Origin of the sequence: Roseateles sp. NT4 (assembly GCF_051857475.1) — a bacterium.
Lineage (GTDB): Bacteria > Pseudomonadota > Gammaproteobacteria > Burkholderiales > Burkholderiaceae_C > Pelomonas.
Genome location: NZ_JBPZGZ010000006.1, coordinates 230686 through 287773, shown reverse-complemented (window position 1 = coordinate 287773; position 57088 = coordinate 230686). Strand labels below are relative to the sequence as shown.

Genomic DNA, 57088 nt, shown 5'->3' with positions numbered 1-57088 from the left:
TTCCTCGTTGTGGCCAATGAATTGGGGCGGCGGTGACTGCTTCGGGTGCGTTGCATACCACCTTCGGTCCGGTTGGCGCCTTGTTTGCCCTCAAAAGCGCATCCAACCAGTGCCATGCCACTGTAACGATTGATAACGCCACTTTGCTACCAATCTTTTGTGGGTGGTTTCCCGAGTGGCGGCGCCAAAGCCCTCTATCCATGGGGTGCGCCCCTCTCTGGCGGCATCGTTTGCGCGCACGAATTGGTACTTGATTGGTATTTCTGTATGTGGAGAACTGTTGCGCTTCGGCGACGCGAGGCTTGCTGACGCGGCGTGCGAGGGCGTGCCGGCATCGGCTGCTGGTAGCCGAGTGGCCTGAATCTGGTTCTGAATTGGTCGCCTGCGCCGTCCCGGCGCGGTCTTGCGCGGCCGAGAGTGCCGGCACGCGTCTGCGGAGCGTGGGTTGCCCATGGGTGCGCCAGAGGCGCGTTGCCCCGCGCTGGGGTGGTGCGGTGATGGGCTCTTTTGTTCTTCTTCGTGAGCCTCTGTTGCGCACCCTTTGCCCTGTGCTATAGTTGCGGGCTTGCCTCAGGAGGGGTGGCCGAGTGGTTAAAGGCAGCAGACTGTAAATCTGCCCGCATAGCGTACGCTGGTTCGAATCCAGCCTCCTCCACCAAAGCATGCGTTCCGCAAGGGGTGTGTGCAGAGGTCAAGAGCTCCCAGGGCGGGAGTAGTTCAATGGTAGAACCTTAGCCTTCCAAGCTAATGACACGGGTTCGATTCCCGTTTCCCGCTCCACCTGCGAGCGGCTTGGTCGGCAAAGCGTCGACACCGGTTTGCCGGTCAGTTCATCTGGCGTCAAACCCGTGCCGATGCCCATGTGGCTCAGTGGTAGAGCACTCCCTTGGTAAGGGAGAGGTCACGCGTTCGATCCGCGTCATGGGCACCACCAATTTCTCTTTTTCTTCTACTCGTCTCAACGGGTTCGCCTCAGGAGCGCAAGATGGCAAAAGGCAAGTTTGAACGGACCAAGCCGCACGTGAACGTGGGCACGATTGGCCACGTTGACCACGGCAAGACGACGCTGACCGCGGCAATCGCGACCGTGCTGTCCAAGAAGTTCGGTGGCGAGGCCAAGGCCTACGACCAGATCGACGCGGCTCCGGAAGAAAAGGCCCGCGGCATCACGATCAACACCGCTCACGTCGAGTACGAGACGGCCAACCGCCACTACGCCCACGTTGACTGCCCCGGCCACGCCGACTACGTCAAGAACATGATCACCGGTGCCGCCCAGATGGACGGCGCCATCCTGGTGTGCTCGGCCGCTGACGGCCCGATGCCCCAGACGCGTGAGCACATCCTGCTGGCCCGTCAGGTCGGCGTGAAGTACATCATCGTCTTCCTGAACAAGTGCGACATGGTCGACGACGCCGAGCTGCTCGAGCTGGTCGAAATGGAAGTGCGCGAGCTCCTGTCCAAGTACGACTTCCCCGGCGACGACACCCCCATCATCAAGGGTTCGGCCAAGCTGGCGCTGGAAGGCGACACGGGTGACCTGGGCGAGCAAGCCATCATGCGCCTGGCTGACGCCCTGGACACCTACATCCCCCAGCCGGACCGTGCCGTTGACGGTGCCTTCCTGCTGCCGGTGGAAGACGTGTTCTCGATCTCTGGCCGCGGCACCGTCGTGACCGGTCGCGTCGAGCGCGGCATCATCAAGGTCGGCGAAGAAATCGAAATCGTGGGCATCCGCGAAGTCCAGAAGACCACGGTCACGGGCGTCGAAATGTTCCGCAAGCTGCTGGACCAAGGTCAAGCAGGCGACAACGTCGGCATCCTGCTGCGCGGCACCAAGCGTGAAGACGTCGAGCGCGGCCAAGTTCTGGCCAAGCCCGGCACCATCAAGCCCCACACCCACTTCACCGCTGAGATCTACGTTCTGAGCAAGGAAGAGGGCGGCCGCCACACCCCGTTCTTCAACAACTACCGTCCCCAGTTCTACTTCCGCACGACGGACGTGACCGGTGCCGTGGAGCTGCCGAAGGACAAGGAAATGGTCATGCCTGGCGACAACGTCGGCATCACCGTGAAGCTGATCGCTCCGATCGCCATGGAAACCGGCCTGCGCTTCGCCATCCGTGAAGGTGGCCGTACCGTCGGCTCCGGCGTGGTTGCCACGATCCTCGCTTAAATAGTTTTAGGCCACAGGGGCATAGCTCAATTGGCAGAGCGTCGGTCTCCAAAACCGAAGGTTGGGGGTTCGAGACCCTCTGCCCCTGCCACCCGCCACTGATCACGGCGGTTGGTTTCCTGGCTAACCAAGCATCGGCCCGCGAGAGAGATCTCGGCGGGCCTTGCTGCTGATGGCTACGAGCCAAAGCAGTGTCTGAAAAGTCGCTCTCGAAAGCGGCGCGTGAAAGTGAAGTGATGGCGAATCCTCCCCAAGTCGAGACGGTGACCACCGGCGCTGACAAGGCCAAGCTGGCTGTTGCGGTGCTGCTGCTGATCGGCGCGCTGGCGGCCTACTATGGGCTGTCCAAGCAAGGCGCGCTGGTGCAGTGGGCCTCGCTGATCGTGTTGCTGGCTGCCGGTGTGGCGGCCTTCTTCACGTCCGAGCATGGCAAGGCGCTGATCGCCTATGGCCGCGACTCGACGCGTGAAGTGAAGAAGGTGGTCTGGCCGACCCGCAAGGAAGCGACCCAGATGACGGGCTATGTGTTTGCCTTTGTTGTCGTCATGGCGCTGTTCCTGTGGCTGACGGACAAGACGCTGGAGTGGGTGCTGTACGACCTGATCCTGGGCTGGAAGCGCTGATCGCAAGGAATTCTGATGTCTGAAGAACAAGTCGTCACGACCGAAGCCCCGGCGGGCCTGCCCAAGCGCTGGTACGTCGTCCACGCCTACTCGGGCATGGAAAAGGCCGTCGAGCGCAATCTGCGCGAGCGCATCGACCGTGCCGCCATGCAGGACAAGTTTGGCCGCATCCTGGTGCCGACCGAAGAAGTGGTCGAGCTGAAGAACGGCAAGAAGGCCGTCACCGAGCGTCGCTTCTTCCCGGGCTATGTGCTGGTCGAGATGTTCATGGACGATGAGTCCTGGCATCTGGTGAAGCACACGTCCAAGGTGACGGGCTTCGTCGGCGGCGCCAAGAACCGCCCGGCGCCGATCTCGGAAGCCGAGGTCATGAAGATCGTCAACCAGATGCAGGAAGGCGTCGAGAAGCCCCGGCCGAAGGTCGAGTGGACGGTCGGCGAGGTCGTGCGCGTCAAGGAAGGTCCCTTCACCGACTTCAATGGCTCGGTCGAGGAAGTCAACTACGACAAGTCCAAGGTGCGTGTGTCGGTCACGATCTTCGGTCGTGCCACGCCGGTCGAATTGGACTTCGCGCAGGTCGAAAAAGTCTAACGCGCTAGAATCCTGGGTTCGGCCGGCGTCCCTAACGTCGGCCCGTGATCAGTCTGCAACGAGAGGCGGACAAGAGGAGCAAAGGTAAGGACTTCGGTCCGAGTCCGATGCGCTAGTACTCAGGTGTCCAGGCTTTGCCGCCCGGGCACTGATTGGAGAAAACATGGCAAAGAAGATTGTCGGCTTCATCAAGCTGCAAATTCCGGCCGGCAAGGCTAACCCTTCGCCCCCGGTGGGTCCCGCGCTGGGTCAGCGTGGCCTGAACATCATGGAGTTCTGCAAGGCGTTCAACGCCCAGACGTCGGGCGCCGGCTTCGAGCCGGGCATGAAGCTGCCGGTGGTCATCACCGCCTTCGCCGACAAGAGCTTCACCTTCGTGATCAAGTCGCCCCCGGCGACCGTGCTGATCAAGAAGGCCGCCAAGATCGAAAAGGGCTCGCAGCGCCCCCATCTGGACAAGGTCGGCAAGCTGACCCGCGCCCAGCTGGAAGAGATCGCCAAGATCAAGACCAAGGACCTGACGGCTGCCAGCATCGACGCCGCGGTCAAGACCATCGCCGGCTCCGCCCGTTCGATGGGCATCATCGTTGAAGGGGTCTGAACATGGCCAAGCTCACCAAGAAGCAAAAGGCGCTGGCTGGCAAGGTCGAATCGACCAAGCTGTACGCGCTGACCGAAGCCCTGGACCTGGTCAAGAGCCTGGCCTCGGCCAAGTTCGATGAGTCCATCGACGTCGCCGTGCAACTCGGCATCGACGCCAAGAAGTCGGACCAGGTCGTTCGCGGCGCCGTCGTGCTGCCCAACGGCACCGGCAAGACCAAGCGCGTCGCCGTGTTCGCCCAGGGCGCCAAGGCTGAAGAAGCCAAGGCCGCCGGCGCCGACGTCGTCGGCATGGAAGACCTGGCCGAACGCGTCAAGGCGGGCGACATGCCCTTCGACGTGGTCATCGCCTCGCCCGACACCATGCGTGTCGTCGGTACCCTGGGTCAGATCCTGGGCCCGCGCGGCCTGATGCCCAACCCCAAGGTTGGCACCGTGACCCCGGACGTCGCCACCGCCGTCAAGAACGCCAAGGCTGGCCAGGTCCAGTTCCGCGTCGACAAGGCCGGCATCATCCACGGCACCCTCGGCCGTCGTTCGTTCGACACCGACAAGCTGGAAGGCAACCTGCGCGCGCTGATCGAGGCCCTGAACAAGGCCAAGCCGGCTTCGAGCAAGGGCATCTACCTGCGCAAGGTCGCCGTGTCTTCGACGATGGGCGTCGGCGCCCGCGTCGAAATCGCTTCGATCAACGCTCAAGCCAACGCCGCTTGATCGCACACCGGGCCTTCGTGGCCCGGGCACTGAATCTGCGCGGAGCGAGTCTGGCTCCGGGCAACAAAGATTGGTGGGGCGCTGTCCGGGCAACCGGGCGGCGCGTCATCCAAGACCGCTGGTGGAGACCCCTTAAATCGACGTCGCAAGACCGAGAACCAGCGCAGATGGCGGTCCCGCTGACAGGATTTTTCCTGACAGATGGTCGCTGAATCCCTGGCGCTCTCGAAGCCGCAAGGCCGAGGGAGCAAATGTGAGGAGTAGACCTTGAGTCTCAATCGCAACGAGAAGGCAGCCGTTGTCTCCGACGTCGCAGCGCAAGCAGCGAAGTCGCAGACGTTGGCGCTGGCCGAGTACCGTGGCCTCACCGTGGAAGCCTTGAACAAGCTGCGCGTCGACGCACGTTCCAAGGGTGTCTATCTTCACGTGCTGAAGAACACCCTGGCCCGTCGCGCCGTCGCTGGCACCCCGTTCGAAGCTGCTGCGGAGAGCATGGTCGGCCCGCTGATCTACGGCTTTTCGGAAGACGCTGTCGCGGCTGCCAAAGTCATCGCTGACTTTGCCAAGACCAACGACAAGCTCGTCATCAAGGGTGGTGCCTACGGTGGCAAGGCTCTGGACGTCAATGGCGTGAAGGCTCTGGCCTCCGTCCCGTCCAAGGAAGTCCTGCTGTCGCAAATCGCCGGCCTGCTGCTGTCGCCGGTGCAACGCACCGCGGCCGTGCTGGCTGCCCTGGCTGCAAAGCGTGGTGAAGGTGCTGTGGCTGCTGAAGCCCCCGCCGAAGCCCCGGCCGCGGCCTGATCGACGAACAACGCGTTCACACGCAACCCATCTGTTTTTTAGGAATTAATCATGGCATTCGATAAAGACGCTTTCCTGACCGCCCTGGACAGCATGTCCGTTCTGGAACTGAACGACCTGGTCAAGGCAATTGAAGAGAAGTTCGGCGTGTCCGCCGCTTCGATGGCTGCCCCGGCCGCCGGTGGCGCTGGCGGTGGTGCCGCTGCTGCTGCTGAAGAGAAGACCGAGTTCAACGTCGTCCTGACCGACGCCGGCGCTCAGAAGGTCGGCGTCATCAAGGCCGTCCGCGAAATCACGGGCCTGGGCCTGAAGGAAGCCAAGGACCTGGTCGACGGCGCTCCGAAGAACGTCAAGGAAGGCATCTCCAAGGCCGACGCCGAAGCCGCTGTCAAGAAGCTGGTCGAAGCTGGCGCCAAGGCCGAGATGAAGTAATGGCATGGGGATGGACCCGCGTAGCGGCTCCGTCCCCTCCAGTCAGCTTTGGGGTTGGACCTGCGCAGCAGCTCCGACCTCACTGACTAGAAAAGGGGTTGCCTTCGGGCTTCCCCTTTTTCGTCTTTACGGGTTTGTCCCCGTAGAGAACAGCTGAAAGGGCTGCGCAGCGTATGATGCGCAGTTCTTTCACGTGTTCTCTGATCCGACTGCAGAGAACCAGTTTGGTCGGACTTTGGTGCAACGCCAGAGTTGTCCGCCAGCGGTTGGTAGTGGCCAACCACCAAGCTAGGCAGCTGCCCGTTCTGGGTAGATGAGCCAGCCAGTCGCCGACGCGGTGCGTCCCACGGCCGGGGATGCACTCGACACGGAGTGTTTATGGCGCAAGCAACCCCCTACAGCTATACCGAGCGCAAGCGGATCCGCAAGAGCTTCGGCAAGCGCGAGAGCGTTCTCAACGTTCCCTATCTGCTCACCATGCAGAAGGACAGCTACGTGGCCTTCCTGCAGAAGGACGTGGCCCCCGCCAAACGCAAGCCCGAAGGGCTGCAGGCGGCCTTCCTGTCGGCGTTCCCGATTGTTTCGCACAACGGTTTCGTCGAGATGAAGTTCCTCGAGTTCAACATCGCCAAGCCGCCGTTCGACACCCGTGAGTGCCAACAGCGTGGGTTGACCTATGCAGCCGCCGTGCGCGCGCGCCTGCAGATGATCATCTATGACCGTGAATCGCCCCAGGCGAAGACGGTCAAGGAAATCAAGGAACAAGAGGTCTACATGGGCGAAGTGCCCCTGATGACCGACTACGGTTCCTTCATCGTCAACGGTACCGAGCGCGTCATCGTGTCGCAGCTGCACCGTTCGCCGGGCGTGTTCTTCGAGCACGACAAGGGCAAGACGCATTCGTCGGGCAAGCTGCTGTTCAGCGCCCGCATCATTCCCTACCGTGGTTCCTGGCTGGACTTCGAGTTCGACCCGAAGGACATCCTGTACTTCCGCGTCGACCGTCGCCGCAAGATGCCGGTCACCATCCTGCTCAAGGCCATCGGCCTGAACCCCGAGCAGATCCTGGCCCACTTCTTCGTGTTCGACAACTTCCGCCTGATGGACGTCGGCGCGCAGCTCGAATTCGTCGCCGATCGCCTGAAGGGTGAAGTCGCCCGCTTCGACATCGTCGACAAGAGCGGCGCCGTCATCGTCGAGAAGGACAAGCGCATCACCGCCCGTCACGTGCGCCAGCTGGAGCAATCCGGCACGCAGCACATCTCGGTGCCGGAAGACTTCCTGGTTGGCCGCGTGCTGGCCAAGAACATGATCGACGCCGACACCGGCGAGATCATTGCCAAGGCCAACGACGAACTGACCGACGCGCTGCTGAAGAAGCTGCGCCAGGCCGGCGTCAAGGAAATCCAGTGCCTGTTCACTAACGAGCTGGACGAAGGCGCTTACATCAGTCAGACCCTGGCCTCGGATGAAACCGAGACCCAACTGGCTGCGCGCGTGGCCATCTACCGCATGATGCGCCCCGGCGAGCCGCCGACGGAAGATGCCGTCGAGGCCCTGTTCAACCGCCTCTTCTACAGCACCGACACCTACGACCTGAGCCGTGTCGGCCGCATGAAGTTCAACGCGCGTGTCGGCCGTGACACGCCCGAAGGCAACATGAACCTGTCCAACGAGGACATCCTTGACGTCGTCAAGATCCTCGTCGAGCTGCGCAATGGCCGCGGCGAAGTGGACGACATCGACCACCTGGGCAACCGCCGCGTGCGTTGCGTGGGCGAACTGGCCGAAAACCAGTACCGCTCGGGTCTGGCTCGTATCGAGAAGGCCGTCAAGGAGCGTCTGGGTCAGGCCGAGACCGAAGCCCTGATGCCGCACGACCTGATCAACTCCAAGCCGATCTCCGCGGCGCTGAAGGAGTTCTTCGGTGCGTCGCAGCTGTCGCAGTTCATGGACCAGACCAACCCCCTGTCGGAAATCACGCACAAGCGTCGTGTTTCCGCCCTGGGCCCGGGCGGTCTGACCCGCGAGCGCGCCGGCTTCGAAGTTCGCGACGTGCACCCGACCCACTACGGCCGCGTCTGCCCGATCGAAACGCCGGAAGGCCCGAACATCGGCCTGATCAACTCGCTGGCGCTGTACGCACAGCTCAACGAGTACGGCTTCCTGGAGACGCCTTACCGCCGCGTCGTCGACGGCCATGTCACCGACCAGATCGACTACCTGTCCGCCATCGAGGAAGGCAAGTACGTCATCGCCCAGGCCAACGCGACGCTGAACGCCGGCGGCCAGCTGACCGACGAACTGGTGTCTGCCCGTGAAAACGGCGAATCGGTGCTGACGTCGCCTGAGCGCATCCAGTACATGGACGTGGCGCCGACGCAGATCGTGTCCGTCGCTGCTTCGCTCGTGCCCTTCCTGGAGCACGACGACGCGAACCGCGCACTGATGGGCGCCAACATGCAGCGCCAGGCCGTGCCGGTGCTGCGCCCCGAGAAGGCTTTCGTGGGTACGGGCGTCGAGCGCGTGGCTGCGAAGGACTCGGGCACGGTGGTCGCGGCTCGCCGCGGCGGCGTGGTCGACTATGTCGACACCAACCGCATCGTGATCCGCGTGAACGATGACGAGACCGTGGCCGGTGAGGTCGGTGTCGACATCTACAACCTGATCAAGTACCAGCGAAGCAACCAGAACACCAACATCCACCAGCGCCCGATCGTGCGCCGTGGCGACAAGGTGGCGGCCGAGGACATCATTGCCGACGGCGCTTCCACCGACATCGGTGAACTGGCTCTGGGCCAGAACATGCTGGTCGCGTTCATGCCCTGGAACGGCTACAACTTCGAAGACTCGATCCTGATCAGCGAACGCGTCATCGCCGAAGACCGCTACACCTCGATCCACATCGAGGAGCTGGTGGTCAATGCGCGTGACACCAAGCTGGGCGCCGAGGAAATCACCCGCGACATCCCGAACCTGTCGGAGCAACAACTCGGCCGTCTGGACGAGTCGGGCATCGTCTACATCGGTGCCGAGGTGAATCCGGGCGACGTGCTGGTCGGCAAGGTCACGCCCAAGGGCGAGACGACGCTGACGCCGGAAGAGAAGCTGCTGCGGGCCATCTTCGGCGAGAAGGCTTCGGACGTGAAGGACACGTCGCTGCGTGTCGACCAGGGCACCAGCGGCACCGTCATCGACGTGCAGGTCTTCACCCGTGAAGGCATCCAGCGCGACAAGCGCGCCCAGCAGATCATCGACGACGAGCTGAAGCGCTACCGCCTGGACCTGAACGACCAGCTGCGTATCGTCGAGAGCGACGCCTTCGACCGTATCGAGAAGCTGCTCAACGGCAAGGTCGCCAACGGCGGCCCGCAAAAGATCGCCAAGGGCACCAAGATCGACAAGGACTACCTGGCCTCGGTCGAGAAGTTCCACTGGTTCGACATCCGTCCGGCCGAGGAAGAAGTCGCCAACCAGCTCGAGTCGATCAAGAACGCGCTCGACCAGACCCGCCACAGCTTCGACCTGGCTTTTGAAGAAAAGCGCAAGAAGCTGACGCAGGGCGACGAGCTGCCCGCCGGCGTGCTGAAGATGGTCAAGGTCTACCTGGCCGTCAAGCGTCGCCTGCAGCCTGGCGACAAGATGGCCGGCCGTCACGGCAACAAGGGCGTCGTGTCCAAGGTCACTCCGATCGAAGACATGCCCTACATGGCCGACGGCACGCCTGCCGACATCGTGCTGAACCCGCTGGGCGTCCCGTCGCGGATGAACGTGGGCCAGGTGCTGGAAGTGCATCTGGGCTGGGCCGGCAAGGGCATCGGCCAGCGCATCGGCGACATGCTGCAGCAGCACACCAAGGTGGCTGAACTGCGCAAGCTGTTCGACCAGCTCTACAACCAGAGCGGCGGCAAGACCGAGAACATCGACGACCTGTCCGACACCGAAGTGCTGGAGATGGCCGAGAACCTCGCCAAGGGCGTGCCCTTCGCGACCCCGGTCTTCGACGGTGCCAAGGAAGAGGAAATCCGCGGCATGCTGAAGCTGGCCTACCCGGACGACATCGCCGCCAAGAAGGGTCTGACCGAGACGCGCACCCAGGCCTGGCTGTGCGACGGCCGCACCGGCGAGCAGTTCGAGCGCCCGGTCACCGTCGGCTACATGCACGTGCTGAAGCTGCACCACTTGGTGGACGACAAGATGCACGCCCGTTCGACCGGCCCGTACTCCCTCGTTACCCAGCAACCGCTGGGCGGCAAGGCGCAGTTCGGCGGCCAGCGTTTCGGCGAAATGGAAGTCTGGGCGCTGGAAGCCTATGGCGCCTCGTACATCCTGCAGGAAATGCTGACGGTCAAGTCCGACGACGTGAACGGCCGGACCAAGGTCTACGAAAGCATCGTCAAGGGCGAACACGCCATCGAAGCGGGCATGCCCGAATCGTTCAATGTGCTGGTCAAGGAAATCCGCTCCTTGGGCATCGACATTGAACTGGAACGCAATTAAGGAGCAGATGCATGAAGGGACTACTCGACCTTTTCAAGCAATTCACCCCCGATGAGCATTTCGATGCCATCAAGATCGGCCTGGCTTCCCCGGAGAAGATCCGCAGCTGGTCGTTCGGCGAGGTGAAGAAGCCCGAGACCATCAACTACCGCACCTTCAAGCCCGAGCGTGACGGCCTGTTCTGCGCCAAGATCTTTGGCCCGATCAAGGACTACGAGTGCCTGTGCGGCAAGTACAAGCGCCTGAAGCACCGCGGCGTCATCTGCGAGAAGTGCGGCGTTGAAGTCACGCAGACCAAGGTCCGCCGTGACCGCATGGGCCACATCGATCTGGCCGCTCCTTGCGCCCACATCTGGTTCCTGAAGTCGCTGCCGTCGCGTCTGGGCCTGGTGCTCGACATGACGCTGCGTGACATCGAACGCGTGCTGTACTTCGAAGCCTATGTCGTCGTCGACAGCGGCATGACGCCGCTGAAGAAGTTCTCGATCATGAGCGAGGACGACTACGACGCCAAGCGCATCGAGTACGGCGACGAGTTCATCGCGCTGATGGGCGCCGAGGGCATCAAGAAGCTGCTGGAGGAGATGGATCTCGACATCGAGATCGATCGCCTGCGCAACGACATGACCGGCTCCGAGCTCAAGGTCAAGAAGAACTCCAAGCGCCTGAAGGTCATGGAGGCCTTCAAGAAGTCCGGCATCAAGCCGAACTGGATGGTGCTGGACGTGCTGCCCGTGTTGCCGCCGGACCTGCGTCCGCTGGTGCCGCTGGACGGCGGCCGCTTCGCGACCTCCGACCTGAACGACCTCTACCGTCGCGTCATCAACCGCAACAACCGCTTGGCCCGCCTGCTTGAGCTGAAGGCCCCTGAAATCATCGTGCGCAACGAAAAGCGCATGCTGCAGGAAGCCGTCGACTCGCTGCTGGACAACGGCCGCCGAGGCAAGGCGATGACCGGCGCGAACAAGCGTGCCCTCAAGTCGCTGGCCGACATGATCAAGGGCAAGAGCGGTCGCTTCCGTCAGAACCTGCTGGGCAAGCGCGTCGACTACTCGGGCCGTTCGGTCATCGTGGTGGGCCCGACGCTCAAGCTGCACCAGTGCGGTCTGCCCAAGCTGATGGCCCTGGAGCTCTTCAAGCCCTTCATCTTCAGCCGTCTCGAAGCCATGGGCATCGCGACGACGATCAAGGCTGCCAAGAAGGAAGTCGAATCCGGCACGCCGGTGGTCTGGGACATCCTGGAAGAAGTCATCAAGGAGCACCCGGTCCTGCTGAACCGCGCCCCGACGCTGCACCGCCTCGGCATCCAGGCTTTCGAGCCCGTGCTGATCGAAGGCAAGGCCATCCAGCTGCACCCCCTCGTCTGCTCGGCCTTCAACGCCGACTTCGACGGTGACCAGATGGCCGTCCACGTGCCGCTGTCCATTGAAGCGCAGATGGAAGCCCGCACGCTGATGCTGGCCTCCAACAACGTGCTGTTCCCCGCGTCCGGCGAACCGTCCATCGTCCCGTCGCAAGACGTGGTGCTGGGCCTGTACTACGCCACCCGCGAGCGCACCAACGGCAAGGGCGAAGGCCTGATCTTCTCGGACATCCCCGAGATCATCCGCGCGCTGGAAAACGGCGCTGTGGAAATCACCGCCAAGATCAGCGTGCGCCTGACCGAGTGGACCAAGAACAAGGAAACGGGTGAATTCGAGCCCGAGACCAAGCTCGTGGACACGACCGTCGGCCGTGCGCTGCTGTCCGAGATCCTGCCCAAGGGCCTGCCGTTCTCGAACATCAACAAGGCGCTGAAGAAGAAGGAAATCTCGCGTCTCATCAACACGAGCTTCCGCAAGTGCGGCCTGAAGGAAACCGTCGTGCTGGCCGACAAGCTGCTGCAAAGCGGCTTCAAGCTCGCCACGCGCGCTGGCATCTCCATCGCCATTGACGACATGCTGGTGCCCGCGCAGAAGCACACGCTGATCGAGCGCGCCGAGAAGGAAGTCAAGGAGATCGAGCAGCAGTACGTCTCGGGTCTCGTGACGGCTGGCGAGCGCTACAACAAGGTCGTGGACATCTGGGGCAAGGCCGGTGACGAAATCGGCAAGAAGATGATGGACCACCTGAAGGTCGAGAAGACGGTTGATCGCCACGGCAAGACCGTCGATCAAGAGTCCTTCAACTCGATCTACATGATGGCCGACTCGGGTGCCCGCGGCAGCGCGGCCCAGATTCGTCAGCTGGCCGGCATGCGCGGCCTGATGGCCAAGCCTGACGGCTCCATCATCGAGACGCCTATCACGGCGAACTTCCGTGAAGGCCTGAACGTTCTGCAGTACTTCATCTCTACCCACGGTGCTCGTAAGGGCCTGGCGGACACGGCGCTGAAGACCGCGAACTCCGGCTACCTGACGCGTCGCCTGGTCGACGTGACCCAGGATCTGGTGGTCATCGAGGAAGACTGCGGTACCGACAACGGCATGGCGATGCGCGCCCTGGTCGAAGGCGGTGAAGTCATCGAATCGCTGCGCGACCGCGTGCTGGGTCGTGTCACGGCCATCGAAGTCGTGCACCCCGAGACGCAAGCCCCGCTGCTGGACGCCGGCAAGATGCTGGACGAGGACACGCTTGACGTGCTGGAGCAAGCCGGCGTCGACGAGATCAAGGTCCGCACGCCGCTGACCTGCGGCACGCGCTTCGGCCTGTGCGCCAAGTGCTACGGCCGTGACCTCGGTCGCGGTGGCCTGGTCAACACCGGTGAAGCTGTGGGCGTCATCGCCGCGCAGTCCATCGGTGAACCCGGCACGCAGCTGACGATGCGTACCTTCCACATCGGCGGTGCCGCTTCGCGCGCTGCTGTTGCCTCGAGCGTGGAAGCCAAGTCGGACGGCATCATCGGCTTCAATGCCACGATGCGTTACGTGACCAACGGCAAGGGCGAACTGGTCGTGATTTCCCGCTCCGGCGAGATCATCATTGCCGATCCGCACGGCCGCGAGCGCGAGCGTCACAAGGTGCCTTACGGCGCGATCCTGAACATCAAGCCGAGCCAGACGATCAAGGCCGGCCTGGTGCTCGCGAACTGGGATCCGCTGACCCGCCCGATCATCACGGAATTCGCCGGCAAGGCGAAGTTCGAGAACGTCGAGGAAGGCGTGACCGTCGCCAAGCAGGTGGACGAAGTGACCGGTCTGTCGACGCTGGTCGTCATCGACCCGAAGCGTCGTGGTGCTGCCAAGGTCATCCGCCCGCAGGTCAAGCTGCTGGACGCCGGCGGCCACGAGGTCAAGATCCCCGGTACCGACCACTCGGTGGCCATCGGCTTCCAGGTCGGCTCGCTGATCCAGATCCGCGACGGCCAGGAACTGCTGCCCGGTGAAGTGCTCGCCCGTATCCCGGTCGAAGGCCAGAAGACCCGCGACATTACCGGCGGTCTGCCGCGTGTGGCCGAGCTCTTCGAAGCCCGTTCGCCCAAGGACGTCGGTGTGCTGGCCGAGCAGACCGGCACGGTGTCGTTCGGCAAGGAGACCAAGGGCAAGATCCGCCTGCAGATCACCGATCCGGATGGCAAGGCCCACGAAGAGCTGGTGCCCAAGGAAAAGAACATCCTGGTGCACGAAGGCCAGGTGGTCAACCGCGGCGAGCTGATCGTCGACGGCGCAGCGGACCCGCAGGACATCCTGCGCCTGCTGGGCATCGAGGAACTGGCGCGCTACATCGTCGACGAAGTCCAGGACGTGTACCGACTCCAGGGCGTGAAGATCAACGACAAGCACATCGAGGTGATCGTTCGCCAGATGCTGCGTCGCGTGGTCATCACCAACCCGGGCGACACGCACTACATCCTGAACGAGCAGGTCGAGCGTTCGGAGCTGCTGGACACCAACGACCGCATGCGCAAGGAAGGCAAGACGACTGCTACCCATAGCGATGTGCTGCTGGGCATCACCAAGGCTTCGCTGTCGACGGACTCCTTCATCTCGGCCGCTTCCTTCCAGGAAACGACCCGCGTGCTCACCGAGGCTGCCATCATGGGCAAGCGCGACGAGCTGCGCGGCCTGAAGGAAAACGTCATCGTCGGCCGCTTGATCCCTGCGGGCACCGGCATGGCCTTCCACGAGGCGCGCCGCGTCAAGGAAGCCATGGACGACGCCGAGCGCCGCGCCATTGCACTGCAGGAAGCTGAAGAGCTGGCTGCAGCCCAGATGGCTGGCGTCGACGCTGGCGACAGCTCGGCCGAGTAAGCCGACGAGGGCCTCGCCCTCTGAAGCCGCCCCCGGTTCAGGCCGCGGGCGGCTTTTTCTTTTTCAGTCGGGTTTCCAGAGTTCAGGCCTCAGGATGGCCAGGCCGCGCAGCCGCGCACGCTTGGCCAGGGCCAGCACAGCCTTGTCGCGGGAGACCAGCCAGCGGGCATTGGCGGCCAGGGCCAGGTCGATGAACTTCTGGTCGTCGGGGTCACGGCAGACCAGGCGGCCGGCAAGCGGTTGCGGTTCGATGGTGTCGACCGCCCGGGAGTGGGCGTCGAACTGTGCTTCGATGAAGGCGAGGTCCGGCGCATAGGCGGCGGCAATGCCCCGGCCCAGCACATGGCGAATCTCATCGCGCATCGCCGGAGCCACCAGCCAGCGCAGCGCGCCCGAGGTCACGGCAGAAGTCAGCGCCTGCACACGGGCGTCGCGAAACACCAGCCAGTCCATGACGACCTGGGTGTCGATGACGATGGCCGGCTTCTCCTCGGCGGCCGCGGTGGCGATATCCATGTCGCCAGCTTACCCGGCCACATCGCCGCCTACGGGCAGACCCTTGTGCCGATTTCCCCTCCGGTCTACAATCCTCGGCTCTTCGCCTTTTGGGTGGCGCGTTCCTGTGCGCCCGAAATGTGAAGTTCACTGACTTCAAACGGGAACAAGTCGTAATGCCAACCATCAATCAACTGGTGCGCCACGGTCGAGAGGCCGAGGTCACCAAGTCCAAGTCGCCTGCGATGCAGAACTGCCCGCAGCGCCGCGGTGTCTGCACCCGCGTCTACACCACCACGCCCAAGAAGCCGAACTCGGCTCTGCGTAAGGTCGCCAAGGTGCGCCTGACCAACGGTTTCGAGGTCATCTCGTACATCGGCGGCGAAGGCCACAACCTGCAAGAACACAGCGTCGTGCTGGTTCGCGGCGGCCGTGTCAAGGACCTGCCCGGTGTGCGTTACCACATCGTCCGCGGCTCCCTCGACCTGCAAGGCGTCAAGGATCGCAAGCAATCGCGTTCCAAGTACGGCGCGAAGCGTCCGAAGAAGTAAATCGTTTGTTCGGGCTCAGCGCCATCGCTGACCCAACGTTGTAGCGGCCCCTGAAATATCTCGGTGGCCGAGTAAGTGGATGACCCCAGATGTCGGTGGTTGTCCAGCGGAGTCAGGTCAAAAGACCGCCTCCAACTGAAGCAAAAGGAAGAGTGCCATGCCACGTCGTCGCGAAGTACCCAAGCGCGAGATCCTGCCGGACCCCAAGTTCGGTTCCGTCGATCTGTCCAAGTTCATGAACGTCATCATGGAATCGGGCAAGAAGGCTGTCGCCGAGCGCATCATCTACGGTGCCCTCGAGCAGGTCGAAAAGAAGATCGGCAAGGACCCGCTGGAAGTGTTCATGGTCGCCCTGAACAACGTGAAGCCCATGGTTGAAGTGAAGTCCCGCCGTGTCGGCGGTGCGAACTACCAAGTTCCCGTGGAAGTTCGCCCCGTCCGCCGGATGGCCCTCGCCATGCGCTGGCTGAAGGAATCCGCTCGCAAGCGCGGTGAGAAGTCGATGGCCCAACGCCTGGCCAATGAACTGCTGGAGGCCGCTGAAGGCCGCGGCGGCGCGATGAAGAAGCGCGACGAAGTTCACCGCATGGCAGAAGCCAACAAGGCGTTCTCGCACTTCCGCTTCTAAACTCATCGTCTTTCAGCCGCCTCGGGTTTCTACCAACCCGCTGGCGGCTCCTGCCTTCTGGAGCAAACCATGGCCCGCAAAACCCCCATCGAGCGCTACCGCAACATCGGTATTTCCGCGCACATCGATGCTGGCAAGACCACCACGACCGAACGCATCCTTTACTACACCGGCGTGAACCACAAGATCGGTGAGGTGCATGACGGCGCCGCCACGATGGACTGGATGGAGCAAGAGCAGGAGCGTGGCATCACGATCACGTCCGCCGCCACGACCTGCTTCTGGAAGGGCATGGACCTGGCTCGCCCCGAGCACCGCATCAACATCATCGACACCCCCGGACACGTCGACTTCACGATTGAAGTCGAGCGCTCCATGCGCGTGCTGGACGGCGCCTGCATGGTCTATTGCGCCGTGGGTGGCGTGCAGCCCCAGTCGGAAACCGTCTGGCGCCAGGCCAACAAGTACAAGGTGCCCCGCCTCGCGTTCGTCAACAAGATGGACCGCACCGGCGCGAATTTCTTCAAGGTCTACGACCAGATGAAGCTGCGCCTCAAGGCCAACCCCGTGCCCGTCGTCATCCCCATCGGTGCCGAAGAAAACTTCACCGGCGTGATCGACCTCATCAAGATGAAGGCGATCATCTGGGACGAGGCCTCGCAAGGCATGAAGTTCAGCTACGAGGACATCCCGGCCGACCTGCAGGCCGACGCCGTCAAATGGCGCGAAAACCTCATTGAAGCCGCCGCTGAATCCAGCGAAGAGCTGATGAACAAATACCTCGAGTCGGGCGACCTGACCGAGGAAGAAGTCGTCACGGCCATCCGCAAGCGCACCATCGCCGCTGAAATCCAGCCGATGTTCTGCGGCACCGCCTTCAAGAACAAGGGTGTGCAGCGCATGCTCGACGGCGTCATCGATTTCATGCCGTCGCCCATCGACGTGCCGCCGGTGCCGGGCACCGACGAAGACGACCAGCCGACCGTCCGCAAGGCCGACGACAGCGAGAAGTTCGCTGCTCTAGCCTTCAAGCTGATGACCGACCCCTACGTCGGCCAGCTGACCTTCGTGCGCGTCTACTCCGGCGTGCTGCAGTCGGGCGCCAGCGTCTACAACCCGATCCGCGGCAAGAAGGAGCGCATCGGCCGGATCCTGCAGATGCACGCCAACCAGCGTGAAGAAATCTCGGAAATTCTGGCCGGCGACATCGCCGCTTGCGTGGGCCTGAAGGACGTCACCACGGGCGAAACCCTGTGCGACCCCGAAGCCATCATCACGCTGGAAAAGATGGTCTTCCCCGAGCCCGTGATCTCGCAGGCCGTCGAGCCCAAGACCAAGGCTGACCAGGAAAAGATGGGTATCGCCCTGGGCCGCCTGGCCAAGGAAGACCCGTCCTTCCGTCTGCGCACCGACGAAGAGTCCGGCCAGACCATCATTTCCGGCATGGGCGAGCTCCACCTGGAAATCATTGTCGACCGCATGAAGCGCGAGTTCGGCGTGGAAGCCAACGTCGGCAAGCCGCAGGTTGCCTACCGCGAAACCATCCGCAAGACCGCCACCGACGTCGAAGGCAAGTTCGTTCGCCAGTCCGGTGGTAAGGGCCAGTACGGTCACGTCGTGATCACGCTGGAGCCGCAAGAGCCGGGCAAGGGCTTCGAGTTCGTCGACGCCATCAAGGGCGGTGTGGTTCCTCGCGAATACATCCCCGCGGTCGAGAAGGGCATCATCGACAGCCTGCCGAATGGCGTGCTGGCCGGCTTCCCGGTCGTCGACGTCAAGGCCACGCTGACCTTCGGCTCGTACCACGACGTGGACTCGAACGAAAACGCGTTCAAGATGGCCGCTTCGATGGGTTTCAAGGAAGCCTGCCGCCGCGCCAGCCCCGTCATCCTCGAGCCGATGATGGCCGTGGAAGTCGAGACGCCTGAAGACTACGCCGGCAACGTGATGGGCGACCTGTCCAGCCGTCGCGGCATGGTGCAGGGCATGGACGACATGGTCGGTGGCGGCAAGGTCATCAAGGCCGAAGTCCCGTTGTCGGAAATGTTCGGCTACTCGACGACCCTGCGCTCGATGTCGCAAGGCCGCGCCACGTACACGATGGAGTTCAAGCACTACAGCGAAGCTCCGAAGAACGTGGCCGACGCCATCATCACGGCGCGCGGCAAGTCGGCTTGATCCGCTTCTGAACTGAATCGTCTTCGCAGCGGCCCGCCCGCTTCGCCAGTCGGCGGGAAACACGGGCTCTGCGGAAACGCTAAACCAACAGACTGGCGAGATGCTCTTTTTGGAGAATTGAAATGGCAAAAGGCAAGTTTGAACGGACCAAGCCGCACGTGAACGTGGGCACGATTGGCCACGTTGACCACGGCAAGACCACGCTGACCGCGGCAATCGCGACCGTGCTGTCCAAGAAGTTCGGTGGCGAGGCCAAGGCCTACGACCAGATCGACGCGGCTCCGGAAGAAAAGGCCCGCGGCATCACGATCAACACCGCTCACGTCGAGTACGAGACGGCCAACCGCCACTACGCCCACGTTGACTGCCCCGGCCACGCCGACTACGTCAAGAACATGATCACCGGTGCCGCCCAGATGGACGGCGCCATCCTGGTGTGCTCGGCCGCTGACGGCCCGATGCCCCAGACGCGTGAGCACATCCTGCTGGCCCGTCAGGTCGGCGTGAAGTACATCATCGTCTTCCTGAACAAGTGCGACATGGTCGACGACGCCGAGCTGCTCGAGCTGGTCGAAATGGAAGTGCGCGAGCTCCTGTCCAAGTACGACTTCCCCGGCGACGACACCCCCATCATCAAGGGTTCGGCCAAGCTGGCGCTGGAAGGCGACACGGGTGACCTGGGCGAGCAAGCCATCATGCGCCTGGCTGACGCCCTGGACACCTACATCCCCCAGCCGGACCGTGCCGTTGACGGTGCCTTCCTGCTGCCGGTGGAAGACGTGTTCTCGATCTCTGGCCGCGGCACCGTCGTGACCGGTCGCGTCGAGCGCGGCATCATCAAGGTCGGCGAAGAAATCGAAATCGTGGGCATCCGCGAAGTCCAGAAGACCACGGTCACGGGCGTCGAAATGTTCCGCAAGCTGCTGGACCAAGGTCAAGCAGGCGACAACGTCGGCATCCTGCTGCGCGGCACCAAGCGTGAAGACGTCGAGCGCGGCCAAGTTCTGGCCAAGCCCGGCACCATCAAGCCCCACACCCACTTCACGGCAGAAATCTACGTTCTGTCCAAGGAAGAGGGCGGCCGCCACACCCCGTTCTTCAACAACTACCGTCCCCAGTTTTACTTCCGCACGACGGACGTGACCGGTGCCGTGGAGCTGCCGAAGGACAAGGAAATGGTCATGCCCGGCGACAACGTCGGCATCACCGTGAAGCTGATCGCTCCGATCGCGATGGAAACCGGCCTGCGCTTCGCCATCCGTGAAGGTGGCCGTACCGTCGGCTCCGGCGTGGTTGCCACGATCCTCGCTTAATCCATGCGTGACGTGTGCCGGGCGGCCGCCGCCCGGTGCTCACCACCTGCTCTTTAAGGAACCGTCATGCAAAAGCAAAAGATCCGCATCCGCCTGAAGGCGTTTGACTACAAGCTGATCGACCAATCGGCCCTCGAGATCGTCGAGACCGCCAAGCGCACCGGCGCCATCGTCAAGGGCCCCGTGCCCCTGCCGACGCGCATGGAGCGTTTCGACATCCTGCGTTCGCCCCACGTCAACAAGACCAGCCGCGACCAGTTCGAGATCCGCACCCATCAGCGCCTGATGGACATCGTCGACCCGACCGACAAGACGGTCGACGCGCTGATGAAGCTCGACCTGCCCGCCGGCGTCGACGTCGAAATCAAGCTGCAGTAATTCCCAGGCCTTCGGGCTTGTGATTCCAAGGCCCCGCCCTGTTTCGACAGGCCGGGGCCTTGTCTTTTGTGCTGTCTGAAGTGCTAACGCTTGCATCAGGGCTATCCCGCAGGCTATACTCGCCAGCTTTTCCGGGTTGGCTCCTGCCTGCTCGGATATTCGCGCGGTGTTTCTTTCGAAGATTTCGCAAGAGATATCGCACAGGTCAGCCCGGCCAATCGATGTCGGGTGTTCGCAATAGCTTCGAAGGCGAGAGCCGACGGGGCTGGAGAAAAACATGAGTCTGAGCAACCGTCTCGGTTTGCTGGGCCGCAAGGTGGGCATGATGCGCATCTTCACGGACGATGGCGATGCCATTCCCGTGACGGTGCTGGACGTGTCCAACAACCGCGTGACCCAGGTCAAGACCCAAGAGACCGACGGCTACAGCGCCATTCAAGTGGCGTTCGGTACGCGCAAAGCTTCGCGTGTCACCAAGCCTGAAGCCGGCCACCTCGCCAAGGCAGGTGTCGAAGCCGGTGAAATCCTCAAGGAATTCCGCGTCGAAGCCGACGTCGCTGCCCAGTACCAAGCTGGCGCGACCGTTCCGGTGACGTTGTTCGCCGCCGGCCAGCTGGTCGACGTGCAGGGCACGTCCATCGGCAAGGGCTTCGCAGGCACCATCAAGCGCCACAACTTCAGCTCGCAGCGCGCGTCGCACGGTAACAGCCGTTCGCACAACGTGCCGGGCTCGATCTCCATGGCGCAAGACCCGGGCCGCGTGTTCCCGGGCAAGAAGATGACCGGCCACATGGGCGACGAAACCGTCACCACCCAGAACCTGGACATCGTGCGCGTTGACGAAGCTCGTCAACTGCTGCTGGTCCGCGGCGCGGTCCCGGGTTCCAAGAACGGCCACATCGTCGTTCGCCCGGCCGTCAAGGTCAAAGTCAAGAAGGGAGCCAACTGATGCAGCTCGAGCTCCTGAACGAGCAGGGTCAGGCCACCAGCAAGGTGGACGCGCCTGACACCATCTTCGCTCGCGACTACAACGAAGCCCTGGTGCACCAGGTGGTCGTGGCCTTCCAGGCCAACGCCCGTCAAGGCACCCGCGCCCAGAAGGACCGTGAACAGGTCCATCACTCGACCAAGAAGCCTTTCCGCCAGAAGGGCACCGGCCGCGCTCGCGCCGGTATGACCTCGTCGCCGCTGTGGCGCGGGGGCGGTCGCATCTTCCCGAACATGCCTGACGAGAACTTCTCGCACAAGCTGAACAAGAAGATGTACCGCGCTGGCATGGCTGCAATCCTGTCGCAGCTGGCCCGTGAAGGCCGCCTGGCCGTGGTGGATTCGATCTCGGTCGAAGCCCCCAAGACCAAGCTGCTGGCCGCCAAGTTCAAGGCCATGGGCCTGGACTCGGTGTTGGTCATCTCCGACGTCGTGGATGACAACCTGCTGCTGGCTTCGCGCAACCTGGCCAATGTGCTGGTCGTCGAGCCGCGCTACGCCGACCCGCTGTCCCTCGTCTTCTACAAGAAGGTGCTGGTGACCAAGGCTGCGGTCGAGCAACTCAAGGAGATGCTGGCATGAGCGCCCCCAAGTATTCCGAAGGCCGTCTGGCCTCCGTGCTGCTCGCGCCCATCGTGTCCGAGAAGGCCACGCAAATTGCCGAGAAGCACAACCAGGTCCTGTTCAAGGTCCTGCGCGACGCCACCAAGCCGGAGATCAAGGCCGCTGTTGAACTGATGTTCAAGGTCGAGGTCGAGTCGGTCAACGTCGTCCAGGTCAAGGGCAAGACCAAGCGCTTTGGTGGCCGCGCCGGCCGCCGTGACCACGTCAAGAAGGCTTATGTGGCCCTCAAGGCTGGTCAAGAGCTCAATTTCGGGGAGGCCGCATAAATGGCCATCGTCAAAGTCAAGCCGACTTCGCCCGGCCGCCGTGGCGTCGTCAAGGTGGTGCACAAGCATCTGCACAAGGGCGCGCCCCATGCAGCATTGCTCGAGCCCCAAAAGCAGAACTCCGGCCGTAACAACAACGGTCACATCACGATTCGCCACAAGGGCGGTGGTCACAAGCACCACTACCGCGTGGTCGACTTCAAGCGCAACAAGGACGGCATTCCGGCCAAGGTCGAGACCATCGAGTACGACCCGAACCGCACCGCCCACATCGCGCTGGTGGTGTACGCCGACGGCGAGCGCCGCTATGTGATCGCCCCGCGCGGTCTGGAAGTGGGCGCAACCATCCTGAGCGGCTCGGAAGCGCCGATCAAGGCTGGCAACACGCTGCCGATCCGCAACATCCCGGTGGGTTCGACCATCCATTGCATCGAGCTGCAGCCTGGCAAGGGTGCCCAGATGATCCGTTCGGCCGGCACCTCTGCCGTCCTGATGGCTCGTGAAGGCGTCTACGCCCAGATCCGTCTGCGCTCCGGCGAAGTCCGCCGCGTGCACATTGACTGCCGCGCCACCATCGGTGAAGTGAGCAACGAAGAGCACAGCCTGCGTCAATACGGCAAGGCTGGCGCGATCCGCTGGAAGGGCGTCCGCCCGACCGTTCGTGGCGTCGCCATGAACCCGGTGGATCACCCGCACGGTGGTGGCGAAGGCCGCACCGGCGAGGGCCAGGTCCCTGTGTCGCCGTGGAACACCCTGACGAAGGGCTACCGCACTCGCAACAACAAGCGCACGCAGACGTTCATCGTCTCGCGTCGCAAGAAGTAAGGGCTAGGCCATGACTCGTTCGCTGAAGAAGGGCCCCTTCGTTGACCACCATCTGATGGCCAAGGTCGACAAGGCTGTTGCCATCAAAGACAAGAAGCCCATCAAGACCTGGTCGCGCCGCTCGACGATCCTGCCCGAATTCATCGGTCTGACGATCGCCGTGCACAACGGCAAGCAACACGTGCCGGTCTATGTGTCTGACCAGATGGTCGGTCACAAGCTGGGTGAATTCGCACTGACCCGCACCTTCAAGGGCCACCCGGCCGACAAGAAGGCCGGGAAGAAGTAAGGATGCCAACGATGGAAACCAAAGCAATCGTTCGTGGCGTTCGCCTCTCGTGTGACAAGGGTCGCCTCGTGGCTGACCTGATCCGCGGCAAGAAGGTGGACCAAGCGCTGAACATCCTGGAATTCACCCAGAAGAAGGCAGCCCTGATCATCAAGAAGGCGCTGGAAAGTGCCATCGCCAACGCCGAGCACAACGACGGCGCTGACATCGATGAACTCAAGGTCACCTCGATCTACGTCGAACAGGGTGCCACGCTGAAGCGTTTCTCGGCTCGCGCCAAGGGCCGCGGCAACCGCATCAGCAAGCCCACCTGCCACATCTTCGTGGCCGTCGGCAACTAAGGCGCAAGAAGACTATGGGACAGAAAATCCATCCGGTTGGCTTCCGCCTTCCTGTCACCCGTAACTGGGCTTCGCGCTGGTACGCGAACAACCAGAACTTCGCCACGATGCTGGCCGAAGATCTGCAAGTTCGTGACTACCTGAAGGCCAAGCTCAAGAACGCCGCTGTTTCGCGCATCCTGATCGAGCGTCCCGCCAAGAACGCCCGTATCACGATCTTCTCGGCTCGCCCGGGCGTCGTGATCGGCAAGAAGGGTGAAGACATCGAAGCGCTGAAGGCTGAGCTGACCAAGCGTCTGGGCGTGCCCGTCGCCGTCAACATCGAAGAAGTGCGCAAGCCTGAAGTCGATGCCCAGCTGATCGCCGACTCGATCACCCAGCAGCTCGAAAAGCGCATCATGTTCCGCCGCGCGATGAAGCGCGCGATGCAGAACGCCATGCGTCTGGGTGCCCAAGGCATCAAGATCATGAGCGCTGGTCGTCTGAACGGCATCGAAATCGCTCGTACCGAGTGGTATCGCGAAGGTCGTGTGCCCCTGCACACCCTGAAGGCCGACATCGACTACGGCTTCTCCGAAGCCAAGACCACCTATGGCGTCATCGGCGTCAAGGTGTGGGTCTACCGCGGTGACCGTCTTGCCAATGGCGAGGCTCCGGTCATCAACACCCCCGCAGGCGCCGAAGACGATCGTCGCCCGCGCCGTAACGCCCGTCCGGGCGCTCCCGGTGGCCGTGGCCGCCCGGGTGGCGACCGTGGCCCGCGTGACGGAGCAGATCAGCCCGCTGCCGCCGCCCCCACGGGTGACGCAGCCAAGCCCGCTGCCAAGCGCGTGGTCCGCAAGGTCCCCGCAGCCGGCGGTGAGGCCAAAGGAGAATAAGCATGCTGCAACCCGCTCGTCGTAAATACCGCAAGGAGCAGAAGGGCCGCAACACTGGTGTTGCAACCCGTGGCGCCGCGGTGTCTTTCGGTGATTTCGGCCTCAAGGCCACCGAGCGCGGCCGTCTGACGGCCCGCCAGATCGAAGCGGCTCGCCGCGCGATCTCGCGCCACATCAAGCGCGGCGGTCGGATCTTCATCCGCGTGTTCCCGGACAAGCCCATCTCGCAAAAGCCCGCCGAAGTCCGGATGGGTAACGGCAAGGGCAACCCCGAGTACTACGTCGCTGAAATCCAGCCCGGCAAGGTGATCTACGAGGTCAACGGCGTGCCGGAAGAGCTGGCGCGTGAAGCGTTCACGCTGGCCGCTGCCAAGCTGCCGCTGCGTTGCACCTTCGTGGCCCGCCAGGTCGGTACCTGAGGAAGACACCATGAAAGCAACTGAACTCCGCACCAAGGACGTCGCTGCCCTCGAAAAGGAAGTGACCGATCTGCTGAAGGCCCACTTCGGCCTGCGCATGCAAAAGGCTACCCAGCAGCTGACCAACCACAGCCAGCTGGGCAAGACCCGCCGCGACATCGCGCGTGCCAAGACCGTCCTGGCACAAAAGAAGAAGGAGGCCACGAAATGACTGAGGCCCAAGTCCAAGCCAAGAACACGCGCACCCTGGTGGGCCGCGTGGTCAGCGACAAGCGCGCCAAGACGGTCACCGTCCTGGTCGAGCGTCGCGCCAAGCACGAGCTCTACGGCAAGATCGTGGCCCGTTCCCGCAAGTACCACGCCCACGACGAAAAGGGCGAGTACAAGATGGGCGACGTGGTCGAGATCGCCGAAGGTCGTCCGATCTCCAAGACCAAGAGCTGGGTCGTGACCCGCCTGGTCCAGAAGGCCGAGATCGTCTAAGAAGTCACCGGTCGCATGACCGCTGCACAACCGGCACGCTGGGCAACTGGCGCGCCGGTTTTTCATTTTCAGAACACTCAATCAGGAGCGACACCATGATCAAGGTTGGCGACAAACTGCCCGCAGGCAGCCTGCAGGAATTCATCGAAGTCGAAGGCGAGGGCTGCACCCTCGGCCCCAACAGCTTCGACATCGAGAAGGCCACGGCCGGCAAGACCATCGCCATCTTCGCCCTGCCTGGCGCCTACACCCCGACCTGCTCGGCCAAGCATGTGCCCGGCTATGTCGAATCGGCCGAGGCCCTGAAGGCTGCCGGCGTTGACGAGATCTGGTGCGTGTCGGTCAACGACGCCTTCGTCATGGGTGCCTGGGGCCGTGACCAGAAGACGGCTGGCAAGGTGCGCATGATGGCCGACGGCAGCGCCGCCTTCGCCAATGCCACCGGCCTGACGCTGGACCTGACGGCCAAGGGCATGGGTGTGCGTTCGCAGCGCTACTCGATGCTGGTCAAGGATGGTGTCGTCAAGACGCTGAACGTCGAAGGTCCTGGCAAGTTCGAGGTCAGCGACGCCGCCACGATGCTCGCGCAGGCCAAGGCCGCCTGAGCGGATTTCGCCGCCGAGGGGCTGGCGCGAGCCGGCCCTTCAAAAACTTCTGCGACAGGCATTGACGGCCCAAGGGTTCTCACTGCATAATGCGCAGCTTCGCCGAACGCCAGTGCACTTGCTACGCAAGCGCCCATGCTGGCTTCGGATCCGCCCTCAACCGTTGGGCAGCAAGTGGCGCAATGCCCCGAGCTGTTTGACTTACGGGCCCAAGACTGACCGACGCGCAGCTCAGCTGCAACTCGGGGCAAGTTGGGGACAGACATGATCCAAATGCAATCGCGGCTTGATGTCGCGGACAACACTGGCGCCAAGTCCGTTCAGTGCATCAAGGTGCTGGGCGGCTCCAAGCGCCGCTATGCGCACATTGGCGACATCATCAAGGTCAGCATCAAAGAAGCTGCCCCGCGTGGTCGCGTGAAGAAGGGCGAGGTCTACAGCGCCGTGGTGGTTCGTACCGCCAAGGGCGTGCGCCGCCAAGACGGCTCGCTCGTCAAGTTCGACGGCAATGCCGCCGTGCTGCTCAACGCCAAGCTGGAGCCGATCGGCACCCGCATCTTCGGCCCGGTCACGCGTGAACTGCGTACCGAGCGCTTCATGAAGATCGTGTCGCTGGCGCCCGAGGTGCTTTGAGCCCCCACTGTCTGAGGTAAGCCATGAACAAGATTCGTACCGGCGACCAGGTCATTGTGCTGACCGGCCGCGACAAGGGTAAGCGCGGCACCGTGTCCGCCCGCACTGACGAAGACCATGTGGTCGTTGACGGCATCAATGTCGTCAAGAAGCACGTCAAGCCCAACCCCATGAAGGGCACCACCGGTGGCGTCGTCGACAAGACCATGCCTATCCATCAATCCAACGTGGCGATCTTCAACGCCGCCTCCGGCAAGGCCGATCGCGTGGGCGTCAAGCTCGTCGACGGCAAGCGGGTGCGCGTGTTCAAGTCGACCGGCGAAGAGATCAAGGCTTAAGAGGTCCCTCATGGCTCGTCTTCAAACGCATTACCGCGAAAAAATCGTGCCCGGCCTGGTCGAAAAGTTCGGCTACAAGTCGGTCATGGAGGTGCCCCGCATCACCAAGATCACGCTCAACATGGGCGTGAGCGAGGCCGTCGCCGACAAGAAGGTCATGGACCACGCTGTGGGTGACCTGACCAAGATCGCCGGCCAGAAGCCCGTCGTCACCAAGTCGAAGAAGGCTATCGCCGGCTTCAAGATCCGCGACAGCGTGCCCATCGGTGCGATGGTGACCCTGCGTGGCGTCCAGATGTATGAATTCCTGGACCGCTTCGTGACGATCGCCCTGCCGCGCGTTCGCGACTTCCGTGGTATCTCCGGTCGCTCGTTCGACGGCCGTGGCAACTACAACATCGGCGTCAAAGAACAGATCATCTTCCCCGAAATCGAGTACGACAAGGTGGATGCTCTGCGTGGTCTGAACATCAGCATCACGACGACTGCCAAGACGGACGACGAAGCCAAGGCTCTGCTGGCTGCGTTCAAGTTTCCGTTCAAGAACTGAGGTGACCCGTGGCAAAACTCTCGATCAAACAACGTGAGCTGAAGCGCGAGGCGCTGGTCGCCAAGTTCGCCAAGAAGTACGCGGAACTGAAGGCCATCATCGATGACTTCAAGAAGTCCGAGGAAGAGCGCTACGCCGCCCGCCTCGAGCTGCAAAAGCTGCCCCGCAATGCCTACCCCACTCGCCTGCGCAACCGCTGCGAGCTGACGGGTCGTCCGCGTGGCACCTTCCGCAAGTTCGGCCTGGCCCGTAACAAGATCCGTGAACTGGCCTTCAAGGGCGACATCCCCGGTGTCGTCAAGGCCAGCTGGTAATCGGCTGATAGGAGTAATCGCAAATGAGCATGAGTGATCCCATCGCCGATATGCTGACCCGCATCCGCAACGCGCAGATCGTCGAGAAGACGAACGTTGTGATGCCGTCGTCCAAGCTGAAGGTGGCGATTGCCAAGGTCCTGAAGGACGAAGGCTATATCGAGGACTTCGCCGTGCGCGGCGAAGCTGCCCGCCCGGAGCTGGAAATCTCGCTGAAGTACTACGCTGGCCGTCCGGTCATCGAGCGCATCGAGCGTGTCAGCCGCCCCGGCCTGCGCATCTACAAGGGCCGCCACGACATTCCTCAGGTCATGAACGGCCTGGGTGTGGCGATTGTGACGACCCCGCAAGGCGTCATGACGGACCGCAAGGCCCGCGCTGCCGGTATCGGTGGCGAGGTCCTCTGCTACGTCGCCTAAGCGAAGGAGTAGGAACAATGTCCCGCGTTGGAAAAATGCCGGTCAACCTCCCGCAAGGCGTGGATGTGACCGTCGGTGCTGAGTCGATCAGCGTCAAGGGCTCGCTCGGCACGCTGGTGCGTCCGTCGAACAAGCTCGTCACCGTCAAGAACGAAGCCGGCAAGCTGAGCTTCGTGCCCGCCAACGACTCGGCTGAAGCCGATGCGATGAGCGGCACGATGCGCGCCCTGGTGGCCAATATGGTCAACGGCGTCAGCAAGGGCTTCGAGAAGAAGCTGAACCTGGTCGGCGTGGGTTTCCGCGCCCAGGCCCAAGGTACCAAGCTGAACCTGCAGATCGGTTTCTCTCACCCCGTGGTGAAGGACATGCCGGCCGGCATCAAGGTCGAGTGCCCCACCCAGACGGAAATCGTCATCAAGGGTGCTGACCGCCAGGTCGTCGGCCAGATCGCCGCTGAGGTGCGTGCCTTCCGTCCCCCCGAGCCCTACAAGGGCAAGGGCATCCGTTATTCGGATGAGAAGGTCACCATCAAAGAGACCAAGAAGAAGTAAGGAGCAGCGCCATGATGACCAAGAAAGAACAACGCCTGCGTCGTTCGCGCCAGACCCGCGCTCGCATTGCGATCCAGCGCGTGGCCCGTCTGACGGTGTTCCGCTCCAATCTGCACATCTACGCCCAAGTCGTCTCGGAAGATGGCGGCAAGGTGTTGGCTGCAGCCTCCACGGCCGAGAAGTCGGTCCGCGAACAGCTGAACAGCAACGGCGGCAACGTCGCTGCCGCCACGCTGGTCGGCAAGCTGATCGCCGAGAAGGCCAAGGCTGCTGGCGTCGAGAAGGTCGCTTTCGACCGCTCGGGTTTCGCCTATCACGGTCGTGTCAAGGCCCTGGCCGAAGCAGCCCGCGAAGCCGGCCTGCAGTTCTGACGCATCAAGGAATAAGAAATGGCAAAGTTTCAACCCCGCGGCGCTCAGGCTGAAGGCAACGACGACGGCCTGAAGGAAAAGATGATCGCGGTCAACCGCGTGACCAAGGTTGTGAAGGGTGGCCGTACGCTGTCCTTCGCCGCTCTGACTGTGGTTGGTGACGGCGATGGCCGCATCGGCATGGGCAAGGGCAAGGCCAAGGAAGTGCCGGTCGCTGTGCAGAAGGCCATGGAGTCGGCTCGCCGCAACATGGTCAAGGTCAGCCTGAAGAACGGCACCATCCACCACAACGTGGTCGGCGAACACGGTGCAGCTCACGTCATCATGGCTCCGGCGCCTGCCGGTACCGGCGTCATCGCCGGCGGCCCGATGCGCGCTGTCTTCGAAGTGATGGGTGTGACCGACATCGTGACCAAGAGCCATGGTTCGACCAACCCTTACAACATGGTCCGCGCCACGCTGGACGCTCTGAAGCGTTCGACCACGCCGGCCTCTGTCGCTGCCAAGCGCGGCAAGACGGTTGAAGAAATCTTCAACTGATCGCGGAGCACAACATGTCTGACAAGAAAACCGTGACGGTCAAGCTGGTGCGTAGCCCCATCGGCTGCCGCGCCTCGCACCGTGCCACCGTGGTCGGCCTGGGTCTGCGTCGGCTGAACAGCCAAAGCACCCTGGAAGACACGCCCGCAGTGCGCGGCATGATCAACAAGATCGCCTATCTGGTGCAAGTGCTCTAAGCACGGCACACAAAGGACAAGACGATGGAACTCAACACGATCAAGCCCGCAGAGGGCTCCAAGCATGCCAAGCGCCGTGTCGGCCGTGGCATCGGCTCGGGCCTGGGCAAGACCGCAGGTCGCGGCCACAAGGGTCAGAAGTCCCGCGCTGGTGGCTACCACAAGGTCGGCTTCGAAGGCGGCCAGATGCCCCTGCAGCGTCGCCTGCCCAAGCGTGGCTTCAAGTCGCTGACGCTGAAGTACAACGCCGAGATCACGCTGTCGGACCTGCAAGGTCTGGCTGGCGACGAGATCGACGTGTCGACGCTGAAGGCTGTCGGTCTGGTGCCCCAGCTGGCCAAGTCGGTCAAGCTGATCCTTTCCGGCGCCATCGAGCGCAAGGTCACGCTGAAGGGCGTGAATGCCACGAAGGGCGCCAAGGCGGCCATCGAGGCAGCCGGCGGCTCGGTCGCTTAAATCCAGTCCACAAGGAACTGACTCAGCGTGGCTACCAACGCGAATCAGCTGGCCAAGAGCGGCAAGTTCGGCGACCTGCGTCGCCGGCTTGTGTTCCTGCTGCTGGCTCTGGTCGTCTACCGCATCGGGGCGCATATCCCCGTGCCCGGTATCGACCCGAACCAGCTGGCCCAATTCTTCAAGGGTCAGGCCGGTGGCATCCTGAGCCTGTTCAACATGTTCTCGGGCGGTGCGCTGTCGCGCTTCACCGTGTTCGCGTTGGGCATCACGCCTTACATCTCGGCGTCCATCGTTCTGCAGCTGATGACCTACGTCGTGCCGACGCTGGAGCAGCTGAAGAAGGAAGGCGAAGCCGGGCGTCGCAAGATCACCCAGTACACGCGTTATGCGACGCTGGGCCTGGCTCTGTTCCAGAGCCTGTCGATCGCGCTGGCGCTGGAAGGCTCTGCAGGTCTGGTGCTGAACCCTGGTTTTGGCTTCCGTCTGACGGCGGTGTCCAGCCTGGTGGCCGGCACGATGTTCCTGATGTGGCTGGGTGAGCAGATCACCGAGCGCGGTCTGGGCAATGGCATCTCGATCCTGATCTTCGGCGGTATCGCCGCGGGTCTGCCGGGTGCGATCGGTGGCCTGTTCGAACTGGTGCGTACCGGTGCGATGGGTTACGGCTCTGCGCTGATCGTGATCTCGCTGGTGGTGCTGGTGACCTACGCCGTGGTCTTCGTCGAACGTGGCCAACGCAAGATCCTCGTGAACTATGCGAAGCGCCAGGTCGGCAACAAGGTCTACGGCGGCCAGTCCTCGCACCTGCCGCTGAAGCTGAACATGTCGGGCGTGATCCCGCCGATCTTCGCGTCGTCGATCATCCTGCTGCCGACCACGGTGGTGAGCTGGTTCGCGACGGGTGATGGTCTGCGCTGGCTGAAGGACCTGGCCGGCATGATCAGCCCGGGCCAACCGATCTACGTGCTGCTGTACTCGGCTGCCATCGTATTCTTCTGCTTCTTCTACACGGCCCTGGTGTTCAACAGCCGTGAGACCGCAGACAACCTGAAGAAGAGTGGCGCCTTCATCCCGGGCATTCGTCCGGGTGAGCAGACCGCCAAGCACATCGACAAGATTCTTTCGCGGCTCACGCTGGCTGGTGCGATCTACATCACGCTGGTCTGCCTGCTGCCCGAGTTCCTGACGCTGAAGTACAACGTTCCGTTCTACTTCGGTGGCACCTCCCTGTTGATCATCGTCGTCGTGACGATGGACTTCTGGGCTCAGGTTCAGAGTTACATCATGAGTCAGCAGTACGAATCACTGCTGAAAAAGGCCAGCTTCAAGTCCTGAGGACGTAGAGCTGATCGTTAACCAAGATTGATTTCAATAACCCACATCTGAACGTACGGCATGGCGAAAGACGACGTCATTCAAATGCAGGGCGAGATTCTGGAGAACCTCCCCAACGCTACGTTTCGTGTGAAGTTGGAGAACGGGCATGTCGTGCTCGGTCACATCTCCGGCAAGATGAGGATGCACTACATCCGCATCCTGCCTGGCGACAAGGTGACCGTTGAACTGACACCCTACGATTTGAGTCGTGCTCGCATCGTGTTCCGGGCGAAGTGAGCTGTTTGAACCCCCGGACGCGTGTGAGCGCAAAAGAAGTTAGGCCAAGGAGCAGACCATGAAAGTTTCGGCATCCGTTAAGCAGATGTGCCGCAATTGCAAGATCATCCGCCGCAAGGGCGTGGTGCGTGTGATCTGCACCGACCCGCGCCACAAGCAGCGCCAGGGCTAAGCCCTCAGGCACGCACGACAGGACTAGAGGACAACCATGGCACGTATTGCTGGTATCAACATTCCGCCGCAAAAGCACACTGAGATCGGTCTGACCTCGATCTACGGCATTGGCCGTACGACCGCCCAGAAGATCTGCACGAACAGCGGCATTCCGTTCGACAAGAAGGTCAAGGACCTGACTGACAGCGATCTCGAAAAGATCCGCGATGAAGTCAACAAGCTGACCATCGAAGGTGACCTGCGCCGTGAGCAGTCCATCAACATCAAGCGTCTGATGGACCTCGGCTGCTACCGCGGCTTCCGTCACCGCCGTGGCCTGCCGATGCGCGGTCAACGCACCCGTACGAATGCCCGCACCCGCAAGGGTCCGCGCAAGTCGGCTGCGACCGGCAAGAAGTAAGCTGCCCGAACTGAAAGAAGGTCAATATGGCAAAGGCACCCAACAATTCGGCGGCTCAACGCGTTCGCAAGAAGGTCCGCAAGAACGTTGCTGACGGCATCGCGCACGTCCACGCTTCGTTCAACAACACCATCATCACCATCACCGACCGCCAAGGCGGCGCCCTGTCCTGGGCTTCGTCGGGTGGCCAAGGCTTCAAGGGCTCGCGCAAGTCGACGCCTTTCGCAGCCCAGGTGGCGGCTGAAGTGGCCGGCCGTGCCGCTCAAGAGCAAGGCATCAAGAATCTCGACGTCAAGATCAAGGGCCCCGGCCCGGGTCGCGAGTCGTCGGTGCGTGCCCTGGCAGCGCTGGGCATCCGCATCAACTCGATCTCTGACGTGACGCCCGTGCCGCACAACGGCTGCCGTCCGCAGAAGCGTCGTCGTATCTAAGCTCCAGGATCTGACCGTTCACCCTCAGGTGACAGGGATATTGCAGATTCGGATGACGGTGCGATAATCGCGCGTTTTCCCGGAGCCGGCGGGCACTTTGTGCCGCGCCGGCTTCAGTCTTGAGTCGGCTTCATTTCGAGGCTGTGCTCATAAGCCCACCGTCCAAGCCCATAAAAACACCGGCTGGACTCGCGTCAGAAAACCTCTCCACGAGGCCTGGCGTCAGATTGAACAAGGACACTCAAAGTGGCACGTTATCTTGGCCCCAAGGGCAAACTTTCCCGCCGCGAAGGCACCGACCTCTACCTGAAGAGCGCCCGCCGCGCCATCAGCGACAAGGTCAAGTTTGACAGCAAGCCCGGCCAGCACGGCCGCACCTCCGGTCAGCGCACGTCTGACTTCGGCCTGCAACTGCGCGAAAAGCAGAAGGTCAAGCGCATGTACGGCGTGCTGGAGCGTCAGTTCCGCCGCTACTTCGCCGAAGCCGAGCGCCGCAAGGGCTCGACCGGCGTGAACCTGCTGCAACTGCTGGAATCGCGCCTGGACAACGTCGTCTACCGCATGGGCTTCGGCTCCACCCGCGCAGAAGCCCGTCAGCTGGTTTCGCACAAGGGTGTCACGGTGAACGGCGAGGTCGTCAACATCGCTTCCTACATGGTCAAGGCCGGTGACACCGTCGGCGTCCGTGAAAAGGCCAAGAAGCAGCTGCGCGTGACCGAGTCGTTCAAGCTGGCTGACTCTATCGGCCTGCCGGCCTGGGTGGCCGTCGACGGCACCAAGCTCGAAGGCGTGTTCAAGAAGGCTCCCGACCGCGATGAGTTCGGCGCCGAGATCAACGAATCGCTGATCGTCGAGTTGTACTCGCGTTAATGTTTTCCCCCGCCGACCACGCCTGCAAGGGCGCGGTCGGCGTTTCCTCGTCCGGGCATTTGCCCTTCGTAGGCTCTGCCCGGCTGGTCCTCAGCCTTATCGGTGTAACGAACCGAGGGTATTGAAAGAAAGACCTCATGCAAACCAACTTGCTCAAACCCAAGTCCATCAACGTGGAGCCCCTGGGCGGTCATCGCGCCAAGGTCACGCTGGAGCCGTTCGAACGCGGCTACGGTCACACCCTGGGCAATGCCCTGCGCCGTGTGCTGCTCTCGTCGATGGTGGGTTATGCGCCGACGGAAGTGACGATTGCCGGCGTGCTGCACGAGTACTCGGCCATCGACGGCGTGCAAGAGGACGTGGTTCACATCATGCTGAACCTCAAGGGCGTCGTCTTCCGCCTGCACAACCGTGAAGAAGTGACCCTGGTCCTGCGCAAGGAAGGCGAAGGCCCCGTCACCGCGGCCGACATCCAGACCCCGCACGACGTCGAGATCATCAATCCCGAGCACGTCATCGCCCACCTGTCGCAAGGCGGCAAGCTGGACATGCAGATCAAGGTCGAGAAGGGCCGCGGCTATGTGCCCGGCACGATGCGCCGCTTCGGCGACGAGCCGACCAAGAGCATCGGCCGCATCGTCCTCGACGCTTCGTTCTCGCCCGTCAAGCGCGTCAGCTACGCCGTCGAAAACGCTCGCGTCGAGCAGCGTACCGACCTGGACAAGCTGGTCATGGAAATCGAAACCAACGGCGCCATCTCGCCCGAGGAAGCGATCCGTGCTTCGGCCAAGATCCTGGTCGAGCAACTGGCCGTCTTCGCCCAGCTGCAAGGCACCGACCTGGTCGACGCCTTCGACCAGCCGGCCCAGCGCTCCAGCAGCTTCGATCCGATCCTGCTGCGCCCGGTCGACGAGCTCGAACTGACCGTGCGTTCGGCCAACTGCCTGAAGGCCGAAAACATCTACTACATCGGCGACCTGATCCAGCGTACCGAGACCGAGCTGCTGAAGACCCCCAACCTGGGTCGCAAGTCGCTCAACGAAATCAAGGAAGTGCTGGCTTCGCGCGGTCTGACTCTGGGCGCCCGCCTGGAAAACTGGCCCCCGCAAGGTCTGGACAAGCGTTAATTTCTGAAAGATGGGTGGCGCGTTGACCAACGCCACCCGGTGCACCCGCCAGTACCTGATCCGGCTGGCGGCATTAATGAAGTGAAAGGAAAAGCACCATGCGTCACCGTAACGGCCTCCGTAAACTCAACCGCACCAGCGCCCACCGCGCTGCCATGCTGCGCAATATGTGCGTGTCTCTGCTCGAGCACGAAGCCATCAAGACCACGGTCCCCAAGGCCAAGGAACTGCGCCGCGTCGTTGAGCCCCTGATCACGCTCGCCAAGGAACCCACGCTGGCCAACCGCCGCCTGGCTTTCGACCGCCTGCGCGACCGCGACATCGTCACCAAGCTCTTCAACGTGCTGGGCCCGCGCTTCGCGGCTCGTCCGGGCGGCTACACCCGCATCCTGAAGATGGGCTTCCGCGTCGGCGACAACGCGCCCATGGCTTTTGTCGAACTGGTGGATCGTCCGGAAGGCGAGACCGCTGGCGAAGCTGCCGAATAAGCTCAGCCCCGGCTGATCTGCAAAAGCCCGCCTCGTGCGGGCTTTTTTCATGCTGCGGCGGGTGGCGCGTCAGCCCCTTCCTACGTGATGGACAAACCTGGCCTGACGACGCCACCGCTCTGGTGGGCGCACAGTGGAACTCCAGCTTCCACTTCCCAGGAGCCCCGCCATGAGCCTGCATCCCACCATCTCCTCGTCCAAGGTCGAAGGCACTGCCGTCTACGACCTCGCCGGCGACAAGCTCGGCACCATCGACGACCTCGTCATCGACAAGCGCACCGGCCATGTGCGCTATGCCGCGCTGGAGTTCGGCGGCTTCCTGGGCGTCGGCACCGATCGCTATCCCTTGCCCTGGGACATGCTGAAGTACGACACCAGCAAGGATGGCTATGTCGTCAACCTGGACCGCGACCTCCTGACCGAGGCGCCCCGCTATGCGCATGGCCAGGCGCCCGAATACACCGACGACTATGGCCGCGGGGTGTACAGCCACTACGGTTTCAACTGGCAGTGACGCCATGAGCAAGCCCCATCTCGGCCGCAGTCACAACGCTCAGTCCGGCCCGGTGCAGCACGCCGCCAGCGAATTCGCCACCACCAAGGCCACACAGGGCCAGACGCTGACCAAGCAGGCCAAGCCACCGGCCCGCGAAGCCGATGGCACCGCGCGCGAAGCGCCCCAGGGCCCGCCGCAGCACAAGGTCTGACGAGTCGTCAGCGGCGCAGCGGCAGCCAATGCAGGGCGCCGTCACCGAGCACCGCGACCTGCGCCCCATGCCGGGCCAGGTCCGCGCGTCGCAGTGTCAGCGCACCGGTGAGGCCGCCAAACGCCGGCAGCACCAGGGCATGGGGGTAGTGCACGAAGCAGGGGCGGCGCAGGCGATCGCCGGCGCGGCTGGCGATGACGACGGCGGGATGCCAATGGCCCGCCAACGTGAAGCCGGGCATGCCGGGCGGCGGCGGCTCGTGGGCGGCCGTCAAGGGGCCTAACGGCAAGGCCGTGCTGACAGCCTGCAAAGGCAAACCCGGCGGGTGGATGCGCCGGTCGTGATTGCCCAGCACCAGCACCGTCGGCAGCCTTTGCGCGAAGTCGCTCACCGACTCCAGCAGCGCAGGCGTCAGCCCCTCAGCGCTGTGCCAGAAGTCGCCGAGCACCACCAGTCGTTCTGCGCCGTGTGACGTGGCCAGTGCTTCCAGCCGCGCCAGCGTCCGTGCGCTGCTGCCCGCCGGCACCGCTTGACCCTGGACGCGAAAAGCGGCGCCCTTGCCCAGATGCAGATCTGCGGCGAACAGCGTGCGAGCCGCGGGCCACCAGACCGCGCCATCCGGCAGCAGCCACAACGTTTCGCCGGCCGCCTCGATGCCGAGGTTCATCGCCGCCTCCGCCGCGCGCCGCTGCGTTGCTTCGGCGCCTTGTCGCTTTCCCGCCCGAAGGCCAGCTTCTCGCTGACGTCCTGCGGCGCTTCCCCACCACCCGCGGCGGCCTCCAGCTCAGCCAGCATGCGCGTGAGGCGCTGGGTCAGCGACTCGGTCGTCACACGCTCGCGCAGCATCTCCACCAGCAACGGAAAGGCCAAAGGCGAGGTCCGCGCGGGCCGCTGCAGATCCAGCGGCAGCGCGGCCAGCCGGTCCAGCGTGCGTGCGAGAGCATCCTCGTCCAACTCGGCCGACAGCAACTCCTCCTCGGCTTGGCGCAGCAGCCTGTTGCCGGGATCGTGCTGACGGAACACGTCGAAGTAGAGCGAGCTGGAGGCCTGCAGCTGGCGCTGGCTGCGCACCTCGCCGGGATGGCTCTGGAAGATCAGCCCCGAGATGCGCGCAATCTGCCGGAAGCGCCGCCGCGCCAGCTCGCTGGCATTGATGCTGGCCAGCACCTCCTGGCGCAGCGTGTCGCGGTCCACGGCCGCGAGCAGGCCGGGCAGGCGAGAAGCCCAATCGACATCGGTGGCGCTGAGCAGCTCCATGCCGTATTCGTTGATGGCTACGGTGAAGGTGGCCGGCGTATCGCGCCCGACCCGCCAGGCCAGCAGCCAGGCCAGGCCCAGGTGAACCGTCCGGCCGGCAAAAGGGTAGAGGAAGAGATGGTGCCCGTCCGCCGAGGTCTGCACCTCGGCCAGCAGTCGCTGCGGGCCGGGCAGGGCTGACCACTCGGCCTGCAGCTTCAGCAGCGGCGCGACAAAGCGCATCTCCTTGTCCACATAACGGCCCTGGGCCGCTTCGTCGAAGCGCTCCAGCATCGCGTCGGCCAGCGTGTCGGAGATGGGGAACTGCCCACCATTCCAGCGCGGCAGCAAGGCGCGACCGGGCTTGCCGACGCGCACATAGGCTGTCAGCCCCTCGACGCGCACCAGCTCCAGCGCCCGGCCGCCGAGCAGGAAGGCGTCGCCCGGCTTGAGCCGCGCGATGAAGTTCTCCTCCACGCTTGCGATGCGCCCGCCGCCGAGGAACTGCACGCTCATCATCGCGTCCGACACGATGGTGCCGATATTGCTGCGATGCCGCCGCGCCAGCCGCGCGTCCGGCACACGCCAGATGCCTTCCTCGTCGGGCACGACGCGTTGGAAGTCGGGATAGGCACGCAGGCTCTCGCCGCCATGGCGCACAAAGGCCAGGGCCCATTGCCAAGCTTCGTCGCTGAGGCCACGGTAAGACGGCGCGGAGCGGATCTCCGGCAACAAGTCTTCAGGGCGGAAACCACCGCCCAGCGCGATGGTCACCAGGTGCTGCACCAGCACGTCCAAGGGCGCGGCCGGTGCGTGCCGCGGCTCGATGCGGCCGGCCTGCACGGCCGCGCGCAGGGCCGAGGCCTCGACGATTTCCAGGCTGTGCGTCGGCACCAGGGTGACCTTGGAGCGCCGCCCCGGCGCGTGGCCGCTGCGGCCGGCGCGTTGCAGCAGCCGGGCCACGCCCTTGGCCGAGCCGATCTGCAGCACCTGGTCGACCGGCAGGAAGTCCACACCGAGGTCCAGGCTCGCCGTGCAGACCACGGCCTTGAGCTGGCCCGCCTTCATCGCCGCCTCCACCCAGCGGCGCAGCTCGGCGTCGATGGAGCCGTGGTGCAGGGCGATGGCGCCGGCCCAGTCCGGCCGCGCATCCAGCAGCGCCTGGAACCAGCGTTCGCTCTGCGAGCGCGTGTTGGTGAACACCAGGCTGCTGGCCGCCGCTTCGATCAGCTCGACCACGCCCGGCAGCATGGTCAGGCCCATGTGACCACCCCAGGCGAAGCGCTCGATGCGCTTGGGCAGCAGCGTGTCGATGACTATCTTCTTGTCCTGGGCGCCGCGCACCAGCACTGCATCCGGCGCCAGCACATCGCGCGCCTCGTCGAGATTGGCCAGCGTCGCCGACAGCCCCCAGGTCATCAGCGCCGGGTTCCAGCGCCTGAGCCTGGCGAGCGCGAGTTGCAGTTGCACGCCGCGCTTGCTGCCGAGCAGCTCATGCCATTCGTCGACAACGACGAGGCGCACGCGCTTCAGCACCTCCGGCGCATCGGCGCGCGACAGCATCAGGCTCAGCGACTCGGGCGTCGTCACCAGAGCGGTGGGCCAGCGGCGCTGCTGCGAGGCGCGCTCGCTGGTCGACGTGTCGCCGGTGCGCGCGGCCAGCGTCCAGTTTGGAGCCAGTGTGGAGGCCGCGTCCTGCAGGGCGAGCAGGGTGTCGTGACTGAGGGCCCGCATCGGCGTCACCCACAGTACGGTCAGCGGCGTCTCGCGCTCGCCGGCGAAAGCCTGCAGCGCGCCGAGCCAGACGGCCAGGGTCTTGCCGGAGCCGGTGGTGGCGTGGAGCAGGCCGGAGTGGCCCTGCTTCATCTCCTTCCAGACGGTTTTCTGGAAAGGGAAGGCCTTCCAGCCTTTGGTGGTGAGCCAGTCGGTGGTCGGGTTGCTCATGCCCGCACCTGCGTGACCCGTTGCATCGCGCCGGGAGTTCGCCCCGGCGGGCGACCTACTTTCTGAGCGACCAGAAAGTAGGCAAAGAGTCGCCCCCGAACCGCCCGCCCCTCAGCTTCGCAGCGGGGTGCCCTGCGGTGCGCCAATCTTGAGGCCCCGCGCAAAACTCCCGCCGCTACGCTCTGGTCAAACAGTTGCGCGGAGTCAGTTCTTGAAGCGAGCTTCGCTCGCGGCCTCAAGATCGTGCGCTCCTCGGCGGGCTCAAAGGGGGAGTGATTGAACAGCCAGCACCAGCCGGCTGTCGGGCTTGGCAGTCGGCTGCAGCGCCGTTCCAGAAAGCCGCTCAAGCGACCTCCATCAAGGCGCGCAGCGTGTCCAACGTATCCGCCTCCCACAACGGCTTGTCATCGCGTATCCGCAGCATGCGCGGAAACCTCACCGCGATGCCGCTCTTGTGCCGCGTGCTGGCCTGGATGCCCTCGAAGCCCAGTTCAAACACCATCGTCGGTCGCACGCGCCGCACCGGCCCGAACTTCTCCACCGTCGTCTTGCGGATCTCGCGGTCCACCCGCTTGATCTCCTCGTCCGTCAGCCCCGAATAGGCTTTCGCAAACGGCACCAGCGTCAGTTCACCACCGGTTGCGTCGAGAGCAGCTTCCGCCTCCGCCGCATCGCGCGGCGCGCGGTTCCAGACGGCGAAGCTGTAGTCGGTATACAGATTGGCTCGACGCCCATGGCCCGCCTGGGCGTAGATCAGCACGGCGTCGACGCTGAGCGGCGCTACCTTCCATTTCCACCACGCACCGACGGTGCGGCCGATGCCATAGGCCGAATCGCGGTGCTTGAGCATCAGCCCTTCGACACGCCGCTCGCGCGAGCCTTCGCGCGCAGCGGCCAGGCCAGCCCAGTCTGACGCTTCGACCAGCGGCGACGTCGCAATGCCCAGTTGCTCCAGCCGCGCGCGCCGTATATGCATCGGCTCCTGCCGTCGGTCCGCGCCTTCGCTCTCCAGCAGGTCATAGGCCAGCAGCCGCACCGGCGCCTCCGCCAGGATGGCCTTGCTGAGCTTGGTGCGGGCTATGCGTTTTTGCAGCAGCGCGAACGGCGCGGGCTCGGCCTCGCCATGCTTCCAAGCCAGCAGCTCGCCGTCGACGACGGTGCCATCGGGCCAGGTGCTGGCTTCCAGCACGACTTCCGGGAAGCGTTCCGTCACCAGCTCCTCGCCGCGCGACCAGATCCAGACCTGGCCGTCGCGCTTGACCACCTGGGCGCGGATGCCGTCGTATTTCCATTCCGCCAGCCAGTCGCCGCGCTCGCCCAGGGACGCCGGCTCGGCTTGCAGCGCATGCGCCAGAAAGAAGGGGTAGGGCTGGCCGCCGCGCGAGCCGCTGGTGTCCTCTTCCAGCAGTGCCTGGAAACGCTCGGCCGTGGGCGGCGTGTCGATCTGGGTGTAGCCCATCATGCGCTGGGCGATGCCGGCCGCGTCGGCGCCCGACCATTCGGCCAGGGCCCGCTGCACCAGCAGCTTGCTGACGCCGACCCGAAAGCCGCCGCCCACCAGCTTGACGAACATGAATCGCTCGTCGGCCGAGAGCCCGCGCCAGGCCGCCAGCACGCCCTCGCGGCGGCCGGCCATGTCCAACTGGCGCAGCGGCAGGATGCGACCCTCCATCCACTCGCTGAGCGGCTCGTCCAGCTTGTCCTCGGGGTCGGGCAGCACATAGGCGATGGCCTCGGCCAGGTCGCCGGTGGCGGCATAGCCGGCCTCGAACAGCCACTCGGGCAGGCCAGCCGCCTCGCAGGCCAGGGCGCGCAGCTCGCCGGTCGGCACAGCCCGGCGCGGTGTGCCGCCGGCCAGCAGATAGACGGCCCAGGCCGCGTCGCGTGCCGGCGCCTCGGCCAGGTAGCGCTTCAGCGCCGCCACCTTGGCCAGCGTCGAGGTGCTGGCGTCCAGGGCCAGGTAGAGGGCGACGAAGCGCTTCACGTATCGCCCCCCGGCTCATCGCCATACTCGGTCACGAAGGTCTCGGCCTGCAGGCCCTGTTCGGTCAGATAGCGCACCAGGGCCCCCTCGTCGCCATGCGTGACGATGACACGCTGGGCGCCTGTCGCGGAGATCGCCGACAGCAGCCCCGGCCAGTCCGCGTGATCGCTGAAGACAAAGCCGCGGTCCACGCTGCGCCGGCGTCGCGCGCCGCGCAGCCGCATCCAGCCGCTGGCGAAGGCATCGCTGTGCGGGCCCAGGGCCTTGGCCCAGCGGCTGTCCTGAACGGCCGGCGGCGCGATGACCAGGGCACCGCGCAGAGCCTTGAAGTTCGTCTCCGGCGTCACTGTTTCCACCTCGGACAGGGCGATGCCGGCGCCGCGGTAGGCCTCGTTCAGCCGGGCCACGGCTGCGTGCACCAGCACCGGCCCCGGCGCATCAGCCGTCGCCAGCCCAGCCACCAGGCGTTGTGCCTTGCCCAGGCTGTAGCCCATCAGGAGGGCGTGCTTGCCCTGGGCGGCACAGTCGGCCCACCAGGCGCGCATTTCGGCCAGCACCTCGGTCTGGGGTGCCCAGCGGTAGATGGGCAGGGCAAAGGTGGCCTCGGTGATGAAGACATCGCAGCGCACCGGCTCGAAGGGCGCGCAGGTGGTGTTGGCGTCGCCGGCGCCGCTGACGAAATAGTCGCCCGACACCACCCAGACCTCGCCACGGTGCTCCACCCGCACCTGGGCCGAGCCCAGCACATGGCCGGCGGGGTGCAGGCTGAGGCTCACCTCGCCCAGTTGTAACGATTCGCCATAGGCCAGGCCCTGGAAATTCATCTCGGGGCCGACCCGGGAGCGCATCAGCCCCTCGGCGTCGCGGTGGGCCAGGTAGGCACCGTGCCCTTCCCGGCAATGGTCGGCATGGGCATGGGTGATGACGGCGCGCTCCACCGGCCGCCAGGGGTCGATGTAGAAGCCCCCCGCCTCGCAGTACAGGCCCTCGGCGCGGCGGGTGATCAGGTCTGCCATGGCCCCAGTGTGCCCAGGTCGCCGCCGGCCCGCTGTCGGACGGGATCCGCTCATTCGTGGGGCGGATGGAACTCAATCGCCATCGCCGTGACTCATCCTCGGTACGACCGCCAGGTCATGCCCGCCGCCACTGCTCCGGACCCGACCTTGCAGCCCGATTCCCGCCACTGCCGTCGCTTGCCCTTGCGCCTCAGCCTGCTGGCTGCGCCATGGCTGGCCTGCGCTTCGGTCTGGGCCGCCGGTACGCCGCCCGTGGTGCCGACGCCGGCCGAACTGGCCCGCCCGCCCGAGACCACCCGCAATGCCGAACTGCCGCCGGAACGCCCGCCGGTGGCGCGCGAGCTTGGCAAGCCGGATGACGAGCTGAAGATCGACGTCACCGGTTACAGCCTGGCGCCCGACGCGCCGGCGGCGCTGCGTGAGGCCCTGCCGCGGCTGACGGCCGCCTTCGTCGGCAAGGAGCGTGGCTTCGAGGACCTGGTCAACGCTGCCAACGAGGTGACCCGCTTCCTGCAGCGCGACTTGGGGCTTTACCTCGGCTATGCCTACATCCCCGAGCAGGTCTTTGACGGCCAGACGGTGCGCATCGCCATCCTGGAAGGCCGGCTGGACCGCGTGGTGCTGAACTGGAGCGAGGGCCTGCCGGTGGACCGCGCGGTGGTCGAGGCCTATCTGGCGCGCCTGAAGCCGGGCGACGTGCTGACGGTGGACGCCGTCGAGCGCACGGTCTTCCTGATCAATGACCTGCGCGGCATCGTCACGCGCGCCGAGGTCAAGGCAGGGTCCGCGCCCGGCACGGCCGTTCTCGAATTCACGCCGCGTGCCGAGGCGCGCTACAGCGGCAGCGTCGACGGCGACCTGAACGGCTCCAAGTTCATCGGAGCCCAGCGCCTGGGCGCCCAGGTCGTCATGGCCAGCCCGCTGGGCCGGGGCGATGGCCTGTCGGCCTCGGCGCTCGCGTCGACCGGTGGCGGCCTGCTGTTCGCGCTGCTGGGCTACACCAGCCCCATCGGCGCCGACGGCTTCAAGGCCGGCGCCTCGCTGTCGGCGGTGCGCTACCAGCTCGACAAGAAGGAATTCCCCCTCGGCCTGGATGGCACGGGCACGACGCTGAACCTCTTCGCTCTCTATCCCTGGGTGCGTTCGCGCAACCTCAACCTGTTTGCACTGGGCGCCGTCGACGCCAAGTTCTATGTCGACAACGTCGCCGCCCTGTCGACGAAGAAGCGCGTGGACGACGCCAGCGTCGGCGTCAGCGGCGATTTCCGCGACAGCCTGCTGACCGGCAGCGTCAACACCTTCGAACTCAATCTGGCCCAGGGCCGGCTGAGCTTCGCCGCCGGGCCGCCGCCGAACAGCGACGATGCGGCCAGCTTCCGCAAGCTGACATTCGCCGGCTCGCGGCTGCAGAACGTGCTGAGCAACCGGCTGCTGGCCTACTTCACGATGCGCGGCCAGTGGGCTCTGTCCAACCTCGACTCGACCGAGCAGTTCCGTGCCGGTGGCCCCAACGGCGTGCGGGCTTTCGCGCCCGGCGAGGGCACGGGCGACAGCGGCCTGGTGGCCAGCCTGGAGCTGCGCTGGCTGCCGCCGGCCAGCCTGTTCGGACGCTGGGCCAACGAGCTGGTGCTGGCCGCCTTCTTCGACGGCGCCGCCATCCGCTACCGCCACGACCCCAACCTGGTGTTGCGCGAGCCCGGCTATGTCAACCGCGCCTATCTGGGCGGCGCCGGCCTGTCCCTGGTCTGGGCACGCAACAACGAATACGCCTTCCGCATGAGCCTGGCCAAGCCCACCCACGGCCACGCCGTCGGTGAGACCGAGACGCGCAAGCCGCGCCTGTATGCCCAAGGCTCCTGGAACTTCTGAACCATGCGCCGCCTGCAGCCTCTCGCCCTTGCCCTGTGCCTTGCGGTCGCCTATCCGGCGGTCCAGGCATTGCCCCAGGGTGCCCAGGTCGTGCAGGGCCAGGTTGCCATCAGCCCGGGGCTGATTCAGCAGGGCAGCGACAAGGCCATCGTCAACTGGCAGAGCTTCTCCATCGCGGCAGGCGAGGGCCTGCGCATCCAGCAGCCCGGCGTCAACTCGGTGCTGCTGAACCGTGTCGTCGGCGGTGACCCGTCGCTGATCCTCGGCCAGTTGCAGGCCAATGGCCGCGTCTTCCTGATCAACCCGCGCGGCATCGTCTTTGGCCGCGGCTCGCAGGTGGATGTGGGCGGTCTGGTCGCCTCCACGCTGGACCTGTCCGACACCGCCTTCGTCGCCGGCAACTACCGCTTCTCGGCGGGCAAGGATGCCGGCGCGCTGCAGGCCGACGGCAGCATCAACGCGCCGGGCGGCACGGTCGCCCTGGTGGCGCCTCAGCTCAACATGAGCGGCAGCATCGCGGCGCGCCGCGTCGGCCTCGCGGCGGCGTCCACGGTGCAGGTCGACGTGGAGGGCGACGGTCTCGTCCTCTTCAATCTGCGCAACGACGACAACCGTGACGTGGCGCTGAAGTTCAGCGGCCGCGTGCGGGCCGACGGCAGCGCCGAGCTGCGCGCCCAGGCCCGCGGCGGCGCTGCCGGCCAGGTGCTGAACATGGACGGCATCGTGCAGGCGCGGGGCTTCAGCCAGCAGGCTGGCCGCATCGTCATCGATGGCGGCACGGCCGGCATCACCACGGTCAACGGCAGCCTGGACGCCAGCGGCGAACGCGGGGGCGACATCACGGTGCTGGGCCAGAAACTCGCGCTGCTGGACGGCGCGCGACTGGACGCTTCGGGCCGCCTGGGTGGCGGCAGCCTGCAGGTCGGCGGCGGCTTCCAGGGCAGCGGCACCGAGCACAACGCCGAGCAGACCTGGATAGGCGCCGGCGCCGAATTGCGTGCCGATGCCACGGTCCAGGGCGACGGCGGCCGCATCGCCGTCTGGGCCGACGGCCGGACCGACATGCTCGGCCGCATCTCGGCCCGCGGCGGCGTGCTCGGCGGCAATGGCGGCATGATCGAGACCTCGGGCAAGCAGCGGCTCAACCTGCTCGGCAGCGTCGATGCCAGCGCGCCGCTGGGGCGGCCGGGCCAGTGGCTGCTCGACCCCAACGACGTCGTCATCAAGAGCAACAGCGGCACCAACACCAATGTCGGCGCCGCGCCGAACTTCGCCAGCACCGACGACGCGGCCGTGGTCGACGTCGGTGCCCTCGACACCGCGCTGACCGGCGGCACGTCGGTGACGGTGCAGACCACCTCGTCCGGCACCAATGCCCAGCAGGGCGACATCGACGTGCAGGCCGCCATCGTCTCCACCGGCGCGGCCACGCTGAACCTGATCGCGCTGCGCAACATCACGTTCAGCACGGGCAGCATCGGTGCCGGCACGGGGGCCCTGAACGTCAGCCTGCAGGCCGGCGGCGCCATCACCGGCAGCAGCCTCAACACCGGCGGCGGCACGCTCAGCGCCACCAGCTCCGGCGCGGGCACCATCGCGCTGGGCAGCGTCACCAGCACGGGGATGACCCTTGGCAGCGCCGGCGGTGACATCGTGCTGCCCAGCGGCACGGTGACAGGCAATGTCAGCGTCACCACCAGCGGCGGCGGGGCCATCACCCAGGCCGGGGCTCTGTCGGTCAGCGGCACGACGGGCGTCACGACGGGCTCCGGAAATATCACGCTGACGGCCTCCGGCAACAACCTGCAAGGTGCCGTCAGCCTGACGACGACCGGCGTCAGCCAGATCAGCAATGCCAGCGGCAATGCGCTGACGCTGGGCACGCTGAACACCCATGCCCTGACGGCCACCGCGACGGCCGCCAACCTGAACCTCGGCAGCGGCACCGTCACCGGCAGCCTCAACGCGACGACGACGTCGACCGGCACCATCACCCAGGGCGGTGCGCTGACGGTGACGGGCACCACGACGCTGGGCAACGGCAGCGGCAACATCACGCTGGCCTCGGCCAACGACCTGCAGAACACGGTCAACCTCACGACCACCGGCAGCGCGCAGATCGTCAACGCCAGCGGCAAGGCGCTGAGCCTGGGCACGCTGAGCACCGGCGGCCTGACCGTCAGCACCGGCAATGCCAATCTCGACCTGGGCAGCGGCAGCATTGGTGGCAACCTCAGCGCCACGACCAGCGGCACCGGCACCCTCACGCAGAGCGGTGCACTGACGGTGACCGGCACGACCGACCTGAACAGTGGCAGCGGCAACATCACGCTGACCACCGCCGGCAACGACCTGCAGGGCGCGGTCGGCGTCGCTTCCACCGGCAGCACCCAGCTCAGCAACGGCAGCGGCAAGTCGCTGACCCTGGGCCTGCTGAACACCCACGACCTCACCGTCACTGCCGCCAACGGCAGCCTGGGCCTGGGCAGCGGCTCCGTCACCGGCGCCCTCAGCGCGACGCTGACGGGCAGCGGCACGATCACGCAGGCCGGCGCACTGACGGTGACCGGCGGCACGACGCTGAGCAATGGCAGCGGCAACATCATGCTGACCTCGGCCAACGACCTGCAGGGCGCGGTGGACATCACCACCACCGGCAGCACGCAGATCAGCAACGGCAGCGGCAAGGCGCTGACCCTGGGCAGCCTGAGCACCCGTGACCTCACCGTCAGCACCAGCGGCGCGGCGCTGGCCCTGGGCAGCGGCACCGTCACCGGCGCCCTCAGCGCGACGACCACCGGCACGGGCACCCTCACGCAAGGCGGCACGCTGACCGTGACGGGCACGACCAGCCTGAGCAATGGCAGCGGCAACATCACGCTGACCACGGCCGGCAACGACTTCCAGGGCGCCGTCAGCATCACCAGCACCGGCGCCACCCAGCTCAGCAATGCCAACGGCAACAACCTGACCCTGGGCACGCTGAACACCGGCGCCCTGACCGTCAGCGCCGACCATGCCAATCTCGTGCTGGGCAGCGGCAGCGTGGGCGGCAACCTCAGCGCGACGACGACCCACAGCGGCACCCTCACGCAGAGTGGCGCGTTGACGGTGACGGGCACGAGCAGCCTCAGCAATGGCAGCGGCGACATCACGCTGAGCTCGGCCAACGACCTGCAGGGCGCCGTCAGCGTCACGACCACCGGCACGACGCAGATCGCCAACGGCAGCGGCAAGGCCCTGACCCTGGGCACGCTGAGCGTGCGCGACCTGACGGTCAGCACCAGCGGCGCCGATCTGGGCCTGGGCAGCGGCGCCATCAACGGCAACCTCAGCGCGACGACGACCGGCACCGGCGCGATCACGCAAGGCGGTGTGCTGACGGTGACCGGCACCAGCGGCCTCAGCAGCGGCAGCGGCGGCATCACGCTGGCAGCGGCCAACGACCTGCAGGGCGTGGTGAGCGTCACCAGCACCGGCAGCAGCCAGATCGTCAACGGCAACGGCAAGGACTTGCTGCTGGGCACGCTGAACAGCGGCGCGCTGACGGTCAGCACCAGCAATGCCGACATCGACCTCGGCAGCGGCACGGTGGGCGGCAACCTCAGCGCGACGACGACGGGCACGGGCCGTCTCACGCAAAGCGGTGCCCTCGCGGTCACCGGCACCAGCAGCCTCAGCAATGGCAGCGGCAACATCACGCTGATCTCGGGCAACAACCTGCAGGGCGCTGTCAGCGTCACGACGACGGGCACGACGCAACTCAGCAATGCCAGCGGCAATGCATTGACGCTGGGCACGCTCAGCGTTCGTGCCCTGACGGTGAGCACGAGCAATGCGGCACTGGGCCTGGGCAGCGGCAGTGTCAACGGCAATCTCAGCGCCACCACCACCGGCACCGGCGCCATCGCCCAGAGCGGCGCGCTGACGGTGACCGGCACCACGGGATTGAGCAATGGCAGCGGCAATATCACGCTGAACGCGGCCAACGATCTGCAGGGTGTCGTCGGCATCACGACGACGGGCGCGACGCAGATTGCCAACGGCAGCGGCCGTGCGCTGACCCTGGGCACGCTGAGCACGCGTGCGCTGACGGCCAGCACCGCCAACGCCCATCTGGTGCTGGGCAGCGGCAGCGTCACCGGCAACCTCAGCGCCACGACGACGGGCACCGGCACCCTCACCCAGAGCGGGGCGCTGACGGTGACGGGCACCACGGCCCTGAGCAATGGCAGCGGCAACATCACGCTGATCTCGGGCAACAACCTGCAGGGCGCCGTCAGCGTCACCACCACCGGCAGCACCCAGCTCGCCAACGCCGGCAGCAACGCGCTGACCCTGGGCACGCTGAGTACCCACGACCTCAGCGTCAGCACGGGCGGCGGCGCGCTCAACCTCGGCAGCGGCAGCATCACCGGCACGCTGGGCGCCAGCAGCAGTGGTGGTGCCATCAGCCAGACCGGCGCGCTGTCGGTCAGCGGCATCGCAACGCTGAACGCTACCACGGCGGGCGACATCAGCCTGCCCAACACCAGCAACCAGTGGCATGGCCTCCACCTCGTCGGCAACTCGCTGGACCTGCGCTCCGGCGGCGACCTCGAGATCCTCAGCCTGACCCAGCCCGCCAACCGCGCGCTGACGCTGTCGGCCGGCGCCAACCTCATCCTCGGCCCGGTCGCCAGCATCAACACCGGCACGGCCGACCTGGTGCTGACCAGCGGCGCCAGCTTCACCATGGGCGGCGTCGTCGCCGGCCACAACGTCGAGCTGAACGCCCAGACCGGCCTCAGCCTCGGCCAGAACATCACGGCCAGCGGCACGCTGAAACTGACGACGGCCAGCGGCGACGTCAACCAGACCGGCGGCATCATCCAGGCGACTGGCGCCACCACGGTATCGGCCGGCGGCTCCAACATCATCCTGAACCAGGCGGGCAACCATTTCACCGGGGCTGTCAGCCTCAGCGGCGCCACGAGTGGCGTGACCGACAGTGGCGCCCTGACCCTGGGCACGCTGAACACAGGGGACCTGACGGTCACGTCGAGTGGCGCCCTCAACCTGGGCCAGGGGACGGTCAACGGCACGCTGAATGCGATCAGCAACGGTCGCGCCATCACCCAAACCGGTGGGCTGACGCTGACCGGCGCCACGACCCTGGACGCCGGCAGCGCCGACATCACGCTGAACCAGACCGGCAACGACCTGCAGGGCGCCATCACGGCCACCAGCGGCGCGCTGTCGCTGCGCAGTGCCGCCAACCTCAACCTCTTTGCCCTGACCCAGACGCCCAACAAGGGCCTGGAGCTGGAAGCCGGCGGTACCCTCGTGCTGCCGGCCGGCACGAGCAATATCGACACCGGCACCGAAGCGCTGACCCTGTCCAGCGGCGGCGTCTTCGCCACCTTCGGCACGCTCAAGGGCGGCGCGATCACGCTCAAGGGCCAGTCGGCCACGCTGGGCCATGACATCACGGCCAGCGGCGCCCTCGTCGTGACCACGACGGACGCCGCCACCGGCACCATCGACCAGACCGGCGGCCGCATCAGCGTCGGCGGCACCAGCAGCTTCACCGCGGCCGGCAACCAGGCCATCACGCTGAACGCGGCGGCCAACCAGTTCACCGGCGCGGTCTCCCTAACCGGTGGCGACACGCTGATCAACAACCTCGGTGCCCTCGTCGTGGGCGGCGGCAGCATCACCGGCAGCCTCGGCGCCACCAGCACCGGCGCGATCACGCAGTCCGGCGGCCCGCTGGGCGTGACGGGCGTCGCCAGCTTCGATGCCGGCGGTGCCGACATCACGCTGGACAACCTTGGCAACAGCTGGGGCGGTGCGGTCGCGCTGGCCGGCAGGAACCTGGTGTTCAAGGGCAGCAGCGCCGTCACCCTGGCCCATGTCAGCGCGACGGCGCTCGCGTTGACGACCAGTGGTGCGGTCAGCCAGGGCGCGGGCGCCACCATCGGCGTGACCGGCGCCCTGAGCGTGGATGCGGGCAGTGGTGCCATCAACCTGGCCAACAACGGCAACCAGCTGGGCGGCACGGTCGCGCTGAAGGGCGGCGCGACCCAGGTCAAGACCTCCGGCGCGCTGACCCTGGGCGCGCTGGACACGGGCGACCTGACGGTGAACGCCACCGGTGCGACCAGCCTCGGCCACGGCACGATCAGCGGCAACCTGAGCGCCACCAGCGGCAATGGCGTCATCACCCAGGCGGCGGGTGGCCTGAGCGTGACCGGCACCGCCAGCATCAATGCCGGCACGGCCGACATCACGCTGAACGACGCGGCCAACAGCTGGACGGGCGCGGTCGGCCTGACGGGCCGCGACGTGCGCCTGACCGGCAGTGGCGCCATCGCGCTGGGATCGGTCGGCATCCGCTCCCTCGTGTTGAAGGCCGGCGGCGCCGTGACCCAGGGTTCGCCGCTGAGCCTGACCGGCGCGCTGAACGTGGATGCTGGCAGCGCCGCCATCACGCTGAACGACAGCAGCAATCTGCTCAGTGGCCTGGTCACGCTCAAGGGCGGCGCCACCGACGTGCGGACCTCAGCCGGCCTGACCCTGGGCGCGCTGGACACAGGCGACCTGACGGTGCGCGCCACCGGCCCGCTGAACCTGGGCCAGGGCAGCGTCGCCGGCGACCTCGTCGCCAACAGCGGCAATGGCGCCATCACCCAGACCGGGGCCTTGCACGTGACCGGCGCCGCCGGCTTCACCTCGGGCAGCGGCAACATCACGCTGTCCAACTCGGGCAACCAGTTCCTCGGTGCGCTGAGCCTGACCGGCAATGCGGTGACCATCTTCAACCAGCCCAGCCTGAACTTCGGCACGCTGAGCTTCAACAGCCTGGACGCCACCAGCAACGGCGGCATCGTGCTGGGCAGCGGCAGCCTTAGCGGCACGCTGACGGCCAAGGCCCTGGGCGGCGCCATCACACAGATCGCCGGCGGCCTCACCGTCGCCGGCAATGCCACGCTGCAGGCCAGCACCGGCATCACGATGACGCAGGCCAATCACTTCAATGGCACCGTCAATCTGAGCGGCGGCACCAGCTCGCTGACGAACGCCGGCAATCTGCGCCTGGGCACGCTGGCCACTGCCGGCCTGACGCTGAACGCCAGCGGCACGCTGGATCTGGGCAGCGGCAGCGTCGGCGGTGCGCTGAGCGCCGTCAGCACCGGGGCCATCAGCCAGACCGGCGCCCTGTCGGTGACCGGCACCTCCAGCTTCAATGCCGGCAGCGCCAGCATCACGCTGGGCCAGGCCGGCAATGCCTTCACCGGCAGCGTGGACCTGCACGGTGGCACCACCCTCATCACCGGCACCGGTGCGCTCAGTCTGGGCAACCTCAACGTGACGGGGCTGACGGTCTCGTCGGCCAGCACGCTGCGCCTCGGCACAGGCACGGTGAGCGGCAACCTCAACGCCACGAGTGCCAGCAACATGTCGCAGGCCGCCGGCGGTCTGGCGGTGGGCGGGACGGCCACGCTGAATGCGGGCGGCGCCAACATCAATCTCGGCGAAGCGGGCAATGCCTTCGCCGGCGCGGTCAACGTGAGCGGCGGCGATGTGACGCTGAACAACGGCGGCGCCCTGCATCTGAGCAGCTTCACCGCGCATGACCTCAGGGCCAGCGCCGGCGGCGATCTCGACCTCGGCGGCGGCACCGTGAGCGGCGAACTCACGGCCACCACGCGCGGCAGCACCATCAGCCAGTCGGGTGCGATGACGGTCATCGGCGTGGCCAATTTCGTCGCCGACGGCAGCCTGGCCAGCCTGGTGCTGGACCAGGCGGGCAACCAGCTGGTCGGTGGCATCACCATGCGCGGCATCAATGGCGGCAGCTTCGCCAGCGCCAATATCAGCAGTGCGCTGGATCTGAGCTTCAGCGGCGACGTGACGACGCTGACGCTGAACAGCGGCGGCGTGCTGACGCTGGGCGGTGGCCACAGCACCACGCTGACCGCCGGCGCGGGCCGGGGCATCGTGTTGACCGGGCCGCTGGAGGTCAGCGGCCTGATGACGCTGATTGCCAATGGCGGCGCGGGAGTGACGGTCGACATGGCCACCCGGACCGCAGGCAATGACTTCAAGGAGGTCCAACTCAGGGGCGTGGGCGGCGGCAGCTTCGGCCTGGTGCAGTTGCGCGACGGCGATGGCACCCGCCACGACGGCCTCAAGGTCAGCGGCGATGCCGGCCAGCTGGAAATCACCTCGGCCGGCGCGCTGGAACTGGGCGGCGGCAGCTACGGCAGCCTGACGGCCGACACCGCCGCGACCGGCGCCGCCATCACGCAGAGCGGCGCGCTGTCGGTGTCCGGCCTGACGACGCTGAAGGCCGGCGGCGGCGACGTCACGCTGAACCGCACCGACAACAACCTGCGCGCCTTCACCATCCAGAGCGCCGGCATCGCCAGCCTGGCCAGCCTCGGCGACTACACCATCAATGCCAGCAGCGTGTCCCGGCGTCTGGAGCTGGGCGGGGCTGGCGCCATCCGTCTGACAGGTCCCCTGTCGGGCGCGGGTGAGCTGGTCATGAAGGGCAGCGGTAACCTGACCATCACGGCGGCGCAGACCTACAGCGGCGGCACGCGCATCGAGTCCGGCACCGTCGTGCTGCAAGGCGCGACAGCCCAGGCCGGCAGCGGCCCGGTGCAGCTGGGCGCCAACGGCCAACTGGACCTGCGCGACGGAGCCGTCATGAACGCCGAGCTGATCGCCAAGGGCGGCAAGGTGCTGAACGGCTCGGGCACCGGTACCCTGGCTGGTGCGGTCACGCTGAAAGCCTTAACGCGCTTCCAGCCCGGTGCGGGCGGGCTGACGATCAGCGGCAGCATCGATGATGGCGGGGCCGGCTTCGGCCTGGGCATCGTCGGCACCGGCACGCTGACGCTCTCCGGCAGCAACCACTACAGCGGCCTCACCGACATCGCCTCTGGCACGCTGCGGGCCACCGGCCTCGGCTCGCTGTCCTCGGCCAGTGCCATCCAGCTGGCCGGTGGCGCCGTGCTGAGCCTGGGCCGGGACCAGACCGCCGGCTCGCTGAGCGGCGCCGGTCGCGTCGAACTCGGCAGCTTCATCCTCTCGACCGGGGCTGACGGCAAGGACAGCAGCTTCAGCGGCAGCTTCAACGGCAGCGGCGGCCTGACCAAGCTCGGCAACGGCCGCTTCACGCTGAGCGGCAGCAATCTCCATACCGGCGCGACGCGCGTGGCGGCGGGTGAGCTGGTGCTGGCCAGCGCCACGGCGCTGAACGACATCACGGCCGTGACGGTGGATGCCAACGCCACGCTGACGGTGCAGCAAAGCCTCAACCTCGGGTCGCTTGCCGGTGCGGGCACGGTGGACGTGCAGGCGCCGCTGCTGGGTGTCGGCAGCAACGGCAGCAGCACGCGCTGGGACGGTTCCATCATCGGTCCCGGCGGCCTGGCCAAGCTGGGCACCGGCACCTTCACGCTGGCGGGCCACAACACGCTGGCGGGCGATCTGCAGGCCAATGCCGGCACGCTGCAGCTCGAAGGCCCGGGGGCTGTCACGCCGCTGGCGGCTGGCGCCGCGACGGGCCCGGTCGTGCCGACGTCCGCGGGCGTCAGTGTGGCCACGGGCGCGACGCTGGAGCTGCTGACCGACATCGAACTCGGCGCCCTCAGCGGCACCGGCCAGGTGCAGCTCAACACCAACACGCTGACCCTCGGCGCCAGCGGCCGCAGCAGCCGTTTCGACGGCGTCATGGCCGGCAGCGGCGGCCTGACCAAGGCGGGCAGCGGCAGCTTCACGCTGGGCGGCGCCAACCTCTACAGCGGCGCGACGCGCGCCAGCGGTGGCAGCCTGGTGCTGGCCGCCGCCCAGGCCCTGGCCGCCACCAGTGCCCTCGTCATCGATGCCCCGGCCCAGGTCCAGGTCAATGCCCGCCAGACCGTCGCTTCGTTGAGCGGCAACGGCAGCCTGGTGCTGAATGGCGCGTCCCTGGCGGCCGGTGCCGATGGCGGCGACAGCCGCTTCGACGGTGTCGCCAGCGGCAGCGGCGGCCTCATCAAGCAGGGCCGCGGCACGCTGACGCTGACGGCGGCGCAGGGCAATGCGGGCACCACCGTCATCGAGGCCGGCGCGCTGCAGCTGAGCGGCAATGGCGCCCTGGGTGCGGGCGAGATCCAGAACCAGGGCGAGCTGCGCCTGTCGCGCAGCGACGCGCTGACGCTGGACCAGGCCATCAGCGGTCGCGGCAGCGTCGTCATCACCCAGGGCCAGGTGACGCTGAACAATGCCACCAGCAACTACAGCGGTGCCACTCAGGTCCTGGGCGGCAGCCTGATCACGACGGCGGCGGAGCGCCTGTCCGATGCCAGTGCCGTGCAGGTGGCCGCCGCCGCCCAGCTGCAGCTCGGCGGCAACGAGACCATCGCCTCGTTGCAGGCGGCTGGCAGCGTCAAGCTGGCCGGCAACCTGACCACCCAGGCCGAGCAGGTCTACACCGGCAGCCTGACCCTGAGCAATCCGGCCGGCTTGACGTTGACCGGCACGCTGATCGACGCCAGCCGCAGCAGCAACCAGTTCGGCGGCGCGCCCTTGGGCCTTGCCGGCGGCCAGGCCCTGGTGACGGTCAAGGACAGCCTGCAGCTCGGTGATGTGAACCTCAGCAACGGTGGCCGCATCGAGGCCGACCGTCTGGCTGTCAACGGCAAGCTGCAGCTCACCGGTGGCAGCCTGGCCCTGGTGGCCAAGGCCGCGCCCGACGATGCCAAGGCCACCGCGCAGGGGACCGCCCAGGTGCCGGTGGCTGGTCTGCCCCTGGCCATCGCCGAAGCGACGGTGCAGCAGGGCAGTGCCAGCACCATCACGGTGGCCGAGAACGCCAAGCTCGAGGTGCAGGCCAGCGGCGGCGGCTCGGTCGTGCTGGGCCAGGATGCCAACAGCTTCAAGGGCCAGTTGTCGGTCCTCAGCGGCGCGAACTTCAACACCGCCTGGGCGCCCAATGCCAAGGCCGGCCAGGCCGTGCAGTCGCAGGTCAAGGTGTCAGGCCAGCAGGTCATGGTGGGAGGCGGCGGCATCGAGGCCGACCTGATCTATATCCGCGCCGACCAGCTCGCCACGGCGGGCGACGCCAAGCTGGTCGCCCGCATGCCCTTCGACGAGATCGTGCTGGGCAAGGCCCTGTCGGCGCCATCCCTGGTGCTGGAGCTGGCCCCCGGTGCGTTCGGCACGCCCGGCAGCTTCGGCTCCATCAATGGCCAGCCCATCCGCGTCGAGGTCGGCGCGACGGTGACGGGCAATCGCACGACGGGGCCGAATGCCGGCTATGTGAGCCTGCTGCCCAAGGCCGGCGCCCAGGGTTCCACGGCTGTCGTGCTGGTCGGCCCCGAGGTCGGCAGCGCGCCGGCCAGTGGCGGCCCGGGCTATCGCTTCTTCCACGATGGGGCCAGTCAGGCAACGGAGATCCCGGTGGTCTATAACGGCGTCTTGCCGCTGACGCCGGCGGCCTCCGGAGCCCTGTCCTCCATCAACGGCGACGCCGAGGACGCCCGCCGTGCCCGCTTCCAGGAGACCGTGCGCACCGAGAACGTGACGGTGCGCCTGCGTTCCGGCGTCATCGCCGAGGTCGGCCCTGGTCGGCCGTCCACCCAAGGCAGTGAAGGCGCCAAGCCGCCCGAGCTGTGCGACCCCGCGGCCCAGCCGGTGCTGAGCTGCAAGCCTGCGAATCCATGAGCCTTTCGTCTGCCTCCCCTGTTCCGCGCCTGGCCCGCCGCCGCTTCCTGTGGGGCTCGCTGCTGGCCACCGGCCTGGCCGTGCGCCCGATCGCGCGCGCCGATGCCGCCGCCGACTCGCAGCTGCCCAGCACCGAGATCCGCCTGGCCCTGCTGCTGGGCAACCGCAACTACCCGCAGCCCTTCGACCTGCCGCCGATCCCGAAGAACCTGCGCGACCTGGAGGCGGTGCTGGAGAGGCGCGGCTTCAAGGTCACGTCGGCCCTGGACCTGGACCTGCCGGCCGCGCGCCGCGCGCTGGAGGCCTTCATCGCCGAGGCGGCGGCCAGCCCCGCGGATGCGACGGTGTTCTTCTACTTCAGTGGCCATGGTGTGCAGGTGGACGCGTCCAATCTGCTGCTGCCGGCCGGGCTCAATCCGTCGTCCAAGGGCGAGCTGCTGCAGAACAGCAGCGTGCAATTGCTCAGCGACGTGGTGCGCCGCCTGCCGCCGCGGCGCGACGGCATGGTCATCGCCGTCGTCGACGCCTGCCGCACGGGGCTGCGCGCCGGCGAGGTGGTCGGCCTCAACCAGGTCGAGGCGCCGCCCGGCTGCCTCATCACCTTCTCCACCGGCGCCGGCAAGCCGGCCATCGCGCCGGCTGTCGAGACGCAGAACACCTTCTACACGGGCAGCCTGGTCAAGCTGATGGGCAGCGTGTCCGACCAGACCACCTTCCCCGAGCTGATGCAGCTGGTGCGCAGCGATGTGCGCGAGACCATGCTCAACCACCCGGTGGCCGCCATCCGCCAGCTGGCGCAAGACCCCTTCATCGCCGACCACACCCGCGTGCGCCTGACCGTCGAGCCCAAGCGCGCCGGCGCGGCCACGCCCGCCGTGCCCGACATCGACGAAGAGGCCGAGCTGAAGAAGCTGGAGAAGCTGGCCTGGCCGGCCGAGGTGCTGCAGGTGGCCGAGGCCTTCCTGAAGGCGCGGCCCGAGAGCCCCTTCGCGCCGGGCGTGCAGGTCGCACGCGACGGCGCGCGCACGGCGGTCAAGGCCTTGCAGCGCAGCGATGTGCGCCTCTACCGTGCCGCCTTTGCGCTGAACGACGACATGCCCACCGACCAGCGCCAGGACCTGCTGCGCTGCGGCCGCGGCGACAAGGACGCGGCGGCCCGCATGGCCTGGCGCTCCAAGGGCGGCAGCAGCGGCGCCAGCTTCGGCAGCGGCTATGGCGGCGCGTCGGCCACGC

53 protein-coding genes and 4 tRNA genes (1 of these 57 cut by a window edge) are annotated in these 57088 nt (G+C 65.6%); 52 read left to right on the top strand and 5 right to left on the bottom strand.

What is annotated here, in order from left to right:
• Window positions 1-573: 573 nt before the first annotated feature.
• The 13 genes from ACS5PN_RS28515 (at window position 574) to rpoC (ending at window position 14666) form a co-directional block, all read left to right on the top strand.
• Window positions 574-658, top strand: a tRNA-Tyr gene (locus ACS5PN_RS28515).
• A 48-nt stretch (window positions 659-706) separates the two neighbouring features.
• A tRNA-Gly gene (locus ACS5PN_RS28510) sits at window positions 707-780 on the top strand.
• Window positions 781-856: 76 nt separating this feature from the next.
• Window positions 857-931, top strand: a tRNA-Thr gene (locus ACS5PN_RS28505).
• Between the two features lie 54 nt (window positions 932-985).
• Complete coding sequence (gene tuf / locus ACS5PN_RS28500; RefSeq protein WP_025564238.1) at window positions 986-2176, top strand: elongation factor Tu; 1191 nt, start codon at window positions 986-988, stop codon at window positions 2174-2176.
• A gap of 15 nt (window positions 2177-2191) precedes the next feature.
• A tRNA-Trp gene (locus tag ACS5PN_RS28495) sits at window positions 2192-2267 on the top strand.
• Window positions 2268-2412: 145 nt separating this feature from the next.
• Window positions 2413-2799, top strand: a complete 387-nt coding sequence (gene secE / locus ACS5PN_RS28490) for a preprotein translocase subunit SecE (protein WP_439467397.1) — start codon at window positions 2413-2415, stop codon at window positions 2797-2799.
• A gap of 15 nt (window positions 2800-2814) precedes the next feature.
• Window positions 2815-3390: a transcription termination/antitermination protein NusG gene (gene nusG / locus ACS5PN_RS28485; RefSeq protein WP_310330025.1), complete on the top strand. Its 576-nt coding sequence runs from the start codon at window positions 2815-2817 to the stop codon at window positions 3388-3390.
• 163 nt (window positions 3391-3553) lie between these two features.
• The gene (rplK, locus tag ACS5PN_RS28480) at window positions 3554-3991 is read left to right on the top strand and encodes a 50S ribosomal protein L11 (RefSeq protein ID WP_025564481.1); all 438 of its coding nucleotides are present in this window, start codon (window positions 3554-3556) and stop codon (window positions 3989-3991) included.
• Window positions 3992-3993: 2 nt separating this feature from the next.
• Window positions 3994-4704 carry a 50S ribosomal protein L1 gene (gene rplA / locus ACS5PN_RS28475; protein WP_025564479.1) on the top strand — a complete coding sequence of 237 codons (711 nt, stop codon included), beginning with the start codon at window positions 3994-3996 and terminating at the stop codon, window positions 4702-4704.
• Window positions 4705-4971: 267 nt separating this feature from the next.
• Window positions 4972-5505: a 50S ribosomal protein L10 gene (rplJ, locus tag ACS5PN_RS28470; RefSeq protein ID WP_025564477.1), complete on the top strand. Its 534-nt coding sequence runs from the start codon at window positions 4972-4974 to the stop codon at window positions 5503-5505.
• A 51-nt stretch (window positions 5506-5556) separates the two neighbouring features.
• Complete coding sequence (gene rplL / locus ACS5PN_RS28465) at window positions 5557-5937, top strand: 50S ribosomal protein L7/L12 (protein WP_310273307.1); 381 nt, start codon at window positions 5557-5559, stop codon at window positions 5935-5937.
• Window positions 5938-6315: 378 nt separating this feature from the next.
• Window positions 6316-10437 (top strand): DNA-directed RNA polymerase subunit beta, encoded by a 4122-nt coding sequence (gene rpoB, locus ACS5PN_RS28460; RefSeq protein ID WP_439467396.1) that lies wholly within the window; start codon window positions 6316-6318, stop codon window positions 10435-10437.
• An 11-nt stretch (window positions 10438-10448) separates the two neighbouring features.
• On the top strand, window positions 10449-14666 hold the full coding sequence (rpoC, locus tag ACS5PN_RS28455) for a DNA-directed RNA polymerase subunit beta' (protein WP_439467395.1): 4218 nt from the start codon (window positions 10449-10451) through the stop codon (window positions 14664-14666).
• A 63-nt stretch (window positions 14667-14729) separates the two neighbouring features.
• Here rpoC and ACS5PN_RS28450 read toward each other — a convergent pair whose 3' ends face one another.
• Window positions 14730-15182 (bottom strand): putative toxin-antitoxin system toxin component, PIN family, encoded by a 453-nt coding sequence (locus ACS5PN_RS28450; protein ID WP_439467394.1) that lies wholly within the window; start codon window positions 15180-15182, stop codon window positions 14730-14732.
• A gap of 155 nt (window positions 15183-15337) precedes the next feature.
• Here ACS5PN_RS28450 and rpsL point away from each other — a divergent pair, with 155 nt between their 5' ends.
• From rpsL to ACS5PN_RS28270, 36 genes are all read left to right on the top strand, one after another.
• Complete coding sequence (gene rpsL, locus ACS5PN_RS28445) at window positions 15338-15712, top strand: 30S ribosomal protein S12 (protein ID WP_056194784.1); 375 nt, start codon at window positions 15338-15340, stop codon at window positions 15710-15712.
• A gap of 157 nt (window positions 15713-15869) precedes the next feature.
• Entirely contained in the window at window positions 15870-16340 is a 471-nt protein-coding gene (gene rpsG, locus ACS5PN_RS28440) for a 30S ribosomal protein S7 (protein ID WP_056194782.1), read from the top strand.
• 69 nt (window positions 16341-16409) lie between these two features.
• Entirely contained in the window at window positions 16410-18518 is a 2109-nt protein-coding gene (gene fusA / locus ACS5PN_RS28435) for an elongation factor G (RefSeq protein ID WP_439467393.1), read from the top strand.
• A 122-nt stretch (window positions 18519-18640) separates the two neighbouring features.
• Complete coding sequence (gene tuf / locus ACS5PN_RS28430; protein WP_025564238.1) at window positions 18641-19831, top strand: elongation factor Tu; 1191 nt, start codon at window positions 18641-18643, stop codon at window positions 19829-19831.
• A gap of 66 nt (window positions 19832-19897) precedes the next feature.
• The gene (rpsJ, locus tag ACS5PN_RS28425) at window positions 19898-20209 is read left to right on the top strand and encodes a 30S ribosomal protein S10 (protein ID WP_056194266.1); all 312 of its coding nucleotides are present in this window, start codon (window positions 19898-19900) and stop codon (window positions 20207-20209) included.
• Between the two features lie 277 nt (window positions 20210-20486).
• A complete protein-coding gene (gene rplC, locus ACS5PN_RS28420; RefSeq protein ID WP_439467392.1) occupies window positions 20487-21158 on the top strand; it encodes a 50S ribosomal protein L3 in 672 nt (223 codons plus the stop codon).
• On the top strand, window positions 21158-21778 hold the full coding sequence (rplD, locus tag ACS5PN_RS28415) for a 50S ribosomal protein L4 (RefSeq protein ID WP_439467391.1): 621 nt from the start codon (window positions 21158-21160) through the stop codon (window positions 21776-21778). Before rplC ends, rplD begins: the two co-directional genes overlap by 1 nt.
• Window positions 21775-22086, top strand: a complete 312-nt coding sequence (gene rplW / locus ACS5PN_RS28410) for a 50S ribosomal protein L23 (RefSeq protein WP_439467390.1) — start codon at window positions 21775-21777, stop codon at window positions 22084-22086. Before rplD ends, rplW begins: the two co-directional genes overlap by 4 nt.
• A complete protein-coding gene (gene rplB, locus ACS5PN_RS28405; RefSeq protein WP_439467389.1) occupies window positions 22087-22911 on the top strand; it encodes a 50S ribosomal protein L2 in 825 nt (274 codons plus the stop codon).
• Between the two features lie 10 nt (window positions 22912-22921).
• Window positions 22922-23200: a 30S ribosomal protein S19 gene (gene rpsS / locus ACS5PN_RS28400; protein WP_056194250.1), complete on the top strand. Its 279-nt coding sequence runs from the start codon at window positions 22922-22924 to the stop codon at window positions 23198-23200.
• An 11-nt stretch (window positions 23201-23211) separates the two neighbouring features.
• Window positions 23212-23541, top strand: coding sequence for a 50S ribosomal protein L22 (gene rplV, locus ACS5PN_RS28395; RefSeq protein ID WP_057297242.1), 330 nt, complete (start codon window positions 23212-23214; stop codon window positions 23539-23541).
• Between the two features lie 14 nt (window positions 23542-23555).
• Complete coding sequence (gene rpsC, locus ACS5PN_RS28390; protein WP_119046638.1) at window positions 23556-24419, top strand: 30S ribosomal protein S3; 864 nt, start codon at window positions 23556-23558, stop codon at window positions 24417-24419.
• 2 nt (window positions 24420-24421) lie between these two features.
• A complete protein-coding gene (rplP, locus tag ACS5PN_RS28385; RefSeq protein ID WP_119046639.1) occupies window positions 24422-24838 on the top strand; it encodes a 50S ribosomal protein L16 in 417 nt (138 codons plus the stop codon).
• A 10-nt stretch (window positions 24839-24848) separates the two neighbouring features.
• Window positions 24849-25049, top strand: coding sequence for a 50S ribosomal protein L29 (rpmC, locus tag ACS5PN_RS28380; protein WP_056194241.1), 201 nt, complete (start codon window positions 24849-24851; stop codon window positions 25047-25049).
• Window positions 25046-25321, top strand: coding sequence for a 30S ribosomal protein S17 (rpsQ, locus tag ACS5PN_RS28375; protein WP_310273046.1), 276 nt, complete (start codon window positions 25046-25048; stop codon window positions 25319-25321). The genes rpmC and rpsQ overlap by 4 nt, the downstream gene beginning before the upstream one ends.
• A gap of 95 nt (window positions 25322-25416) precedes the next feature.
• On the top strand, window positions 25417-25926 hold the full coding sequence (locus ACS5PN_RS28370) for a peroxiredoxin (protein WP_439467388.1): 510 nt from the start codon (window positions 25417-25419) through the stop codon (window positions 25924-25926).
• A 264-nt stretch (window positions 25927-26190) separates the two neighbouring features.
• Window positions 26191-26559, top strand: a complete 369-nt coding sequence (gene rplN, locus ACS5PN_RS28365) for a 50S ribosomal protein L14 (RefSeq protein ID WP_056194233.1) — start codon at window positions 26191-26193, stop codon at window positions 26557-26559.
• 23 nt (window positions 26560-26582) lie between these two features.
• Entirely contained in the window at window positions 26583-26897 is a 315-nt protein-coding gene (gene rplX / locus ACS5PN_RS28360; RefSeq protein WP_310273042.1) for a 50S ribosomal protein L24, read from the top strand.
• 10 nt (window positions 26898-26907) lie between these two features.
• Window positions 26908-27447 (top strand): 50S ribosomal protein L5, encoded by a 540-nt coding sequence (gene rplE, locus ACS5PN_RS28355; protein WP_439467387.1) that lies wholly within the window; start codon window positions 26908-26910, stop codon window positions 27445-27447.
• Window positions 27448-27455: 8 nt separating this feature from the next.
• Window positions 27456-27761: a 30S ribosomal protein S14 gene (gene rpsN / locus ACS5PN_RS28350; RefSeq protein ID WP_056877728.1), complete on the top strand. Its 306-nt coding sequence runs from the start codon at window positions 27456-27458 to the stop codon at window positions 27759-27761.
• Between the two features lie 23 nt (window positions 27762-27784).
• Complete coding sequence (gene rpsH, locus ACS5PN_RS28345) at window positions 27785-28180, top strand: 30S ribosomal protein S8 (protein WP_439467386.1); 396 nt, start codon at window positions 27785-27787, stop codon at window positions 28178-28180.
• 17 nt (window positions 28181-28197) lie between these two features.
• Complete coding sequence (gene rplF / locus ACS5PN_RS28340; RefSeq protein ID WP_439467385.1) at window positions 28198-28731, top strand: 50S ribosomal protein L6; 534 nt, start codon at window positions 28198-28200, stop codon at window positions 28729-28731.
• An 11-nt stretch (window positions 28732-28742) separates the two neighbouring features.
• Complete coding sequence (gene rplR, locus ACS5PN_RS28335; RefSeq protein WP_310273035.1) at window positions 28743-29102, top strand: 50S ribosomal protein L18; 360 nt, start codon at window positions 28743-28745, stop codon at window positions 29100-29102.
• An 18-nt stretch (window positions 29103-29120) separates the two neighbouring features.
• On the top strand, window positions 29121-29642 hold the full coding sequence (gene rpsE, locus ACS5PN_RS28330; RefSeq protein ID WP_056194212.1) for a 30S ribosomal protein S5: 522 nt from the start codon (window positions 29121-29123) through the stop codon (window positions 29640-29642).
• Window positions 29643-29656: 14 nt separating this feature from the next.
• A complete protein-coding gene (gene rpmD / locus ACS5PN_RS28325; protein ID WP_056194210.1) occupies window positions 29657-29839 on the top strand; it encodes a 50S ribosomal protein L30 in 183 nt (60 codons plus the stop codon).
• Window positions 29840-29863: 24 nt separating this feature from the next.
• Window positions 29864-30295, top strand: a complete 432-nt coding sequence (gene rplO, locus ACS5PN_RS28320) for a 50S ribosomal protein L15 (RefSeq protein WP_439467384.1) — start codon at window positions 29864-29866, stop codon at window positions 30293-30295.
• A gap of 27 nt (window positions 30296-30322) precedes the next feature.
• Entirely contained in the window at window positions 30323-31630 is a 1308-nt protein-coding gene (secY, locus tag ACS5PN_RS28315; protein WP_439467383.1) for a preprotein translocase subunit SecY, read from the top strand.
• A 60-nt stretch (window positions 31631-31690) separates the two neighbouring features.
• A complete protein-coding gene (infA, locus tag ACS5PN_RS28310) occupies window positions 31691-31909 on the top strand; it encodes a translation initiation factor IF-1 (RefSeq protein ID WP_009855680.1) in 219 nt (72 codons plus the stop codon).
• A gap of 58 nt (window positions 31910-31967) precedes the next feature.
• Window positions 31968-32081, top strand: a complete 114-nt coding sequence (rpmJ, locus tag ACS5PN_RS28305) for a 50S ribosomal protein L36 (RefSeq protein WP_056194202.1) — start codon at window positions 31968-31970, stop codon at window positions 32079-32081.
• Window positions 32082-32117: 36 nt separating this feature from the next.
• A complete protein-coding gene (gene rpsM / locus ACS5PN_RS28300; RefSeq protein ID WP_119046648.1) occupies window positions 32118-32483 on the top strand; it encodes a 30S ribosomal protein S13 in 366 nt (121 codons plus the stop codon).
• 26 nt (window positions 32484-32509) lie between these two features.
• Window positions 32510-32914 carry a 30S ribosomal protein S11 gene (gene rpsK, locus ACS5PN_RS28295; protein ID WP_056194196.1) on the top strand — a complete coding sequence of 135 codons (405 nt, stop codon included), beginning with the start codon at window positions 32510-32512 and terminating at the stop codon, window positions 32912-32914.
• A gap of 246 nt (window positions 32915-33160) precedes the next feature.
• Entirely contained in the window at window positions 33161-33784 is a 624-nt protein-coding gene (gene rpsD, locus ACS5PN_RS28290) for a 30S ribosomal protein S4 (RefSeq protein ID WP_439467382.1), read from the top strand.
• Window positions 33785-33921: 137 nt separating this feature from the next.
• The gene (locus tag ACS5PN_RS28285) at window positions 33922-34911 is read left to right on the top strand and encodes a DNA-directed RNA polymerase subunit alpha (RefSeq protein WP_056194188.1); all 990 of its coding nucleotides are present in this window, start codon (window positions 33922-33924) and stop codon (window positions 34909-34911) included.
• A gap of 98 nt (window positions 34912-35009) precedes the next feature.
• Window positions 35010-35399: a 50S ribosomal protein L17 gene (gene rplQ, locus ACS5PN_RS28280; protein ID WP_439467381.1), complete on the top strand. Its 390-nt coding sequence runs from the start codon at window positions 35010-35012 to the stop codon at window positions 35397-35399.
• Window positions 35400-35568: 169 nt separating this feature from the next.
• Window positions 35569-35913, top strand: coding sequence for a PRC-barrel domain-containing protein (locus ACS5PN_RS28275; RefSeq protein WP_439467380.1), 345 nt, complete (start codon window positions 35569-35571; stop codon window positions 35911-35913).
• Window positions 35914-35917: 4 nt separating this feature from the next.
• On the top strand, window positions 35918-36106 hold the full coding sequence (locus tag ACS5PN_RS28270) for a hypothetical protein (RefSeq protein WP_439467379.1): 189 nt from the start codon (window positions 35918-35920) through the stop codon (window positions 36104-36106).
• Window positions 36107-36113: 7 nt separating this feature from the next.
• On the opposite strand, the gene pdeM is transcribed toward ACS5PN_RS28270, so the two are convergent.
• The 4 genes from pdeM to ACS5PN_RS28250 form a co-directional block, all read right to left on the bottom strand.
• Window positions 36114-36773: a ligase-associated DNA damage response endonuclease PdeM gene (gene pdeM / locus ACS5PN_RS28265; RefSeq protein ID WP_439467378.1), complete on the bottom strand. Its 660-nt coding sequence runs from the start codon at window positions 36771-36773 to the stop codon at window positions 36114-36116.
• Window positions 36770-39286 (bottom strand): ligase-associated DNA damage response DEXH box helicase, encoded by a 2517-nt coding sequence (locus ACS5PN_RS28260; RefSeq protein WP_439467377.1) that lies wholly within the window; start codon window positions 39284-39286, stop codon window positions 36770-36772. Before ACS5PN_RS28260 ends, pdeM begins: the two co-directional genes overlap by 4 nt.
• 343 nt (window positions 39287-39629) lie before the next feature.
• Window positions 39630-41270, bottom strand: coding sequence for an ATP-dependent DNA ligase (locus ACS5PN_RS28255; protein WP_439467376.1), 1641 nt, complete (start codon window positions 41268-41270; stop codon window positions 39630-39632).
• Complete coding sequence (locus ACS5PN_RS28250; protein WP_439467375.1) at window positions 41267-42286, bottom strand: ligase-associated DNA damage response exonuclease; 1020 nt, start codon at window positions 42284-42286, stop codon at window positions 41267-41269. Before ACS5PN_RS28250 ends, ACS5PN_RS28255 begins: the two co-directional genes overlap by 4 nt.
• Window positions 42287-42433: 147 nt before the next feature.
• Here ACS5PN_RS28250 and ACS5PN_RS28245 point away from each other — a divergent pair, with 147 nt between their 5' ends.
• The 3 genes in view from ACS5PN_RS28245 to ACS5PN_RS28235 are tightly spaced (at most 3 nt apart) and all read left to right on the top strand, a layout consistent with a single transcriptional unit that may run on beyond the window.
• A complete protein-coding gene (locus ACS5PN_RS28245) occupies window positions 42434-44155 on the top strand; it encodes a ShlB/FhaC/HecB family hemolysin secretion/activation protein (protein WP_439467374.1) in 1722 nt (573 codons plus the stop codon).
• 3 nt (window positions 44156-44158) lie between these two features.
• Window positions 44159-55855 (top strand): two-partner secretion domain-containing protein, encoded by an 11697-nt coding sequence (locus ACS5PN_RS28240; protein ID WP_439467373.1) that lies wholly within the window; start codon window positions 44159-44161, stop codon window positions 55853-55855.
• Window positions 55852-57088, top strand: partial view of a caspase family protein gene (locus tag ACS5PN_RS28235; protein ID WP_439467372.1) — the 5' portion only. Its footprint extends 179 nt past the window's final position; the window shows 1237 of its 1416 coding nt (coding positions 1-1237); its start codon is at window positions 55852-55854; the stop codon falls past the right edge of the window. The genes ACS5PN_RS28240 and ACS5PN_RS28235 overlap by 4 nt, the downstream gene beginning before the upstream one ends.

Coding starts and splice junctions, on each gene's coding strand:
- tuf (WP_025564238.1), top strand. CDS start 986: ATGGCAAAAGGCAAGTTTGAACGGACCAAGCCGCACGTGAACGTGGGC.
- secE (WP_439467397.1), top strand. CDS start 2,413: ATGGCGAATCCTCCCCAAGTCGAGACGGTGACCACCGGCGCTGACAAG.
- nusG (WP_310330025.1), top strand. CDS start 2,815: ATGTCTGAAGAACAAGTCGTCACGACCGAAGCCCCGGCGGGCCTGCCC.
- rplK (WP_025564481.1), top strand. CDS start 3,554: ATGGCAAAGAAGATTGTCGGCTTCATCAAGCTGCAAATTCCGGCCGGC.
- rplA (WP_025564479.1), top strand. CDS start 3,994: ATGGCCAAGCTCACCAAGAAGCAAAAGGCGCTGGCTGGCAAGGTCGAA.
- rplL (WP_310273307.1), top strand. CDS start 5,557: ATGGCATTCGATAAAGACGCTTTCCTGACCGCCCTGGACAGCATGTCC.
- rpoB (WP_439467396.1), top strand. CDS start 6,316: ATGGCGCAAGCAACCCCCTACAGCTATACCGAGCGCAAGCGGATCCGC.
- rpoC (WP_439467395.1), top strand. CDS start 10,449: ATGAAGGGACTACTCGACCTTTTCAAGCAATTCACCCCCGATGAGCAT.
- ACS5PN_RS28450 (WP_439467394.1), bottom strand. CDS start 15,182: ATGGATATCGCCACCGCGGCCGCCGAGGAGAAGCCGGCCATCGTCATC.
- rpsL (WP_056194784.1), top strand. CDS start 15,338: ATGCCAACCATCAATCAACTGGTGCGCCACGGTCGAGAGGCCGAGGTC.
- rpsG (WP_056194782.1), top strand. CDS start 15,870: ATGCCACGTCGTCGCGAAGTACCCAAGCGCGAGATCCTGCCGGACCCC.
- fusA (WP_439467393.1), top strand. CDS start 16,410: ATGGCCCGCAAAACCCCCATCGAGCGCTACCGCAACATCGGTATTTCC.
- tuf (WP_025564238.1), top strand. CDS start 18,641: ATGGCAAAAGGCAAGTTTGAACGGACCAAGCCGCACGTGAACGTGGGC.
- rpsJ (WP_056194266.1), top strand. CDS start 19,898: ATGCAAAAGCAAAAGATCCGCATCCGCCTGAAGGCGTTTGACTACAAG.
- rplC (WP_439467392.1), top strand. CDS start 20,487: ATGAGTCTGAGCAACCGTCTCGGTTTGCTGGGCCGCAAGGTGGGCATG.
- rplD (WP_439467391.1), top strand. CDS start 21,158: ATGCAGCTCGAGCTCCTGAACGAGCAGGGTCAGGCCACCAGCAAGGTG.
- rplW (WP_439467390.1), top strand. CDS start 21,775: ATGAGCGCCCCCAAGTATTCCGAAGGCCGTCTGGCCTCCGTGCTGCTC.
- rplB (WP_439467389.1), top strand. CDS start 22,087: ATGGCCATCGTCAAAGTCAAGCCGACTTCGCCCGGCCGCCGTGGCGTC.
- rpsS (WP_056194250.1), top strand. CDS start 22,922: ATGACTCGTTCGCTGAAGAAGGGCCCCTTCGTTGACCACCATCTGATG.
- rplV (WP_057297242.1), top strand. CDS start 23,212: ATGGAAACCAAAGCAATCGTTCGTGGCGTTCGCCTCTCGTGTGACAAG.
- rpsC (WP_119046638.1), top strand. CDS start 23,556: ATGGGACAGAAAATCCATCCGGTTGGCTTCCGCCTTCCTGTCACCCGT.
- rplP (WP_119046639.1), top strand. CDS start 24,422: ATGCTGCAACCCGCTCGTCGTAAATACCGCAAGGAGCAGAAGGGCCGC.
- rpmC (WP_056194241.1), top strand. CDS start 24,849: ATGAAAGCAACTGAACTCCGCACCAAGGACGTCGCTGCCCTCGAAAAG.
- rpsQ (WP_310273046.1), top strand. CDS start 25,046: ATGACTGAGGCCCAAGTCCAAGCCAAGAACACGCGCACCCTGGTGGGC.
- ACS5PN_RS28370 (WP_439467388.1), top strand. CDS start 25,417: ATGATCAAGGTTGGCGACAAACTGCCCGCAGGCAGCCTGCAGGAATTC.
- rplN (WP_056194233.1), top strand. CDS start 26,191: ATGATCCAAATGCAATCGCGGCTTGATGTCGCGGACAACACTGGCGCC.
- rplX (WP_310273042.1), top strand. CDS start 26,583: ATGAACAAGATTCGTACCGGCGACCAGGTCATTGTGCTGACCGGCCGC.
- rplE (WP_439467387.1), top strand. CDS start 26,908: ATGGCTCGTCTTCAAACGCATTACCGCGAAAAAATCGTGCCCGGCCTG.
- rpsH (WP_439467386.1), top strand. CDS start 27,785: ATGAGCATGAGTGATCCCATCGCCGATATGCTGACCCGCATCCGCAAC.
- rplF (WP_439467385.1), top strand. CDS start 28,198: ATGTCCCGCGTTGGAAAAATGCCGGTCAACCTCCCGCAAGGCGTGGAT.
- rplR (WP_310273035.1), top strand. CDS start 28,743: ATGATGACCAAGAAAGAACAACGCCTGCGTCGTTCGCGCCAGACCCGC.
- rpsE (WP_056194212.1), top strand. CDS start 29,121: ATGGCAAAGTTTCAACCCCGCGGCGCTCAGGCTGAAGGCAACGACGAC.
- rpmD (WP_056194210.1), top strand. CDS start 29,657: ATGTCTGACAAGAAAACCGTGACGGTCAAGCTGGTGCGTAGCCCCATC.
- rplO (WP_439467384.1), top strand. CDS start 29,864: ATGGAACTCAACACGATCAAGCCCGCAGAGGGCTCCAAGCATGCCAAG.
- infA (WP_009855680.1), top strand. CDS start 31,691: ATGGCGAAAGACGACGTCATTCAAATGCAGGGCGAGATTCTGGAGAAC.
- rpmJ (WP_056194202.1), top strand. CDS start 31,968: ATGAAAGTTTCGGCATCCGTTAAGCAGATGTGCCGCAATTGCAAGATC.
- rpsM (WP_119046648.1), top strand. CDS start 32,118: ATGGCACGTATTGCTGGTATCAACATTCCGCCGCAAAAGCACACTGAG.
- rpsK (WP_056194196.1), top strand. CDS start 32,510: ATGGCAAAGGCACCCAACAATTCGGCGGCTCAACGCGTTCGCAAGAAG.
- ACS5PN_RS28285 (WP_056194188.1), top strand. CDS start 33,922: ATGCAAACCAACTTGCTCAAACCCAAGTCCATCAACGTGGAGCCCCTG.
- rplQ (WP_439467381.1), top strand. CDS start 35,010: ATGCGTCACCGTAACGGCCTCCGTAAACTCAACCGCACCAGCGCCCAC.
- ACS5PN_RS28275 (WP_439467380.1), top strand. CDS start 35,569: ATGAGCCTGCATCCCACCATCTCCTCGTCCAAGGTCGAAGGCACTGCC.
- ACS5PN_RS28270 (WP_439467379.1), top strand. CDS start 35,918: ATGAGCAAGCCCCATCTCGGCCGCAGTCACAACGCTCAGTCCGGCCCG.
- pdeM (WP_439467378.1), bottom strand. CDS start 36,773: ATGAACCTCGGCATCGAGGCGGCCGGCGAAACGTTGTGGCTGCTGCCG.
- ACS5PN_RS28260 (WP_439467377.1), bottom strand. CDS start 39,286: ATGAGCAACCCGACCACCGACTGGCTCACCACCAAAGGCTGGAAGGCC.
- ACS5PN_RS28250 (WP_439467375.1), bottom strand. CDS start 42,286: ATGGCAGACCTGATCACCCGCCGCGCCGAGGGCCTGTACTGCGAGGCG.
- ACS5PN_RS28240 (WP_439467373.1), top strand. CDS start 44,159: ATGCGCCGCCTGCAGCCTCTCGCCCTTGCCCTGTGCCTTGCGGTCGCC.